Here is a 56,191-nt window from a genome sequence, read left to right on the forward strand (position 1 = left end):
CCGGGCCGCCGGAGGCACGCGCGAAGGTGCCACGGCCGGTTCTCTCAACCTCGCCCGCAGGCTCGTCGACGGAGAGCAGATCACCGTCGGTGCCTCCGGTCCCGCAGGAGCGGCGGCGCCCGTTCCCGCCGACCCCGCCACGGCCGTCCTCGACCTCAACACCGCCACTCCGCAGCAGCTCGAACAACTCCCGGGCGTCGGTGAGGTGCTCGCCCACCGCATCACCGAGTATCGCGACGGCCACGGCGGCTTCCGGAGCATCGAACAACTCCGCGAGATCAGCGGCATCGGCGACCCAATAAAGTCAAGGTAACCTAACGGCATGCTTCCTACAAGGGCCGCCCTCCTCCTCCGTATCTCCGACGACAAGGCCGGAGATGCCGCCGGTGTCGGCCGCCAAGGGCAGGACGGCCGCAAGCGCGCTGCCCTCCTCGGCTGGACTCTCGGCCCAGATGACACACACGTGATCATCGAGAACTCCACCTCAGCCTTCAAGCGCCGAAAAATCATGCTGCCCGATGGGTCCACCGCCCTCCGTACAGTACGGCCGGGCTTCCGGCGGGGACTCGACATGCTGGCTTCGGGCGAGGCTGACGGCCTGCTTGTTTACGATCTTGACCGGCTCGCGAGAGACCCACGCGACCTCGAAGACCTCATCGACATTGTTGAAGCCAAGGGCGTTCCCGTCACCGACGTCTCCGGCGGACTCGACCTCTCCACCGATGCGGGCGTCACGCAGGCCCGGGTTCTCCTGGCATTCGCGAACAAGTCCAGCCGGGACACCGCGCGTAGGGTCACCCGCAAACACGAGGAACTCGCCGAGCAGGGCAAACCCGGCGGCGGGGGCATCCGGCCGTTCGGGTACGGCAAGCAGCGAACCGAAATCGTCGAGGACGAAGCCAAGGAAATCAGGTGGATGGCCGCGCGGCTCCTTGAGGGGATGAGCCTCTACTCCATCGCTGACAACCTCAACGCCCGCGGCATCAAGCCCGTGCGCTCGGAGAGGTGGAATACGGCGTCGATCAAGTCCGTACTGAAGAGCCCGCGGGTGGCTGGTCTCCGCGTCCACCTCGGAAAGGTCACCGGTGCCGCGACATGGCCGGCGATCCTCGACCGTGATACCTGGGAGGCGGTGTGCGCCAGGCTCGCAGAGAATGCCTCCGGTGTCAGCAATCAGCTAACCCGCTGGCTCAACGGCGTGCTCCGCTGCTCCCTGTGCGGCCACGACCTACAGGGAGCAGCGGGGGGTACCAAGCCCAAGGCCCAGCCGCGCTACTGGTGTGCCACACCGAATGGTGGTTGCGGGAAGATCGCGATTAGCGCCCTCATGTGCGAGAGGGAGGTGGAACGTCAGATTGTGGAGTATCTGACCACACCTGACGTCCTCGTTCGCCTACGCGCGTCCACCTCATCCGGCAACGTCGACCAGGCCCGCGCCGACCTCGCCCGCGACGAGGAAGACCTGAAGCAGATGGCGGGAATGTGGGGAAGGAGGGAGCTGTCCCTCGCCGAGTACATGGAGGCCCGTAAGCCGGTCATGGCTCGGATCGAGGAAGCCCGTCTCTACGTCACCGCGTCAGCGCCGCGCATTCTCCGGACCATCCTGGCCGGCGACGTCGCCGAGAACTTCGCCCAGGCAACGCCCGCACAGAAGCGCGACGTCGTTCTGAGCATCCTGCCTGGCTACATCGTGCTACCCCACGACAAGACGAAGGCGCGCCGGTTCGACCCGACGCGCCTCAAGCCGATCGAGAACTAGTCACCCAGCGCGGCCCGGCTGCCCCTTCGGCAGGAAGCCACGGCGTCGGGCCTCGTTGACCCATCGGCGGACCGTCGCCACTGGCACCCCTGACGCCTCAGAAATGCGCACAGCGGGCCGCGCTGTCTCCATAGTCGCCAGGCGGTAGACCCCTGCGACCCGCTTATAGAAATCCTCTGGATCGACTCCGTCAGGGCGGGGAAGCGCCAGAGGGGAGCGCTTCCCTTCCCGGCGTCGCTCCGGGGCCTCGACGAGCCCTCCTCTTAGGGCGGACACGTGAGGGTCGTCGGCGGATTTTGCGGCCAAGTGCTGCTTCAGGAACGGTCGCCCATTGACCATTGCCTCGATCTTCCCCACGGAGAGCCCCCGCAGATCCGACCCCGTCAGCTGGTCGTCACTGGACACCATGAGGTCCCGGACGACCAGCTCGCCGCGCTCATCAGGCACCAGGCGCGCGAAAACGTACACCCCCGGGGTGTCGGTGCTGTAGCTGACCCACGAGCTGTTCGCGTCGAACGACAGGAAGCGCATGATGCCGACCATAGATGGTGGTGAGCCTGTTCGCATACCCGAGCAGGTTTCGGCGTAGTACGGCAATAAGTTGCGCGGTTGAGAGTTCCTCTGGTACCACTGCCATCATGCGAACAAGTTTTCAAAGCCACGCGGACGATCCTCCGGTTGTTCTCGGCTGCTCGGTCAAGGCCGGGGCCAAGGCCCTGGGGATCGGGGAGCGTCTCACGCGGGACCTCGTGGCCTCCGGCAAGATCGAGAGCGTCAAGATCGAGGGGCGTCGCGTCATCGTCGTCGCCGCCCTCGCCGAGTTTTTTAACCTTCTCCGCACCGCCCAGAACGGTGGCGCCAGTGAGTGAGCACAGCGGCGCCCAAGCGGAAATCCGCCCCCTGATCGACGTGATCGGCCTGCCGAGTCCGGAGACGTGCCGCCGCCTGGTGGTGCTGCTCAGGCTCGCCGAGCCGAGGATGGGAAGGGGCGCCGATGCCGCCGCCTAGCAAGCAAAAAGGTCCCGGCGGGAGCGCCAACTCCCACCAGGACCAGAACACCCAGATGGGCGACTACGACAGCCCCAAGGGTAACCGGAAGCGCGGCCCGCGTCACGTTCCTGGGCAGACCGCGCTCCCGGCCTTCGTTCCCGCCGAGGTGCTCATCCCGAGTCCCGGCCGTACCCGGGTCGCCCTCATCGTGCGTGACTGCCCGCGCTGCGAGGGCGTCCACCTTCACGTGTGCAGCTCGCCCGCGCCCAAGGTGCTCAGCCGCCGCGCTGGCTGCGGGCAGCGATACGACCTCTACCCCTTCAAGGCGGCCCGCCGCGGAAGGCGGGCCGCGTGATGTGTGACGACCACGCTCACCTCGCCGAGATGCGGCGCCTCGTCGAAGACCTCGCCGCCCAGCATCGTGCCGAGCGTCGCGCCTACACCGCCGGCTACAACGACGGACACCGCAGCGGATGGGAGATCGGCTACGCCCACGCCTGCTACGAAATGGCCCGCGCCTGGTCTGCGATCCGTGACCGGGTCCTGGCCGCCGCCCGCCGTCCTGTCCGTACCGAGTTCCCGAGGAGGAGCGCGTGAGTCACCTCCGTGTCGCTGGCGACCAGTCCGGCGCCGAACTTCTCGACGAACTCAAGGCGACCTTGCAGAGGTACGTGATCCTGCCGTCCGAAGAGGCCGCCGATGCGATCACGCTGTGGATCGCTGCCACCCATGGCGTGCCCGCCTGGGAGATCGCAACCCGCCTGTTCATCAGCAGCCCGCAGAAGCGGTGCGGTAAGTCCCGGCTGCTCGACATCGTCGAGGCGACCAGCTATTCGGCGCTGGTGACGGTGAACATCAGCCCGGCCGCCCTGGTCCGCTCGATCGGTGATGACCCGCCCACGCTCATGCTGGATGAGGCCGACACCGTGTTCGGACCGAAAGCCGCAGGCGATCATGAGGATCTGCGCGGCCTGATCAACGCCGGATTCCAGCGCAACCGCCCATACATCCGCTGGGACGCGACCATCCGCAGGCCGGAGACCTGTCCGACCTTCGCCATGGTGGCCCTGGCCGGGATCGGCAACATGCCCGACACCATCATGGACAGGGCCGTGATCATTAAGATGCGGCGGCGGGCGCCTGGCGAGACGGTCAAGCCCTACCGGACCCGCAGGGACGGCCCCCCGCTGAACAACCTGCGCGACCGGCTCAACGTGTGGGTCCGCGCGAACATCGCGGCCATGCAGAACGCCGAGCCCGAGATGCCCGTTGATGACCGTGCGGCGGATGCCTGGGAGTCCCTGATCATCGTCGCCGACCAGGCAAGTGAGGAGTGGGGCAAACGGGCGCGGGAGGCGGCGCGCGCCTTCACCGAACGCGACCAGGAAGCCGACACCAAGGGGTCGATGTCAGTCCGGTTGCTCAAGGACCTGAAGACCGTTTTCGGGGAGGCCCGCCAGCTCCACACATCCACGATCTTGGACCACCTGTGCAAGATCGAGGATGCCCCTTGGAGCGACTACTACGGGCGCCCGTTCGGTGCCCGTGATCTCGCGAAGCTCCTAGAGCTGTACGAGATCAAGCCCAAGGACGTCCGCGAGAACAGCGGGCCGAATCGCAAGGGCTACAGCGCCGACGATCTCCATGATGCGTGGGTTCGGTACATCCCCAGGCAGGGGGAGCGCGACAAGGGCGACAAGGGCGACTTGCCTGGTCAGGCTGTCGCGGAACAACTCCCTGTCGCGGATGTATCCGCGACAAGGGAAACGTCCGCGACTGCCCTGAGCTGCAAAGACGCGGATGTCGCCCTTGTCGCGGATACCCCGCCTAAACCGCGTCCGACCGACCCCAACTCATGCACCGCGTGCGGCTACCTCCTCGACCCGGCACTCACCAAGGCCGGGTTCACCACCCACCCCGGATGCAGGGAGTAGCCCACCATGACCGACCCCTACGGCCTGACTCCCGAGCAGCGGGAAGAGGCCATCGAGACCGTTCTCAACGAACAGGCGGAAGTGATCGTGGACGGCATGATGAGCGTCCTCGACCACACCGCACGGTTCAGCCCCCGCGTTGCCCACGCCCTCATCCGACGCCTCACCCGCCGGTACGGCACCGAGTAGCCCGATGACCGACCGCAGTCTCAGCGTCGCCGCCCTGGCCGAGATCCTCCGTCACCACGGAAATCTCACCAGGGCGCGACGCGCCAACCTCGCCCGGCCCGACGTCTACGCCGACCTCGTCACCGCCGGCGACCTCGTGACCGGATGGCTCATCGCCCACCAGGCCGGTAGAGACGATTCAACCGAAATCGCCATAACAGACGACCGAAACGGATCATCAGATCTGACGGTCGCAGAAGCCGCCGCCATCGCAAATGTCACACCGGCGAGCATCTACCGGGCCATAGCCGAAGGCCGCCTCAGGGCCACCAAGCGACGCCCCTACCTGATCGCTGTCGAGGACATCGCGGCCTACCACCCCCGTGGAGCCGCCTAAGACAAAGGAGCGTACGTGAGCGGCGAAGAGGTATTCGCGAACTGGATCAAGACGACGATGGGGTGGAGCGCCAACCCTGACGCCACCCCCGAGGGAACCGACGACCAGGCCGCCGCGATGGACGTCGTCCGCCGCGCCCAGGCCGACGCCGAACGGCAGATCCGCTCCCGCACCGCCCCCGGCGACCAAGCCCGCCTCGTCGGCATCGCCCGCACCTACCTCGCCGCCCGCGCCCGCGCGGAAGCCGAAAAGCAGGCCCGCCTCGACGACGCCGCCGCGGCCGCCTCCCTCCTGCGCACCCAGCTATTCGGCAGCGGCGGCCGCCGCCCCACCCCCGACGAGATCGCACTCCGCCGCCAGTCCGACGAAATCGCCTCCCGCATCGACGACCCCCGCGACGCGGCCAGGCTCCTGGCCAAGGCCACCCGGGATGGAGATGAGATCCTCGCCCGCTCCATATTCGAACGCGCCAGCGAGTACGCCTCCGGCGCGTTCGGCGGCGCCGTCTGGGGCGGCGTCCTCGACGCCTACACCTCCACCCGCCCCGACGCCGCCCAGGGCATCGCCCGACTCCGCGCCCTGCCCGACTACACCAGCCCCCGCGCCCGCCTCGCCTTCGAAGCCGAACACCACGTGAACACGCCCGCGGAGCTTGGCCGCCTCAGCACCCAGCAGATCGAGGCCCTCGCCGGCAGCGACCTCGCCGACTGACCGATGACGTACATCAACCTCCGGCAAGCCCTGGGCGCCGTCGACGCCGCCCAGACCGCCGGCCTCGACATCCCGCCGGAGATCGCCGAAGCCATCGCCGTCCGCGACACCATCACCGCCGCCGGCCACACCGACACCAGCCCGCCCGACATCCCATCCACCGCACGCGAGACCCACAAGGCCCTCACCGAGTACGGCAGGCGCCTGTCCGCCGCCTACGGCATCCAGCAGGGCGCCGGAGAGATGAGCAAGCGCGCTGACAGCGTCGTCGTGCGCGCCGTCGCCGCCGCCGTACCCGCCTGGCTCACCGAGCTCGCCGGCCTGTACGACGCCGCCGCCTATCGCCTCACCCAGGACCTACAGCACATCCCCGACACCACCGAGCAGCGCGACCTAGGACACGCGCCAGGCCCCGTATTCGCGGCATGGCTGCGCTGTGAGGCAGACGCCCGCACCCTCGACGACCTCATACACACACGCAACACGCTCTCAACAGCAGCAGGCGAGGAGCCCATTCGAGACAAGCGCCTCCTCGCTGCGATCACCTTCCCCACCCCAGGCGACGGCGCCACCTGGACATACCAGCACGGCCCCGTCCTCCTGGACTGGAAAGACGCAGCCAGGCGCCCCGTCGAGCGATGGCGCCACCTCATCCGCCACGACGCCTTTGACCTCACCCTGGCCGCCCTCGGCGAACCACACCAGCGCGCCGAAATTCGCGACGAATGGCAGCACCGCGCCCAGGCCCGACACGGACGGATCATGCGGTGAGCCCTTCACACAACGTAACCAACCAATGTCCGATTTGCCCGATACCCGGGGGCAAATCCCTCCCCCCACCCAACGCAGAGTCGGCAGGTGTAGAAGCCAACCCCGGCTACGGGTCTGGGGTCTGGGAGAACTACGGAGAGTGTTCGCCCTCGTCGGCCCTGTTTCCGCGTATCCACAGGCCAGGCGCTCTAGAGCGTGACGTCTCCTCCGGTGGTGGTAGCCGTGGGTGAGTTCACTGCTGGCGATGTCATCGTCCCTGTCGTCCCGTCGGCCAAGGGCTTCATTACCGACCTGAAGAAGCAGATCCTTCCGGCTGCGGTCCGGGTTGGGACTGAGGTCGGCGAGAGCATCATGCGCGGCATTCAGGCCCGTATCCGGCCGGTGACGGTTCAGGCGACGGCTGACACCTCTGCGGCCGGTACGGCGCTGGAGGCGGTGCGGCAGCAGGCGGCCCGGCTGGCGGGTGAGCAGGCGCGGGTCCGGGTGGATGCCGATACCTCGGCGGCTCAGGCCGCGTTGGCCGCGTCGCTGGCAGGGCTGGCCCGGGTGGATGGCCGTACGGCACGGGTGAAGGTGGATGCCGACATCGCCGCGGCGGTGGGCCAGCTGGCCGCCGTCGACGCCGGGGTGTCGAGGGTGGATGGTCGTACGGCTCACGCCCGGGTGGACGTCGATGTCGCGGGCGCCCTGGCCGGTATCGGCACGGTGACCGCGGCTTTGGCCGCGATGCCGGCGGTTGCCGCGGGTGCTTTGGGTGCCGGCGCTTTGGGCGGGACGCTACTCGCGGCCGGTGCCGGGTTCGGCGCTCTGGCGGCGGTGGCGGTGCCGAGCCTGAAGCGCATCTCGGAGGCGTCGAAGGAGCAGGAGAAGGCAACCAAGGCCGCGTCCGGTGCGACGACCTCAGCGGCGCAGGCGACCACTTCAGCGGCGCAGGCGGCAGCTGAGGCCGCCTCGCAGAGTGCCGCGCTGGAGCAGGCCGAGCGGCGTATCACGGACGCCAAGGTCGCGGCGAAGCAGGCCGAGGAGGGGCTGACCGAGGCGCGCCGGGCAGCGAAGCAGGCCGCCGAGGATCTCGCCCGGTCGGTGGCGAACGCGGCCCTGTCGGAGGAGTCGGCGGCTCTATCGGTGGAGGAGGCCCGGCAGCGGGCCGCTGAGGTGGCCGCCGATCCGAAGGCGACCGAGTTGGAGCGCAAGCGCGCCGATCTCGCGGTTCGGGAGGCCGAGCAGCGCCACAAGGAATCGGTGGCCCAGACCAGGAAGCTCAGCAAGGAGCAGAAGGCCGCCGACAAGGCGGGCATCAAGGGAAGCGCCCAGGTCGTCGCAGCCAAGGACAAGATCAAGAAGGCCAATCAGGCGGTCAAGGACTCCGAAGCCCAACTCAAACTGCTGCGGTTGCAGCAGACCGCGGCGAAGGAGAAGCCGAAAGCCGCCCCGGCGGTGGGGCCTGCCGGTGTGGAGGCCAAGAAGTTCGATGAGCTGTCGCCGGCCGCACAGACGGCCTCCAAGCAGATCGACGCGTTCAAGACCGCGTACGAAAAGTGGCAGAAGGCGTTGGAGCCTAAGGTTCTTCCGGCCGTCACGGGCGGCCTGAAGATTCTGAAGAGCCTGCTCAAGCCGCTCTCCCCGCTGATCACAGGCAGCGCCGATGCGCTGGTCAAACTGGAGAAGTCCGCGTCGAAGGCGCTCGGCGGGAAGTTCTGGAAGGACTTCTTCGGCGACGTGTCGGCCCAGGCGCCGACCGCGATCACCGGCCTCGTCAAATCGCTGGGCAGCGCGGCCACCGGCGTAGCCGGGGTGATCAAGGTTTTCCTGCCGTTCGTCCCGGTGATCGTCGGCGGTATCCAGAAGGCCGCGGCGGCGTTCGCCACCTGGGCAACCGGCCTGGGCAAGTCGCAGGCGTTCCAGGGATTCATCGCCTACGCGAAGGCGAACGCGCCGCTGGTCGCCGAGCTGTTTCGCAACGTCGGCACCGCGGTCGGGAAGATCGTGTCCGCGCTGGCACCGTTCGGCCCTCCCGCTCTGGCGGGGCTGTCGGGCCTGGCGGGGCTGATCGCGAAGCTACCGCCCGGGGTGATCGCCGGAATCGCCGCGGCGATCGGGGCAGTCGTACTCGGAGTAAAAGCCTGGGGTATCGCGCAGACGATTCTGAACGTCGCGATGTCGGACAACCCGATCGGGCTGATCGTCGCCGGAATCGCATTGCTGGCCGCCGGCCTCGTCTACGCCTACCAGAACAGTCAGGAGTTCCGGCAGGTCGTCGATACCGCGCTCAAGGCGGTCGGCGAGGCGGCCACCTGGTTGTGGCAGAACGCCATCAAGCCCGCGTTCGACGGGATCTCAGCGGCGGTCTCCTGGGCGTGGGGCACCGTCATCAAGCCCGCGTTCTCGGCGCTGAAGTCGTTCGTGTCCACCGTGCTCGGCCCGGCGATCTCCTGGCTGTGGAACACGGTCATCGTCCCGGCGTGGAAGGGCATCTCCGCGGCGGTCAAAACCGCGTGGGACAACGTCATCCAGCCCGCCTTGGAGGGGTTGCGGAGGTTCATCACCGAGACCCTCGCCCCCAAGATCTCCTGGCTGTGGGAGAACGTGATCAAGCCCGCCTGGAAGGGCATCGGTGAAGCGATCGACACGGCATGGACGAAGGTCATCAAGCCCGCGTTCGACTCGCTGAAAACGTTCATCACCGAGACGATCCCGAACGCGTTCGACAAGGGCGTCGGGATGATCAAAACGGCGTGGGACAAAATTCAGGACTACGCGAAAAAGCCGGTGAATTTCATCATCGGCACCGTCTACAACGGCGGAATCGTGAAGCTGTGGAACACCGTCAATGACGCCCTCGGCCTCGACCTGAAGCTCAAGGAGATTCCGCAGCTTGCCCAGGGCGGCATCTACCCCGGGTACACGCCCGGCAGAGACGTCGGACTGGCGGCCGTGTCCGGCGGCGAGGCCATCATGCGGCCGGAGTGGACGCGGGCAGTGGGCGCCGACTACGTGCATTCGGCGAACAAGGCCGCGCGTACCGGCGGCGTGTCCGGGGCGGCGAAGTTCATGGGAGGGTTCGCCTCCGGCGGCATCATCGGCGATCTGCTGGCCAAGGGCGTCAAGGTCGGCGCCGAGCAGTTCCTCAACCCGCTGCTGGACAAGGCATCGGCGGCGATGGGTGACAGTCAGTGGGCGAAACTCCTGGTTGGTGTGCCGAAGAAGATGGTCGCGGACGTGATCACGTTCCTGTCGGGCAAGGACGCCGAGACGGGCGGCCTGTCCGGAGGAAAAGCGGTCGCCTACGCCCGCGCCCAGGTCGGCAAGCCGTACCAGTGGGGCGCCACCGGGCCGGGCAGCTTCGACTGCTCGGGCCTGACCATGCGGGCGTTGCAGGCGGCCGGCTACGACCCGCCGCGGGTCAGTCAGGCTCAGATGCGGTGGGTTGAGCCGGTGAGCAAGCCTCAGGCGGGATACCTGGGCTTCCCGCACAGTGGGCATGTGTGGCTGTATAGCGGGCCTGACCGCATCATCGAGGCGCCGCAGACCGGGCTGAACGTTCGCGAGGTGGCCGCGCGGGCGGCTCAGGTGATCGGTAAGCCCCCGGCCTACGACAGCGGCGGCTACCTGATGCCGGGCACGTCGCTGGTACACAACGGCACCGGCCGCCCCGAGCCCGTCTTGACGGACCGGCAGTGGCAGGCCATCTCCCAGGGCGGAGGTGCGCGCGGCGGAGACGGGCCGCTGGTGAACATCGAGGGCGGGTTCCACACCACTCCGGAACAGTCCCCGTACGCCATCGCGGGAGAGCTGCGCTACCTACTGGGCCGAGGGGTCCGGGCAGCCGGGCGCTGAGAAAGACGATGGCCCCCACGCTCTTCTAAACCTCTGGCGTGGCCGGGGGATGCCCCTCGGGCGTGGGGAGTCGTCGGGGCACACGCTGTCGTGTACCCCCGGCGAGGGATCCGGGTTCGGGAGCTGCATCACGACCACCGAGACAATGGACGCCCCGGGCGTTGAGTACTGGCCAGGCGAGTAGCGGTGTTAACGCCGACATTCTTACTCAAGTCCGCTCCCGGGCGTTGAGAACTGGCCCGGCGAGTAACGACGCGACGACGCCCCCGCCTCGACGCTTCCGGACGGGGGCGTCAGCCGTACTAGGTCAGGCGCGGTTCTCCAGGACGCCGACAACCCTGACCATGAGCCTCTCAAGCTCGGTCACGCGCTCCGAGAGGGACGTGATCGCGCCCATGATCTGAACATCCGCGCGTTCGCCGGATTCCATGACGAGCGCGATGCGGTCTTCCAAGAGCCCCACCAGCATGGCCATGGCCTCACTGATCGGCCTTCCGTCCTCGACTGACACGATTCCTCTTCTCGACGTGGTGGCTTTGTCCTTCTTGGCCGGACCGCGTGCGACCCGGACCCCATGCCTTGCCATGCCATGCCGAGGTTTCCGAGGATACCGACCACGGCGAGTGATTCCACAATTGTGGAAGCCTGAGGGCGTGGCACCTCGCGAGGGGATTGGGGTGCCACGTACGAGGGGGTTACAGGTCAGAGGCGGTGCCACGGTCCGTGGCACCCTTCGTGGCACCCCCGTTGCACCTGGTGTGGCACCCCCGTTGCACCCCTCGTTGCACCCCGTGGCAGGGGTATGTTGCACCCCTCGTGGCACCCGTGGCAGCAAGATCAAAAGCTCTCGCGCGCGCTTCCCACGCGCAGCCGTACGCGCGCGGGGCAATGAACCCGTCTGAATCAGACGGGTTTTTCTCTCCCACGCAGCCGTACGCGCGCGGGGCAACGCTGGCACTACCAATTGGTGGTGCCATCCCGGCCAACCGCAGCCGTACGCGCGCGGGGCAACGCTGAGGAAATTTCCTCAGTTCCGCCCCTCCGCGAAGATCACGACACGTGTCCAACTTTGGACACCTCCGTGTCTGGAATTCCAGGCAACGCGAAAGCCCGCCCCCAGCGGGGGCGGGCTCACCGTAGAACCTCTAGCCGACCTCGGGCCGCTCCGGCATCAGGAACCGCTGAGCGTCCTCGTCGTAGCCGAGCACTCCGGCCTCGTCGACCAGGCGCCGTAGCTGCTTCTGTGCCCACTGCCGGGTCATGTCCGTTGCCTTCCACAACGGCCTCAGGTCACGGGTGGCGAAGTCGCGTGCGCCGCCGTCCCACAACCCTTGCAGGTGCTTCATGAGAGCCGCTCCGCGCTCCGCGGCGTCCATCTGCACGGGCGGCGGAGCGAACTCCCACGGTGGCTCGCCCTCGGGCAGGTCGGGAATCTCGTCGTCCGGCCCGGCCTGCACGGTCGGGTCGGGGTCGTCGAGCGTCTGGTACTCCTCGACCACCTCGGAGTGGTCCTCCTCCTCGTTCTCGTCGGCTGCGGCGAGCAGCTCGGGCCGCTCCAACGCCGCGGCGGGAGCGGCGAGCGCCTGGGCGCCACCGGGCAGGCGGGACAGGGCCGCGGTGCCCTCATCGACCGGCTTAGCCGCGGCCGGCCACTGAGCGGCGTGGGCGCGCATCGCCGCATTGGCCCGCTCGTCGTCGAACTCGCCCGCGGAGTCCAAGCCCCACGCGAAAGTCCGCATCGGCATCGCGATCCGATCCTCCGGGATGGACGGGGCGTCCAGGTAGGCCATGCCCGGCTGCTTGTTGCTCCACAACTCCGGGCGGGCGTTCGCGTCCTGCTGGGCGTCCGACAGGCCGAACCCGGCGTCCTGGGCCGACTCAACCCCGAAGCACGCCTTGGCGAGCTGGCCGCGCGCAAGGGTGGGCATCTGCGTGTAGTCGGAGCGTTGCAGGCTCATCACGATGGAGCCGCCCGCCGAGCGGATCGCCTTGAGCATCGACAGGAAGGTCTCTTGTTCCTTGTCGGTGAGGGCGTCGAAGACGTCGGGGAACTCCTCGATCCACACGATCCAGTACGTCAGCCCACAGCCGGGAACCCACTTTTGCAGGCCCTTGGCCGACAGGGCGTCGGTGCGGGTCTTGACCTGCCCTTGCAGGTCCCGCAGCAGCTCTTTCGCGCCCTGCTTGGTCGTCTCGAACCGGTGCAGGGATTCGGCCAGCGGGCCGAGCGTCTGTTCCCCCTTGGTGATGTCAATGGCGAACGTCGCGACGTCGTCCCGGGTGATGATCTCGCCCAGCTCGTTCCACGCGCCGCCGATAGACTTGCCGGACCCGGTCATGCCCATGACCTGCTGGTGGTGGCCGACGATGACGTATTCGACCTCGTCGAGGTCCTGCCACAGCCCGATCCGCAGCGGCTCGGCGATCGACGCGCCCGGCCTGGACGGTCCCGGCCAGGCGATGGGGCGCTTCATCACCCGAGGGTCGGAGATGACGACCCTGGCTTTGCTGGCGTCGTCGGGGTCACCGCTCGCGATGATCGAGCCGGGCGGCAGGCCGATGCCGGATTCGACGTAGGGGATCTTCTTTTGCAGGTCGTCGGCGGTCTGCCGTCCGGCTTCCAGCTGTACGGCGCCCTCGACCTTGTGCCCGGTCGCGGTCGTGGTGCGCGCCTCGATGGCCGGCATGCCCGCCCTCGCCGCGCCCTGCCCGAACAGCAGCGTCAGCGGGTCGCCGACCACCGCCTGGACGTCGATGCCCTTCAGCCTGATGACGGTGCGGATGTTCCAGGTCGCGCACAGGGTGAATCCGCCGATCAGCGCGATCCGGCCGGTGACGACGTTGACGGGTCCGTTGATCGTGGCACCGGTCACCCACAGGCCGATCAGCAGCGTCGTGGCGGTGGTGTGGGTCTTGCCCCACGGGCCGCGGGCGTGCGACTGGCCGTAGGTGACGGCGGACAACACCAGCACCGCCACCGACATCAGGAACGCCGTCCAGGCGACGACGTCGGGGTCATCGCTGTCGAGGATGACGTGGAACGCGGTGCCCACCCCGAACAGCAGCACGCCGAGAATCCAGGGACTCCCCAGGGTGACGAGCTTGGACACGCCCTTGGCGACGACCTTGTCCACCGACGAGTCTTCGACGGGAGCGAGCTCCCTGCTACGCGCGGCCATCAGTTGTCGTTCCAATCGAACTGGGCGCGCCGCTTCTCCGGCTTGGCCTGGGGCAGCACCTCGACAAATTCCTTGCGGAACTGGGCGTGGAACTTCACCAACTCCACGGCGGCGCCCTTCTGCAACTCGGCAGCCCGCTTGAGCCGCCGCACCACGCGCCGGGCGCGCAGCCGCACGTCCGGCGCGCCGAACACGCTCAGCACCGGGTGCCCCTTGAACGAGCGGACCAGGACGGCGTAGAGCTCCTCGGCGCCCATGTCGAACTCGCCGCTCAGGTCACGGGCGATGGCGCGGCCCACCTTCGCGTATTCGGTGATGGCGCGCGGCCCGGCCCAGGGAATCGCGGACAGCTCGGGGATACGGCTACGCGCCGGACGGTCGGTGCTCACGGGGTGTCCTTTCGGGAGTCGCGGATCGCCTGGGCGATGAGGCGGCAGATGTAGGCGAGGCGGCGGGTGCCGGCGGCGGCGGTGATCAGCGCGTCCAGCGCACCGGCCGTCACGGTCAGGACGTGACCAAGGGCGGCCAGGGCCAGCAGCAGCCAGGCCAGGGCGGTGAGGGTCAGGTCCCAGGCCCGCTCACGCAACGGTCGCGGCGGGGCGTCGGTGACGACGTAGACGACCCTCACCGCGCCACCTGCACGCACATCGAGTAGGTGTCCTCGGCGGTCTTGGTCAGGGAGACGAGGGTCAGGCGGCGGCCGTGCGCCATTTCCCTCATCAGGTCGCCGGTGAGCTCGGCGGGCGTGCCCGTCAGGTAGAGATGGTGGATCATGGGGTGTCTCCAATCCGCTGGGTTGGGGTGAGCCCGCCCCCGGACCTGCTTTCGACGGTTGATCCGGGGGCGGACCTGATCTAGGACAGGGCGAGTCGGGCGAGCTGGTCGAGGTACAGGCGGATCCTCGTGGCGCGGGCCTGGCCGACCTTCATCTCTCGCTTGATGAGGCTGAGCGTCGGCACCACGCCTGTGGCGACCTCATCGGCGAACCTGGCCGCAGCGACCGGGAACAGCTCGTCGGGTGCGGGTGTGAGAACCGGCGTAGGCGCAGGTGACGGCACGGGTACGGCGAGTACGTCGGGCGGCTCAACTGATGCATTTGCATCAGTCGGCGTACCCGGGTCGGCGGAGTCTGCCGACGTCTCCTCTTCCAGTTCGGGCAGATCTGCCCGAACCGTCGAGTCTGTGACCTGCACGGGTACAGCTACCGCCTCGACCGGCGCCGCGGCGGGTACGGCTCCGCGCCGGATCAGCCCCATCAGCAGCTCGAACGCGATGGTCAACGTCACCGCGGGAAGCCCCGAGGTGATCGCCCCGATCGGCCCGAACTTCAGGCCGTGCAAAACGTTCGCCCCCAGGGTCAGGGCGATGCCGACAGCGAGAGCCACCCACGACAGCCAATGCCGGGCAAGGCCACGCCGGGCGGAGTCGAGCAGCACCAGCGACGCAGCGACCAGCAGGCCGTCGATGCACAACGGCACCAGGTAGGCGGTGAACCCCGACTCTCCGTGCTCGGTGACCACCTCCAGAATGTGCTTATAGCTGACGACGGCGGCAACGGCGGCCAGCATGACGACGACGAGGGTCGTGGCGGCGCGGATCACACCTCACCGCCGGTCAGGTCGGCGGCGGCCACCACGTAGCAGAGACCGCACCGCAGGTCACCGCACGGCGGCCCCTCGGCGTTGTCGGGGTTCTCGATGTAGCGCGACTCGGCCAGGCCCCGCACGAACCGGAGGGTCCGCTCGGTCTCTTGTGGGGTGAGGACGCCGACGCCCCGCTCCACCCGGCGGTACGCCTCGGCGACGCCGTACTTCTCGGCCGCCTCGACGCCGACGAGGATGCCGGCGTTCATCGCGGCCAGGCTCATCGGGTCACCGGGAACTTTGACGCCGCGGCGCCGCCACACGATGAGTTTCACCGTGTGGGTGATCTCGTCGAGCTCCTCGGCCGTCAGCAGCTCCTTAGCGCTCCATGCCCGCCGATCCGGGTCGAGCCCGAACTCGTCGAACAGGTCGCGCAGGATGGTGATGGTCGAGATGTTCCCGGCCAGGAAGGCGATCTTGATCTCTTTGTCGGTGATCGAATGGAGGGAGCAGGTGAGGCACTGGAACAGCGGCCCGTTCTCACCGTGGCCGACGCGGACCATGCCGGGCTCGGAGGCGTGGCAGCGGATGCACGCCTCACCGTCGAACTGGGCGCGGGTCAGGCGGGTGACGTCGATGTCGTCGGCGGCGAGGGGGTCGGCGGCGAGCACCTGGGCGACGCCGGCCCGGGTGACCGGCTGCTTGAGGCAGTTCCGGCAGCTGATCGGCTCGTCGGTGGCGGTGTAGGCGCCGGCGTTGGTACGGGTCTGGCAGATGACGTAACCGGCGAGAGCGGCGTGAACGATGCCGGACCGGGTGTTGCGCAGGTTGGTACTGTGCATACAGATCACTTCCTGTTGAGGCAGGTGGGGATCGAGGGCCTGTTCGGTGTCTCACCACCGGGCAGGCCCGCTTTCTTGTCTGGCTACTAGGTCACTAGTGAACTATTGGTGACCGGAAGTACACGGATATGAAAGACAAGGTTCGCGTATGACCGGCCACTTCCACGGAACGCGGCCGACCGGGCACGCTCGTGGAACTCGGTTGACCGGGCGTCTCCGCCGAGGACGGCTGATTGGGGACTCTCGTGGAGCACAGCCGTGAGGGGCACGGCCGTGGGGCGTCCCGGCGTCTCCGCCGCCACGATCGACGACGGCCCAGACCGGCGGAGCTCGCGGCCCCACGCGCTCCACCTGGTCCTTCCGGCTCTCGCCTCCTGGGGGATCGCTCTTGTCCTGCTGGGGTGTCCCGCGTCGACGGGGGCCGTGGCGGCCCTGGTCGCCGCCGCGACCGTACTGCTCGTGGCGGTGACGGTGCCCGCGGACGGCATCGCCGGCTGGCGGAACGTGGTGCTCGCGGTGCTGGTGTGCGTGGCGGCCGTGGCCGGGACGGTCGCCTTCCACGTGCACGCGACCGGTACGGGGCCGGTGGCCGCCCTGGCGGCCGAACGGGCCTCGGCACTGGTGGAGGCGGTGGTGACGGACGATCCTCGGCGGCGAGTGCAGCATGGGGGAGTCTCCCGTAGAGAGAGCTTCGTGGTGCCCGCGCGGATCGAGGTGATCGAGACGGCCACGGGCAGGGTGACGTCACGGGCTCCGGTGGTGCTGCTCACGTCGGGAGAGGCGTGGCGGACCTTACTGCCCAGCCAGCGGATCGCCGTTCGGGGACGGTTCGGCCCGGCGGACGTGAGTGAGTTGCTCGCCGCGGTGGTGCTGGTACGAGGCCCGCCACGGGTCCTGAGCGGGCCCTCGTGGATCCAGCGCGTGGCGGGGGAGCTCAGATCGGGGCTGCGCGAGGCCGCGGATGTGCTGCCCCTCGCGCAGCGCGGCCTGTTGCCGGGGCTGGTGGTCGGCGACGTGTCCCGGATGGACGAGCAGGTCAAGGCCGACTTCAAACAGGCCGGACTCAGTCATCTCACCGCCGTCTCCGGAGCCAATCTCGCGATCGTGGCCGGAGCGGCGATCGCGCTGGCCCGGGTGGCGGGGTTGCCCCTCGCGGTCCGGGGGGTGCTGGCCGTGCTCGCCATGCTTTCCTTCGCGATCGTCGCGCGCCCGTCGCCCAGTGTGCTCCGCGCCCTCCTGATGGGAGGCGTCGCCGCCGTGGCGCTCGGCACCGGCCGCTCACGCGACGGCGTCACGGCCCTGTCTGTGACCGTTCTGGGGCTGATCCTCTTTGACCCCGTCCTCGCCAGGTCCTACGGCTTCGCCCTGTCGGTCTGCGCCACCGCCGGCATCCTGGTCCTCGCTCCCCGATGGCGAGACCGGCTCGCGGCGCGCCTGCCCCGCTGGGCGGCGGAGGCGATCGCCGTGCCGACGGCGGCACAGGCCGCCGTCACCCCGGTGCTGGTTCTGATGTCCGGGCAGCTGGCTCCGGTGGCGATCCCCGCCAACCTGCTCGCGGGCCCCGCCGTCGCGCCCGCCACCCTGCTGGGCTTCGTCGCGGCGCTGACGGCACCCCTGCACATGGGCATCGCGCGGCTGCTGGTCCGACCGGCGGGTCTGGCCACCGGATGGATCGTCGAGGTGGCGGAGCACGCTGCCGGACTCCCGCTGGGTGTGCTTCCCTGGCCCGGCGGTCTCGTCGGGCTGACCGCCTTGGCCGTCGCAGCCCCGCTCGCCGTTCTGACGCTGCGGTACCGGTGGTCGCGCAGACTCGCCTTGGCCGGGTTGACCGGAGCGGCCGTCACCGTCCTCGTGGCCGGATCGGTGGTGGCCCGCTGGCCACCCAGGGGGTGGCTGCTGGTCGCCTGTGACGTCGGCCAGGGGGACGCGCTGCTGGTCGCCGCAGGGCCCGGCCGGGCCGTGGTGGTGGACGCCGGTCCCGACCCGGTGCTGATGGATCGGTGCCTGAGATCCGCAGGGGTGCGGCAGGTGCCGCTGGTCATCCTCACCCACCCTCACTTCGACCATGTGGGTGGGCTGGACGGCGTCTTCCGCGGGCGCGCGGTGGGAGCGGTGGTGGTCACCCCGTATCGGGGCGCCGAGCGTGAGAACGCCCGGCTGAGCGCCGACCTCGCCCGCCGCCGGACCGTCGAATGGGCGGCGAGGCCGGGGGTGGGCTGGCGGTTCGGCCCCTCCGAGCTCACCGTCATCGGCCCACCGGCTGACACATCGCAGACAGGGGGAGGGGAGGGGAGCGACCTCAACAACGCCAGCGTCGTGGTGCATGTGCGCTGGGCGCGGGGAACGGCGTTGCTCAGCGGAGACATCGAGACTGAGGCACAGGCCGAGCTGTTCCGGCGTGGCCTGCCGAAGGTGGACATCCTCAAGGTTCCTCATCACGGATCGGCCAGGTACGATCCTGCGTTCTTCGCGGCGACCGGTGCCCGTGCCGCGCTGATCAGCGTCGGCGCGGGCAACGACTACGGCCATCCCGCTCCGTCGACCCTCGCCGGGCTGAACCGCCTCGGCGCGCGGATCTACCGGACGGACCTGTCGGGAGACCTCGCCGTGGTGGCCGGTGAAACCGGGTTGGCCGTCGTCCCCCGAGGCCGTTGACCTGGTGCGGTGATCTCATGTTTTCACCGGATCGGGTGTACTCCGCGCCGGTGCGGTGAGTGGTGACGTCGGTCTGACCGGCGTCGGTGAACGACCACGGCCCGGTGAACGACCACGGCCCGGTGAACGACCACGGCCCGGTGAACGGCCGCGACCCGGTGAACATCCGTGGTCACCGCACCGGCGACCACGGTCCGCCGGCCGTCCTTCAGATGACTTCCTGGGTTCACACGCGGGTGAGGCGGGCGTAGCTTGAGCCTGTGGCCGACATCGGCCGCTGATGACCACATCCGATCGAGGGGGCATGGACCGCGAAAAGATCACTCTCAGTGGCGCTCAGGAGACCATGCTCGCCACGCTGTACGGCCACGCGCTGGACAGCCGCTCGCCGAACTCCGTGCTGCACGACGACGAGGCCGACCGGACGGTCCGGCGCATCGACTACGACTTCCGCAAGACGGGGGTGAAGGGCACGACCGCGGCCGGCGTCGCGCTCCGTGCCAGGCAGCTCGACGACTGGACCGCCGAGTTCCTGGCCGGCCACCCGGAGGCCACTGTGCTGCACCTGGCCTGTGGCCTGGACGCCCGGGTCCACCGGCTCGGCCCGCCGCCGTCGGTCCGCTGGCTCGACGTCGACTACCCCGAGGTGATCGAGCTGCGCGAGCGGCTGCTGCCGCGACCCGCGGGAGACTACCGGATGATCGGTGCCTCGGTGACCGGAGAGGAGTGGCTTGACGAGGTGCCCGACGACCGCCCGACCGTGGCCGTTTTCGAGGGCCTGACGATGTATCTGCACAAGGAGGACGGCAAGCGACTCATCCAGCGGATCACCGGACGGTTTCCCGGCGGGCAGTTGCTTTTCGACTGCTACGGCACGCTGGGCATCCGGTTGCAGAAGCTGGTGCCCGCGGTGCGTAACGCCGGCGCGACGCTGTACTGGGGCGTCGACGACCCGTATGAGATCGAGGGCTGGCACGACGGGCTGAAGTGCCTCGACGTGCTGCGCAGCGTCGACATGCCGGGCCTGGACAAACTGCCCGCGTCGGGCCGGTGGGGCATGTGGGTGATGGCGCGCATCCCAGGCTTCCGGGACATAGGCTGGATCTTGCGCTACCGCTTCTAAGGATCTCTCGGTCCGCAACCTGGAGACGGTCACATCGGCCATCGCCGCCCCGCCCACGCGAGGCGGTGGCCGGACCGGCTCTTCCGTCCCCCCGCTGACGTTCTCAACTCACCTGCATTCGAATTGCGAATCGCTTGCTGATTGCGATTCGGCCACCGGTACATGGCATGCTGCTGAGCATGGCGGCAACCGACCCAGCACCCGTGACCTTGGTAGTCGGCGACGAGGAGTTGCTGGCCGACCGCGCGGTGGGTGAGGTGATCGCCGCGGCGCGGGCGGCCGACCCAGGCGCCGAGGTCCACGACCTGATCGGCGGGAAGGTCGAGCTCGGGGAGCTGACCCGGCTGACCTCGCCGTCGCTGTTCGGCGACAGCTCGGTGGTGGTGATCCGTTCGGCCCAGGACGTCGTCAAGGACGTCGCCGCCGAGATCGTCTCCTACACCGCCAATCCGGCGGAGGACACCGTGCTGGTCCTGGTCCACCCCGGCGGGGTCAAGGGGAAGGCCATGGTCGACGGGGTCAGGAAAGCCGGTGCCCGCGTGGTCACCGTCACCAAGATGACCAAACCGGCCGAGCGGCTCGCGTTCGTCAAGGCCGAGCTGAAGCGGGCCGGCCGGACCATCGGGGGTGACGCGGCCGGTGCCCTGCTCGAAGCGGTCGGCAACGACCTGCGGGAGCTCGCCGCCGCCTGTGGTCAGCTGGCCTTCGACACCCCGGGCAAGACCATCGACGGGGCGGCCGTGGCCCGTTATCACCGGGGGCGGGCGGAGGTCAGCGGGTTCACCGTGGCGGACTCCGCGGTCGAGGGCCGTCTGGGGGACGCTCTTGAGCAACTCCGCTGGGCACTCGCCACCGGTACGGCCCCGGTCCTCCTGGTGAGCGCGGTCGCCGGCGGCCTGCGCTCGCTGGCCAAGGTGGGGGGCGCCCCTCGCAACCTGCGCGGTGGGCAGCTCGCCAGCCACCTCGGCATGCCACCCTGGAAGATCGGCAGAGCTCAGCAGCAGCTGAACGGCTGGGGCCCCGACGGCATCGCCCGCGCGCTCCAGGCGGTGGCCAGGGCCGACGAGCAGGTCAAGGGGGGCGGTGCGGATCCCGCCTATGCGCTGGAGTACATGATCCAGACCGTTGTCGCCAGCCGCACCGGCCGTTAGCGCGGTCGTGACCAGCGCCGGCCGGGGTCTGTGACGCCTCCGGCCGAAACGGCGCGGCGCGCGAGATCCGGAGGACGGGGACGCCGGAAGGCGGTGACGGTGGTGCCGGAAGGCGGTGCCACGGCGGAAGGCGGTGCGGCGGCGGGCGGCCGACGGTGCGCGGTGCGGCGTGTGACGCCAGAAAGCCGCACCCCCCGGCGGGGAGTGCGGCGTCCGGAAGAACCTGGGTTACTTGGCGGCCGACAGGGCGGCGACGCGCTGGGCGATCGCCGACTTGCGGTTGGCGGCCTGGTTCTTGTGGATCACGCCCTTGCTGGCGGCCTTGTCCAGCTGGCGGGAGGCGGCGCGCATGAGCTCGACGGCCTCGTCGGCCTTGCCCTGATCGGCGGCCTCGCGGAACTTGCGGACGGCCGTCTTCAGGGACGACTTGACAGCCTTGTTGCGCAGCCGGGCCTTCTCGTTCTGCCGGTTGCGCTTGATCTGGGACTTGATGTTCGCCACGAAGAAGCCTCGGTGAATGTCGTCGGAGTGGGGCGCGCGGGCAGAGAGGGCGCGCCACACGCAGTTCAATAAGCTACCAACCATCCAGGTGGTCGCTCAAATCGACAACCTGGACAGAGGGATGCCGGATCAGTTTACCGTGCTCCCGCCACGCCCGGAACCACGCCTCACCGGCGGTACCAGGCCCGGTCGTACTCCGCCCAGTCGTCGGCGGTGGCCGCGAAGTCGACGTAGAGCGCGAGGCCGAACCGTTCCCGGTGCCTTCCGTACGAGGTCAGGGCCAGTCGCGCGCCCTCCGCCGCGGTCGCCACGCTCTCCGCCGCGTCACTCCACGCCACGCCGTGGTCGTGGTAGGCGGGTGCGCCGAGCAGCACGGTCTTCTCCTCGGGCACGAGCTCCAGCGCCAGGGAGCCCTGCCGGACGACATGGCCGCCGTAGAGCAGTTCGGAGGGGAGGAAGGAGTCGTAGGTCATGATCGCCACCTGGTCGGTGCGTGCCACGACCTCCCGGAAGTAGGCGGGCGACCAGTACTTGTCATGGCCGATGACCGTGCGGACGGCCGGGCGGGTGAGCGGGAACGGCTCGATCTGCGGGGTCGAGGTGGAGACCAGGCCGTCACCGACGATCGGGCGGGTCCGCGTCAACAGGTCCAGGAAGTCGGTGTCGTCGTCTCCGAGCGGCTCGAAGTTGTAGTGCACGCCGTCGAAGCCGAGCGCCATGACGGCGCTGACGCCGTCCAGTACCCGTTGCCTGGCGGCCGGGTCGTCGAGATCCAGGGCTCCGTCGACCTTCTGGCCAAGCCACGCCGACACCCGGACCTTCGGCAGCTCCGCGCGCCACCACTTCAGGAAATTTTGTGCTTTGGGGTATTTAGTCGGAGAAAGTGTGCCGTCGACGTCGAACGGACCCGAGTGGACGTAGACGTCCTTGATCCCGGTCTTGCGCAGCCGTACGGCCAGGGCCTTCACGTCGGCGGCGTCCTTACGGCCGTCCACCCAGGCGTGGCCGAGCCAGAGGGCGTCGTGGCCGGTGCTCTTGGCCCAGGAGGCGGGTGTCCCGGTAAACTGGGTCGTGAGGGTGACCGCGGCCACCCCGGGCAGCACGAGGAGCAAGGCGGCCACCGCCACGAGAAACCGCAGGCCGCGCTCTGCTCTGGTCCGGGCAATCACCTGGACATGTCACCATGGAAGACGGCTGGCATGCCAGTCGTAGATCGTCATCAATCCCGTCGAAACGGACACCGGTGCGCATTCAGCCTGGCCAGACCGATCCCGCGGTGATCCGCAACTTCTGCATCATCGCGCACATCGACCATGGTAAGTCGACGCTTGCCGACCGCATGCTGCAGATCACCGGTGTGGTCGACGACCGTTCCATGCGCGCCCAGTACCTCGACCGGATGGACATCGAGCGCGAGCGCGGTATCACGATCAAGTCGCAGGCGGTCCGGCTGCCGTGGCGGATGGACGGCGCCGACTACGTCCTCAACATGATCGACACTCCCGGGCACGTGGACTTCACCTACGAGGTCTCGCGCTCGCTCCAGGCGTGCGAGGGCGCCATCCTGCTGGTCGACGCCGCGCAGGGCATCGAGGCGCAGACCCTGGCCAACCTCTACCTGGCCATGAACAACGACATGACGATCATTCCGGTGCTCAACAAGATCGACCTTCCGGCCGCCCAGCCGGAGAAGTACGCCGCGGAGATCGCCCACCTCATCGGCTGTGAGCCGGAGGAGGTCCTCAGGGTCTCCGGCAAGACCGGCGTGGGAGTCAGGGAACTGCTCGACCACGTCGTCAACAGCGTTCCGGCCCCGGTCGGCGCGGCCGACGCGCCGGCCCGCGCGCTGATCTTCGACTCCGTCTACGACACCTATCGCGGTGTGGTCACCTACGTCCGGGTCATGGACGGGCACCTGGGCAAGCGCGAGCGCATCCTGATGATGTCCAGCGGCGCGGCCCACGAGACCCTGGAGATCGGCGTCATCTCCCCCGAGCCCAAGGTCGCCGAGAAGGGCCTGGGGGTCGGTGAGGTGGGCTACCTGATCACGGGCGTGAAGGACGTGCGCCAGTCGCGGGTCGGTGACACGGTCACCTCCGGCACCCGGCCCGCCGCCTCGCCGCTCAGCGGCTACGACCACCCCAAGCCGATGGTGTTCTCGGGCCTCTACCCGATCGACGGCGACGACTATCCCGAGCTCCGCGAAGCCCTGGACAAGCTCCAGCTCAACGACGCCGCGCTGGTGTACGAGCCGGAGACCTCCGCGGCCCTCGGCTTCGGCTTCCGCTGCGGGTTCCTCGGCCTGCTCCACATGGAGATCGTCCGGGAGCGCCTGGAGCGCGAGTTCAACCTCTCGCTCATCTCCACCGCGCCCAACGTGGTCTACCGAGTGATCATGGAGGACGGCAAGGAGGTCGTCGTCACCAACCCCTCGGAGTTCCCCTCGGGCAAGGTCGAGACGGTCTTCGAGCCGATGGTGAAGGCGACCGTGCTTGTCCCGTCGGAGTTCATCGGCGCGATCATGGAGCTCTGCCAGAACCGCCGGGGCAACCTGCAGGGCATGGATTACCTGTCGGAGGACCGCGTCGAGATCCGCTACACCATGCCGCTCGGCGAGATCATCTTCGACTTCTTCGACCAGCTCAAGTCCCGCACGCGTGGTTACGCCTCGCTCGACTACGAACCCTCGGGCGAGCAGGAGTCCGAGCTGGTCAAGGTCGACATCCTGCTCCAGGGCGAGGCCGTTGACGCCTTCAGTGCCATCGTCCACAAGGACAAGGCGTACGCCTACGGTGTCGAGATGGCCAAGAAGCTCCGCGAGCTCATCCCGAGGCAGCAGTTCGAGGTGCCGATCCAGGCCGCGATCGGTGCCCGGGTCATCGCCCGCGAGAACATCCGCGCCATCCGCAAGGACGTCCTCGCCAAGTGCTACGGCGGAGACATCTCCCGCAAGCGCAAGCTGCTGGAGAAGCAGAAGGAGGGCAAGAAGCGGATGAAGATGGTCGGCCGCGTCGAGGTGCCTCAGGAGGCCTTCGTCGCCGCGCTCTCCACCGAGTCCGCCGGCGACAAGTCCAAGAAGTAGCCTCCCGCCCGTCGTCCGGGACGGGCTCGGCGGCGGGTCTCCGCGACAGGTCTCCGTACGGAGCGGCGGCGGCCGGGCCGTACCCCGTGGGGTGGGCGGGTGGATTATCGGCTCGCCCTGAAGGGTGAATAGGGCTAACGTCTATTTATGCGTGTCATCACCGTTAATGTGGGCTTGGTCGTCGACGCGGCCTGGGCGGGCAAGCTCAACCGGACCGCGATCGACAAATCGGCGGTGGACGGCCGGGTCAGGGTGGAGGACAACGGCCTGGCCGGTGACGAGCGGGGCGACCAGGTGAACCACGGCTCGTCCGACCAGGCGGTCTACTCCTACGCACGCGAGGACTACGACTGGTGGCAGGAGGAGCTGGGCCGCGAACTGCGCGACGGCCAGTTCGGGGAGAACCTCACCACCGAGGGGATCGACGTCAACGGCGCCATGCTCGGTGAGCGCTGGCGGGTCGGCACCGCGCTCCTGGAGGTCACCCGCCCCCGGGTACCGTGCGTGGTGTTCCGCAACTGGATGGGTGAGCAGGGCTGGATCAAGCGCTTCACCCAGGTCGGCAGGGTCGGCGCCTACCTGCAGGTGATCGAGCGGGGTGAACTGGGCCGGGGCGACACGATCGAGATCGTCGCACGGCCGGACAACAGCGTCACGGTCACCGAGGCCTTCCGCGCCTACCACGGAGACAAGGAGCTGATGCGCCGCCTGCTGGCCTCCCCGGGCCGTTCCGCCCGGTGGGAGAAGGTCGCCGAACGGGTTCTGGGCAGCGTGGCGCCCTAGCCCCCGAGCCTTTGCGGTTGCGGCGGAGGCGTGCGGGGAGCGCCGAGTCGTAAGGGTCGGCCTACCGGCGACCCTGCCCGGGGTTCCCGGAGCACGGGCCTGGGCGATGTAGGTGTCAACGGTCTACCGGCATTCGCTGCGTGGACGCGGCCGGCTCGCTACCGTCGAAACCTGTGGAGCAGCAGGCTTTTTGCAACCGGTGCGGCACGCGGACGGTCGGACTGCCGAGATGTCCCCGATGTGGTGCCCCGACCGAACAGCCACCCCCTTTCCCACCCCCTCCGCCCCCCGCCATTCCGGCCGAAGGCCCGGCCGTCCCCGCGGGGCCGTGGGACGGCTCGCAGCGGGGTGGCCCCGAACCCGGCCCGTGGCAGGGCCCGCAGCCGGATCCGTGGGGAGGCGGACCCCGGCCGGGTCCTCAGTACGGTGTCCAGCCTGGTTCCCAGCCGGGTCCGTGGCCGGACCCGCAGCGGCGGGAGCGGGGTGACATCGGACCAGGGGAGTGGTCCCCGCCTCCCGCGTCCGATGGTTCCGGCGAGGTGTGGCAGGGCGAGAGGGGGCGCAGAACGTGGCCGTTGGTCGTGGCCGCAGCCGCGCTGCTGGTCGCGGTAGGGGTCGTGTGGTTCGCCGTGCGCGGCGACGGCTCCGGTTCGGCCTCAAGCGCCAACCCCGCGTCCGGGGGGCGGTCCGAGCCGCGGCCCGAGAAGCAGGGCGGGGAGGCGGCGGAGAGCCCGGACTCCGGCGACACGGATCAGGACGGGCGGTCCGATCCGTCCAGCCGGCCGGACCAGGCCGACCGGCTGCAGGCCCGGGCACTCGACTCCCTGCTCACCGACAGCGGCGGGAGCAGGTCGGGTCTCGGCCCCGCTCTTAACAGGCTGCGGTCGTGCTCCGGCACCGCCGACGGGCTCGCGGCGGTCCGCCGGGTCACCGAGGCCAGGCGCGAGCAGGTCACCCAGCTCCAGGCGCTTTCCGTCGACGCGCTGGACGGCGGGGCCGCGGTCAAGGAGGGACTGGCCGCGGCCCTCACCGCCTCACGCGACGCCGACGAGGCGTTCCTCAGGTGGGCGACCCGCCAGGACGGCGACTGCCGTACCGACTGGAGCGGTGACCAGGACTACCGGAACGGCCTGTCGCACTCCGGGAGGGCCACCGACGCCAAGCGGGGCTTCCTGGAGCTGTGGAACCCGCTCGCCGAGCGGTACGGTCTGCCCCGGCGCGCCGAGCACGAGATCTAATACGGTGACCGCGGGCGTTCCCCCTGTGGTCACCGTGGCGGTCTCTAGGACACCAGGGCGGCGAGTGCCGCCACCGCCTCGGCGATGGCGGCGACCGAGGCGACCCGGGCCGCCATCCTGGACAGGGAGCCGGACAGGTAGTCCTGGTCGGGATTCTCCTCCTGAAGTTCGGCCTCGACCTGGTCGGCGTCCCTGAGCACCGGCCGGGTGTCGCCGAGTTCGGCGGCGTGCCGCCGTACCAGGTCGCGGATGAGGGCGAGCAGTTCGGTGGTGCGGTCCCCGCTCGTGGCGGCGCCGGTGTGCTGCACGGCCTGGGCACCGGCCCCGGCGGCCATCGGGCCGTTGAAGGTGCCGCCGGTGATGTGGAAACCGCTGTTGTCCTGGGTCACTTGTCTCCTCCGTGCTGGGTCGCGTTCGCTCCGGGCCCGGCGGCGACCGGGCCGTTGAAGGTGCCGCCGGTGATCAGGGCGCCGTTGTTGATGAGGTTCGTGGCCTGCGCCCGGTATTCGCGGGTGTCGATCTTCTTGGACTCCAGGTAGTCGAGGACCGCCTCGGTGAGCCGCCGTTCGATGAGCTTGGTGTACTTGTCGGTGTCGAGTCGCTGGATGAACCCGCCCCGGCCGTAGGCGGATCCCAGCTCCCGCACGCTCTCCCGCGCGCCGAAGGGGTAGACGGGGAGTTCGGCGGGGTTCCGCGTCTCCCGCTGCCACTGGATCGCCCGGACCCCGGCGCGGATGAGCCGTAACGGTGCGAAGAGCGTGTCGGCGACCAGGTCCAGTTTGCCGCGGCTGACCGCCCGCCAGACGAGCGCCGGCCTGGTCAGGTTGGGCAGTTCGTCGACGATGTGGTACTCGCGGAGGATCGGCGGCAGCACGGTCAGCACGAACTGCGTGTAGAGCATCCGTCCCTCGACCGCGAGATGGATGAAGGCGGAGATCACGATCTCCCTGTCCTCGCCGGGGGCGAGGAGGAGGCCGTTGGAGCCGATCATCTCCTGACCGTCGGTGCCGACGGTGACGCGCTGGTAGTACTTCAGGCTGCCCTGCGGCTGCCGGGTCGCGTCGCTGATCACCTCCGGCGGGGCGGCGAAGTGCGGCCAGCCGTTCGCGGTGTTGATCAGCGGATGGCTCTGCCCCTCCCAGCGGCGCGGGGCGCCCGAGCCGGGCCAGTCGAGCCGGGTGAACGTGCCCCGGGCGGTGAGGTGGTCGCCGACGTGCATCTGGGTGAGCCGCTCCGGAGCCGCGTTGACCGCGTCGCGCATCTCCAGCAGCCGCCGCCTGACGAAGGAGTGCAGGTCCACCGGGTCGATCTGCACGTATGGGCGGGGCGAGGCCGACGGGGCGTTGTCGGAGTGCGTCAGCCGGTCCATCTCCGCCACGATCGACCACGAGCGCCGTACGGGGCCCGCGCCGATGAACGGGTTGTCGGTGCCGAAGAGCGTGATGTTGCCCCACTGCGCCTGATCGAGGTAGGCCGTGCGGCTGCGCTGCCGGCCCGTGTCCACGCCGGCCCCGGCGGGGGCGCCGGGGCGCAGTTCGGTGGTCAGCGCCAGGTAGCGCTGGATCCGGTAGCCGACCGCGATGGCCAGGGGGGCGAGCGTGATCAGCAGGACGAACAGGAGACTCCCCCCGAGCTGTGTCACGGACGGCGACGTGCCCGTCTCCAGGTCGAAGGCCGCCGCCGGGCTGAGCAGGGAGAGGACGCTCGCCCAGACCAGGAAGAGGAGGAACCCCATGAGGTTGACCAGGGCCCAGAGGGTCAGCAGCACCCGCCAGATCAGCGGTCCCCGCCGGACGCGGGGAAGGGACAGCAGCGCCAGGGGGAGCAGGGAGAACATCCAGAGCCCGCCGGCGAGGCAGAGGACGAACATCGACACGGTGATCAGAGCGTCGCGGATCAGGGCCATCCGCTGGGCCCGCAGGCAGTGCGACAGCACGGGGGTCAGGTCGAACCCGGCGTAGGACGGGGCGACGGCACGGTAGGGGTCGCCCAGCAGTTCGTTCAGTACGCCGTCGCGGAAGCGGTCGTCGAGGTAGGCGCCCGCGGACAGGTAGCGGGTGGCGTTCTGCAGGGGTGGTGTGGCCCGGTCGCCGCCGGCGGGGGCTGCATGGCTCATCGGCTCTCCGAAGGGGGGACGCATAGCGATATGCCGGAAAGATCAACCACACAGCGTGTACCACTTTCCCCCTGAGGGTGACCGGAACCGAACGTCAAGTTGGAGTCCAGGTTCGGCCTGTCCGGCTCTGAGGTGTCCGATACGCTCCCGCATGGGATAGGAGCTCATCCGTGCCCGCTGTGCGGGGCACCGCGAGCGGAGCGGCAGACTTGGTGTCGTGCCATCCACACTTCCCGACGGCGATCCCGTACCGGCCTCAGGCAGCCTCCCCGACAGCGCGCTCCACGGGCTGGGGGAGCGGCCCTTCGGCTTCTACGTCCACGTGCCCTTCTGCGTGACCCGCTGCGGCTACTGCGACTTCAACACCTACACGGCCTCCGAGCTCGGCCCCGGCGCCTCGCACCGGGACTACGCCGACACCGCGGTCGACGAGGTACGGCGTGCGCGGGCCAACCTCGGCGAGGCGGACCTCCCGGTCGAGACCGTGTTCTTCGGCGGCGGCACCCCGACCCTGCTGCCCGCGGCCGACCTGGTCCGGATCCTGGGCGTGATCGAGCGGGAGTTCGGCCTCGCCCCCGGGGCCGAGGTGACCACCGAGGCCAATCCGGAGTCGGTGGACCGGGCATATCTGGCGGAGCTGCGCGCCGGAGGGTTCACCCGGATGAGCTTCGGCATGCAGAGCGCCCGCGAGCACGTGCTGCGGGTGCTGGAGCGCGGGCACACCCCCGGGCGTCCCGCGCGTGCCGTGCGGGAGGCGCGGGAGGCCGGGTTCGACCACGTCAATCTGGACCTGATCTACAGCACGCCGGGGGAGAGCGACGACGACTGGCGCGCCTCGCTGGCCGCCGCCGTCGAGGCGGGGCCCGACCACGTGTCGGCCTACTCTCTGATCGTGGAGGACGGCACCAGGCTGGCGGCCAGGATCCGGCGTGGCGAGCTGCCGATGCCCGACGACGACGTGGCCGCCGACCGCTATCTCATCGCCGACGCCATGCTGGCCGAGGCCGGGTTCGCGTGGTACGAGGTGTCCAACTGGGCGACCTCGGAGGCCGGGCGCTGCCGGCACAACCTGCTCTACTGGACCGGCGGCGACTGGTGGGGTGTCGGCCCCGGCGCGCACAGCCACGTCGGCGGCACCCGGTGGTGGAACGTCAAACATCCGGCGGCCTACGCCCGTCGCCTCGCCTCCGGCGTCTCGCCCGCGCACGCGCGCGAGGTGCTGACCTCGCGGGACCGGGCGGTGGAACGGCTGATGCTGGAGCTCAGGCTCGCCGGCGGATATCCGCTGAAGGAGATCGAGCGTCCGCCGGTGGTCGCCCGGGCGCTGGCCGAGGGGTTGCTGGAGGTGGAACCGTTCAAGGCGGGCCGCGCGGTCCTGACGTTGCGCGGCCGTCTCCTGGCCGACGGGCTGGTGCGTGACCTGACGTGAGGCCGGGTGGCCGGAGCCGTCGCTCACGGCCCCTCGCGACGGGGGTGGGATCAGCCGTCCCGGCCGGGAACGGTCACGAAGTCGATCAACTCCTCGACCGGGCCGAGCAGCTCCGGCTCCAGATCCGCGTATGAGGTGACCGATCCGAGAACGCGGCGCCACGCGTCACCGGGCTCCGCACCCCAGCCCAGGGCGGCGATGACGCCCTCCTTCCAGGGGACGCCGCGCGGCACCGCCGGCCAGGCGGGGATGCCGAGCACCGACGGCTTGACCGCCTGCCAGACGTCCACGAACGGGTGTCCGACGATCAGCACGTGCGGGGAGGAGACCCGGGCGGCGATCCTGCTCTCCTTCGAGCCGGGGACCAGATGGTCGACGAGCACGCCCAGGCGGCGGTCCGGGCCGGGCTCGAACTCCTCGACGATCGAGGGCAGGTGATCGACGCCCTCCAGATACTCGACGACCACGCCCTCGACCCGCAGGTCGTGACCCCAGACCCTCTCCACGAGCGCGGCGTCGTGCACGCCCTCCACGTAGATCCGGCTCTCCCTGGCCACCCGGGCCCGCAGGCCCTCGACCACGATGGAGCCCGAGGCGCTCCGCCTCGGTCCCCGCGGCGCGGCGGCGGGCCGTACCAGTGTCACGACCTTGCCCTCCAGCAGGAAGGCGGCGCTCTCCAGGGGGAACACCCGCCGTCGCCCGAATCGGTCCTCAAGTGTGACGGCCTCCTTGTCGCAGGCCACCACGGCGCCGCAGAAGCCCCCTTCCGCGTCCTCCACGACCAGGTCCGGCTCCGCGGGAACCTCCGGGACACTCCCCTTCAGGGGACGCCGCCTGCTTCCCGCCAGAACGTCACGCTCGTACATCACCGACCGCCCACCCTCTCCTGTCAGGGATCAAGTGGACGGTAGCAAATCATCACCTGCCGTACGGTCCCTGCTGCCCCCACGGACCGGCCGCGGCAGCCTGGCGCTTGCGCGCGCCGCTCCGCTTGACCAGCACGATGATCGTCACGAGAACGGCCAGCAGGAAACCCGTGCCCGGCACCGCGATCAGCGCGATCGCGCCGCCCACCACCGAGTCGGCGGCGATCTCCTTGCCCACGCCGAACGTGGCGGCCGAACCCTCGGAGGCGGTGCAGGTGAGCTGGTAGTCGCCGGCCTTGTCCACCCCCACCCGCAGCGCCAGCTCCCACAGCACGCCGTCGTTGGTGACGGTCTGCTGCGTGCCCGGCTGCTGAAGTCGGACCGTTCCGGGGGCACCTTGGATCTGGCACTCGAACTTGGTGCCCTTGTCGGCGGAGACGTAGATGGCGGGTCTGTCCGCCGGGTTCAGCGTGACCGTCACGTTCTCGCCGGGGCCGAACGAGCTGGTGGGCGCGGCGTCGGTGACCGCGCTGAAGATGCCGCCGGCGAAGCCGGCCACGCCGACGATCACGCTGAGCACGAAGACGAGCCAGGCGCCGACGATCCAGCCGATGCCGGGCTTGACCTTCGGCTTCGGCGGAGGCCCCTGGGGGGCGCCGTATCCGGGGGGCGGGTAACCGTAGGGGGGGCCACCCTGGTACTGCTGCTGGTGCGGCTGGCCGTAGGGCTGCTGGGGGGCGCCGTATCCGGGCGGGCCCGAACCGGCGTCGCCCGAGGGGGATCCGAAATCATGGGACATATATCAAATTGTGGGGCTTACCGGTTGGATAGCGATAGCAGGTGACTTGATAACGACTTGGCCCCATCATCGTGCTGCCGTGTTATCGCACCCCGAGGACGGGAGCCGTACACTTGGCACTCGGGAACACAGAGTGCCAGACCTGACGTTTTCCCGTCCGAACGCAGGTAGGGAGGTGAGCACGTTGGTCGACGACCGTAAGCTGGCGGTCCTTCGGGCCATCGTCGAGGACTACGTGTCCACCAACGAGCCGGTGGGTTCCAAGGCCCTCGCGGACCGTCACAGCCTGGGTGTGTCGCCGGCGACCATCCGCAACGACATGGCGGTGCTGGAGGAGCAGGGCTACATCGCCCAGCCCCACACCAGTGCGGGCCGGGTGCCGACCGACAAGGGCTATCGGCTCTTCGTCGACCGGCTCTCGCAGGTCAAGCCATTGTCCGCCCCGGAGAGAAGGGCCATTGAGACCTTCCTCGCGGGCGCGGTCGACATCGACGACGTCGTGATGCGCACGGTCCGGCTACTGGCCCAGCTGACCCGCCAGGTCGCCGTGGTCCAGTACCCCACGATGACCAACTCCAAGGTGCGGCACGTCGAGCTGGTCCCGCTGAGCGAGCGCCGGCTGATGTTCGTGCTCATCACCAACACCGGGCGGGTCGAGCAGCGTGTGGTCGAGCTTCCCGACGTCGTCGACGAGAACCGCGTGGCCCACCTGCGCGCGACCCTCAACGCCTGTCTGGACGGCTGCGGTCTGGCGGGGGTCCCCGACATGGTCGCGGACCTGCCCGAGCGGCTTCCGGCGGAGGACCGGCCGCTCGCGGCCACGATCCTGTCGGTGCTGCTGGAGTCTCTTGTGGACCGGCACGATGAGAAGATCGTTTTTGCCGGGGCCGCCAACCTCGCGGGAGCCGACTTCACCGTCGGCCTGCGCGATGTGCTGGAGGCCCTGGAGGAGCAGGTGGTGCTCATGCGCCTGCTCGGCGAGACCTCGGATCTTTCGGCGCTGACGGTGCGGATCGGCTCGGAGAACCCCTACACCGGGCTTCAGGGCACATCCATCGTCGTCGCCGGATACGGTTCGGGGGACAAGCAACTGGCCCGGCTCGGTGTGCTGGGGCCGACGCGAATGGACTACCCGGTCACGATGGGCGCGGTGCGCGCGGTGGCACGCTACGTCAGCCAGATCCTGGCTGCATCCTAAGAGGTCAACTAAGTGGCTAAGAGCGACTACTACGGCACCCTCGGGGTACGCCGCGATGCCAGTGCGGAAGAGATCAAGAAGGCTTACCGCCGCCTGGCCAGGGAACTGCATCCCGATGTGAACCCCGATCCTGAGACTCAGGAGCGGTTCAAGGACATCACGCAGGCGTACGAGGTGTTGTCCGACCCCGGCAAGCGCCAGATGTACGACATGGGAGCCGATCCGTTCGCCGCCGGCGGCGGTGCGGGAGCCGGGGGGTTCGGCGCGGGTTTCCCGTTCAGCGACATCATGGACGCCTTCTTCGGCGCGGCCGGCGGTGGCGGAGGAGGGGGCCGAGGCCCACGTTCGCGCGCCCGCCGCGGCCGCAACGCCACCATCCGGGTGGAGCTCGACCTGCGGGAGTCGGCCTTCGGCACCACCCGTGAGCTGGTCGTCGACACCGCCGTGCTCTGCGAGGTCTGCACCGGCTCCGGCGCGGCCTCCGGCACCCACCCCGACACCTGTGACGTCTGCCACGGACGCGGTGAGGTCTCCCAGGTCACGCGGTCCTTCCTCGGTCAGGTCATGACGTCCCGCCCCTGTCCCCAGTGCGGCGGGTTCGGTTCGATCATCCGTCACCCCTGCCAGGAGTGCTCCGGCGACGGCCGGGTCCGCACCCGGCGGACCATCAAGGTCCGCATCCCCGCCGGGGTGGAGGACGGCACCCACATCCAGCTCGCCGGCGAAGGCGAGATCGGCCCCGGCGGAGGGCCGCCCGGCGACCTGTTCCTGGAGATCGTCGAGCGTCCGCACGACACCTTCGAGCGCCGCGGCGACGACCTGCACTGCACCGTGCAGATCCCGATGAGCGCGGCGGCCCTCGGCACGATCCTGACCATGGAGACGCTCGACGGCGCCGAGGAGCTGGACGTCCGGCCGGGCACCCAGTCCGGGCAGACCATCCCGCTGTACGGCCGGGGCGTCCAGCGTCTCAACGGGACCGGCCGGGGCGACCTGTTGATACACGTCAGTGTGGAGACGCCCAACCGTCTGGACCCCGCCCAGGAGGAGCTCCTGCGCGAGCTCGCCAAGCTCCGCGGCGAGGAGCGCCCGCCCGGCAAGTTCGCCCCGGGGCAGCAGAGCCTCTTCTCCCGTCTCAGGGACGCCTTCAATGGCCGCTGAGCGGGCCGCTCAGCGGGTCGTCCGGGTCGCCGGGGGCGCCCGGCGGGCCGCTGGCCGATGACCGTCCCGGTCTTCCTGGCCGAGGCCGCCGACCTGGCGCGACCGGAGTTCACCCTCGGCGGCCCCGAGGGACACCACGCGGCGGCGGTACGGCGGCTGCGCGCGGGGGAGCGGCTCGACCTCACCGACGGCGCGGGCGCCGTCGCCGAGTGCGTGGTCCGCGACGCGGGCAGGGACTCGCTCCGTGTCGAGGTGCTGCGCCGCTACGACGTGCCCCCGCCGAGCCCGCGCCTGGTCGTGGTGCAGGGGCTGCCCAAGGGCGACCGGGGTGAGCTGGCCGTGGAGATGATGACCGAGACCGGCGTCGACGTGATCGTGCCCTGGGCCGCGGCCCGGTCCGTCACCCGGTGGAAGGGCGACCGGGCGGCCAGGTCACTGGCCCGCTGGCGATCCACGGCGCGGGAGGCGGGCAAGCAGTCCCGCCGTTTCCACCTGCCCGAGGTGACCGAGCCCGCCGCCACCTCCGGCGTCGCCGCCCTGCTGGCGTCGGCCGCGCTCGGCCTGGTGCTGCACGAGGAGGCCGCCTCCCCCCTGTCCACCCTGGATCTGCCGACCGGCGGCGACATCGTGGTGGTGGTCGGGCCGGAGGGAGGGGTCGCCGAGGAGGAGATCGCCGCGTTCCGCGAGGCGGGAGCCGTACCGGTGCTGCTCGGACCGACGGTGCTGCGCACCTCGACGGCGGGGGTCGCCGCGGCGGCGGTGCTTCAGGCGCGCACCGGTCGCTGGTGACGGGCTAGCGCCCGCTGGGGGTCGGGGTCGCCGCCGCCGTCGGCAGCAGGGGCTGCCGGTTGTCCACCGGCGGCGGGCACTCGCCGACCGCGCACGGGGGGTCGGAGGGACCACCGGGCTCCGCGGGCGTCGGAGTCGGTGTCTCCGTCTCCTTGCACTCCTTGGGCAGTCCCTCCGGCTCGACCGTGGTGGCCGGCGTGGTGGGGCAGGTGGGCGACGGCGTGGGCTTCGGGGTCCTGGACGGCTTCGGGGTCGCCGTCGGGCTCGGGGCCGAGGTCTTGGACGGGCCGATCGACGGCGACGTGACGCCCGGCCTGATGACGGGCAGAGGCCGCTGATCTCTTTCCACGGGTGGGCGCGAGGTGGCCGACATCTCCGGCGAGGTCGACTCGGTGAAGTTGACCTCCCCGCTCGTGACCTGCTCGGTCACCTGCTCACGCAGTTGCGGGACCACCATGACGACGGTGGCCGCGACGAGGACGGCCCCGGCGACCGAGGCCCCGGCGCGCCACCACATCAGCCCGCGGAGCCCCCGTCTCTCTATCCGGGTGCGGATGATCTCCAGCCCGTCGGGGGAGGGAACGACCGAGTTCGCCTCCGCGTTCAGGGCACGGCGGAGCAGCTCGCCGTACTCATCATCGGGAGAGTCGGTCATGACAGTTGCTCCAGTGAGGTTCGTAGGGCGGCCATGCCACGAGCCGTGTGACTCTTGACCGCACCCTTGCTGATGCCCATGGCATGGGCGATCTGCGCCTCGGACAGGTCGCCGTAGTAGCGCAGAACCAGTGCCTCGCGCTGTCGCGCGGGCAGGCCGCGAAGCGCCTCGATGACGGCCGACCGTTCCAGCTCGCCGATCGCGCCGTTCTCGGCGCTGGGCGCGTCGGGCAGTCCCTTGGGGGCGTACTTCTCCACGACCGCTCGATGCCGAAGCACCGAGCGCGATCGGTTGACGACCGATTGGCGCAGGTAGGCGAGTGCCTTGTCGGTGTCGCGCAGTCGACGCCAGGCGCCATGGATGGCGACGAACGCGTCCTGCACGACCTCCTCCGCGGTTGCGATATCGCGGACGAGCAACACTGCGAGACGCACAAGAGACCGATAGTGCGCGCTGTAGAGCGCGGTAACGGCCATGTCGGCATCCCATCCGACGGGCACCGCCCCGAGCGACCTGTCGGCCACGAGGGTCTCGGTGGTCACATCAGTAGGACGCTCGGCCTTCCCAGAGGGTTTACGCTCTTCCGGTTCATTAGGGGGCATGACCCAGTCGTGTCCTCGCCAGGCGGCCATATCGCGCTAATCGCATGGTCTGTCGTTGTTGAAGTTTTGCATACCCACCTTATCCGGGTGGATCTTTCTTTGCCGACGATGAACCATCACCGATTGACAACGTCACCACGGGATAGGGTGCCTGCATGGTGAGCGAAGCCGACTGCCTGTTCTGCAGGATCGCAGCCGGGGAGATCCCCGCGAAGATCGTCCATGAGACCGACCGCACCCTGGCCTTCCGGGACGTCAATCCCCAGGCGCCGACCCACGTGCTGGTGATCCCCAAGGAGCACTACCCGGACGCGGCGGCGCTGGCCGAGGCCGACGACGGGCTCGCCGACGACGTGTTCAAGGCGGCGCACGCGGTCGCGGAGCAGGAGGGCATCGCGGGCTCGGGGTACCGGGTGGTTTTCAACACCGGCCCCGAAGCGGGTCAGACCGTCTTCCACGTGCACGGACACGTGCTCGGCGGGCGCGGCATGGCCTGGCCGCCCGGGTAAAACCGGCAGGCGCGATCGCGCGGATCACGGATACGATGGCGTGGAAGTGACACGCCGATATCTGGAGGCGAACAGGCCGTAAGGCCCGCCCATGTCCGAGACAAACGATTCCAGCAGAACCCCCCAGCCTAGGTCGAAGGGGCCCAGTCGGACCCAGGCAAAGGTGGTGATTCCGGACGAGCATTCGATGGTGAGCCTGCTGGGCTCAGGTGACGAGCTGTTGCGGGTCATCGAGGCCGCCTTCCGCGCCGACGTTCACGTCCGGGGCAACGAGATCACCATCACCGGCAGTCCGGAGGAGAGCAGCGTCCTGGTGCGCCTCTTCGAGGAGCTGTCCGAACTCGTCCGGGGAGGGGCGGAGCTCAGCACGGACGCTGTGGAACGCAGCATCGCGATGCTGCGGATGACCTCCGACCGCCCCGCCGAGGTGCTCTCCCTCGACATCATCTCCTCACGGGGCCGGACGATCCGCCCGAAGACCGTGAACCAGAAGCGCTACGTCGACGCGATCGACCGGCACACCATCGTCTTCGGTATCGGCCCGGCCGGCACCGGCAAGACCTACCTGGCGATGGCCAAGGCCGTCAGGGCGCTGCAGGAGAAGAAGGTCAACCGGATCATCCTCACCCGCCCGGCGGTCGAGGCCGGCGAACGGCTCGGCTTCCTGCCCGGCACCCTCTACGAGAAGATCGATCCCTACCTGCGCCCACTCTACGACGCGCTGCACGACATGCTCGACCCCGACTCCATCCCCCGGCTGATGGCCGCGGGCACGATCGAGGTCGCCCCTCTGGCCTACATGCGCGGCCGTACGCTCAACGACGCCTACATCATCCTGGACGAGGCGCAGAACACCTCGCCGGAGCAGATGAAGATGTTCCTGACGCGACTGGGGTTCAACTCGAAGATCGTCGTCACCGGTGACGTCACCCAGGTCGACCTGCCCGGAGGCACGCAGAGCGGCCTGAAGGTCGTTCAGGAGATCCTCGACGGCATCCCCGACATTCACTTCAGCCGGCTGACCAGCGCCGACGTGGTACGGCACAAGCTGGTCAGCGACATCGTGGATGCCTACGGGCGCTATGACGAGACGCTGCGACAGAGCGAGCCGCAGCCGATCAAGGGCATGGTCAAGCGGCCCCGTGGAAGAACGGTGAGCGACCGATGAGCGTCGAGGTCAACAACGAGTCCGGCGTCGAGATCGACGAGGGGATCATCGTCTCGCTGGCCGGGCACGTGCTGGAGCGGATGGACATCAACCCGCTCGCCGAGCTGTCCATCCTGGTGGTGGACGAACAGGCCATGTCGGTGCTGCACGAGCAGTGGATGGGGGAGCCCGGCCCGACCGACGTGCTCGCCTTCCCGATGGACGAACTGCGTCCCGGCCCCGGCAGCGGTGCCCGGCAGGAGGGCGACGCCCCCACCGATCCGGCGCTCCTGGGCGATGTGGTGCTCTGCCCGCAGGTGGCCGCCAGGCAGGCGGCCGAGGCGGGGCACAGCACCGAGGCGGAGCTGGAGCTGCTGTGCACGCACGGCATCCTCCACCTGCTCGGCTACGACCACGCCGAGCCCGAGGAGCACAAGGAGATGTTCGGCCTGCAGGGCGAGCTCCTGGAAACGTGGCGGGAGGTGCGCCCCCAGCGGTGAACCTCGCCAACGGGTGGTTGTTCTCGGCCGTCGTCCTCGTTGTGGTCGGCGGCCTGATAGCCAGTGCGGAGACGGCCCTGGCCCGCATCTCGCGGGTACGGGCCGAGGAGTTCGTCCGCGACGGGCGCAGGGGGGCGGTGCGCCTGCAGGCGATCGTCGCCGACCCGCCGCGCTACCTCAACCTGCTGCTCCTGCTCAGACTGAGCTGCGAGCTGGTCGCCACGGTGATCGCCACCCTGCTCTTCATCGACTGGGTCGGCGACCAGGGCGGGGCCTACGCCGCCGCGGCGGCTGTCATGATCGTGATCAGTTACGTGATCGTCGGGGTCTCCCCCCGCACGCTGGGCCGCCAGCACGCCGAACCGATCGCGCTCGCCAGCGCCCCCCTGGTGTACGGCCTCACCAGGATCTTCGGCCCCCTGCCCAAGCTGCTCATCCTGCTCGGCAACGCGGTGACCCCCGGCAAGGGCTTCAGGGAGGGGCCGTTCACCTCCGAGGCCGAACTGCGCGACCTGGTCGACCTGGCCGAGGAGCGCAGGGTCATCGAGCCGGACGAGCGGGAGATGATCCACTCGGTCTTCGAGCTCGGCGACACCCTGGTCCGCGAGGTCATGGTGCCCCGCACCGACATGGTGTTCATCGAACGCGGCAAGACCCTGAACCAGGCCCTGTCGCTCGCCCTGCGCAGCGGCTTCTCCCGGATTCCCGTGGTCGGCGAGAACGAGGACGACGTCATCGGCATCGCCTACCTCAAGGACATCGTGCGCCGGGTGCAGGAGACGGGCGGCGGCAGCGGCGCCGAGCAGGTCGAGACGATCATGCGTCCGGCCACCTATGTGCCGGAGAGCAAGCCGATCGACCAGCTCCTGCGTGAGATGCAGGCCCGGCAGATCCACCAGGCCATCGTCATCGACGAGTACGGCGGGACGGCGGGCCTGGTCACCATCGAGGACATCCTTGAGGAGATCGTGGGCGAGATCACCGACGAGTACGACCAGGAGGCTCCCCGGGTGGAGCCGCTGGACGACGGCTCGGTCCGGGTGACCGCCAGACTGCCCGTGGACGATCTGGAGGACCTGTTCGACATCGAGCTTGAGGTGGACGACGTCGAGACCGTGGGCGGGCTGCTGGCCCACGCGCTGGGCCGGGTGCCGATCGCGGGCTCCCACGCGGTGGTGGAGGGGCTCAGCCTGACCGCGGAGAGCCTCGCCGGGCGCCGTAACCGGATCGGCACGGTTCTCGTCCGGAGGGCCGTCTCCGCCGAGCCCGACTCGGTCACCACCGCCGCGGACCAGGGCTGACCCCTCTCCACGGCGCAGTCCTCTCCGCGATCCCGTCTTCACGCGTCTCGGTCGGTTCTCCACCGGGTCCCCGCAGCCGGCCTCGTTCCCGCCGGTGTCCACGGTGGGCGGCCCCCAAGCGGTCCGCAAGCGTTCTGCAAGCGGCACGCGTCATCCTCCTGTCGCGGCGCCTGGTTGCGCGGGTGCCGTCGGGGAGGTCCCCGGCGCCGGGAGGGGTTCGCGGCGCGAGGACAGCCCCTCGGGAAAGAGTGCGCGAGGCCGCCGACAGACGGCCCGCGTCTCTCGCTGAAGGGTGTTCTCGGCCACATAAGGCGGTTGAGGGCACCCTTAGGCGTTTCTTGATGATTGCCGTTTTTGCCGATGGGGAAGAAAGGGGATCGGCGGGGACAAGGGGACAAGACGCCTCGCATGTGACATCGGGGGAAGAGTCATGACGCGGGGGATTCGAGTGGTCATTGCCGCTGCCGTCTGCGGGGTTCTGGCCGGAGGCGCGGCGGGGTGCGGTGGCGGGGCGGCGGACGGTCTCCCCGGTGGGGACGCCCGCGCGGAGCTGACGCGGCTCCGGGGAATGCTGCGGGAGGAGGCGTCGAGGCTGCCGGACGGGTTCTCGGCCAAGCCGCGTGACGGCTGGGCACCCCCGTTCCAGGCGTCCAACCGCCACTGCCGGCTGATCCTCGACACCGCCGGCGGCAGGCCGCCCCGGCGGGAGCCGGAGGCGCGGGTGGCCGTGACCTACCCCGGCGACCGGCTGGGTGAGCTGGCCGGGGTCAGCCTGGCCTCCTACGCCGGCGAGGACGCGCGACTCCACTTCGCCGAGCTCACCAAGGCGCTGAGTACCTGCCGGGTCGCGAAGAGCTCCACGGCGGGCAGAGGCACCTCCTTCAAGGTGTCCGACCTGAAGCTGGGGGCCGTCGGCGGAGACGTTCAGGGCAGGCGGCTGCGCGGTCGGCTGAACGGATATCCGTACGAGATGCACCTTGTCTTCGCCCTCACCGGGCACACCCTGGTCTCCCTGGTGCACACCGGGGTCGCCCGGGTCGACGCCGAGCGCACCGGGCGGCTCGCACGGTTCCTGCTCGACCGAGCAGCCGCCTGACCGGAGGCCGCGGGACATCCGCGCGTCCGCCCGCGGCGGTGGAACCAGCCCGTGCCGGTCGTCAGGGCGGACCGGCGCGGAGGCGGCCCGGGCGGCGGGGTGGGCCTGGTCGCGCCGGGTTCGGTGGGCTGAATACCCTTGTGCCGTGAGTGACGCGACCCTCGACCCCGAGGACAACAAGATCATCGTGCTGGCCCGTTCAGCCCGTGCCCGCAACGGCGCCGCCGAGGGGGCGGCCGTGCGTGACGAGACCGGCCGGACCTACGTGGCGACCAATGTGGCGCTGCCGTCGCTGACGCTGTCGGCGCTGCAGGTGGCCGTGGCGATGGCCGTGTCCAGTGGAGCCGAGTCCCTGGAGGCGGCCGCACTGGTCACCGAGGGGGACGGGCCGGCTCCGGCGGACGCGCAGGCGGTCCGCGATCTGGGCGGGCGGACGCCGCTTGTGGCCGGTCCCGACGGGACGTTGCGTCAGAGCTGAGTCCGGCATCGGGGACAATGGTTGACGTGAGTTCCTCAGCTACAGATTTCCATGCCGGTTTCGCCTGCTTCGTCGGTAGGCCCAACGTCGGCAAATCCACGCTGATGAACGCGTTGGTCGGCACGAAGGTGGCGATCACCTCGTCCAAGCCCCAGACGACCCGCCGGGCGATCAGAGGCATCGTGCACCGTCCGGACGCCCAGCTCGTGATCGTGGACACCCCCGGCCTGCACCGGCCCCGCACCCTGCTGGGCGAGCGGCTGGACAGCCTGGTGCTGTCCACCCTCACCGAGGTCGATGTGATCGGCTTCTGCCTGCCCGCCAACGAGCCCGTCGGCAAGGGCGACCGGTTCATCGCCGAGAAACTTGCCGCGATCAGGAAGACCCCGGTCGTCGCCGTGGTGACCAAGTGCGACCTGGCGACCCGCGAGCAGATCGCCGCGCAGCTCCTGGCGGTCTCCCGGCTCGCCGATTTCGCGGAGATCGTCCCGGTCTCGGCGGAGTCGGGGGAGCAGCTCGACGTCCTGGCCGAGGTGCTGATCGACCGGCTCCCGGAGAGTCCGCCGCTGTACGAGGGCGGCCGGCTCACTGACGAGCCCGAGCAGGTGCTGGTGGGCGAGCTGATCCGCGAGGCCGCCCTGGAGGGGGTCAGGGACGAGTTGCCGCACTCGATCGCGGTCGTCGTCGACGAGATGCTGCCCCGTGAGGGCCGTGACGGCCTGCTCGACATCTACGCCCACATGTTCGTCGAGCGTCCCTCGCAGAAGGCCATCGTCATCGGGCACAAGGGCGCCAGGCTCAAAGAGGTCGGCAGTCAGGCCCGCCGGCAGATCGAGGCGCTGCTCGGCACCCGGGTCTATCTCGATCTGCGGATCAGCGTCGCCAAGGACTGGCAGCGCGATCCCAAGCAGCTGCGCCGCCTGGGTTTCTACGACTGAGGCGCCGGTTCCCGCACTTTCTCTCCTTCCGGGCTACTGCTGAGGGCGGCTGCCGGCCTTCTCGATGAGGCGGCTGATCTGCGCGATCGTCTCCTCGATGGAAAGGTCGCGGAGTGTCTTCTGTACCAGGAGCGGCTGACCTGTCGTGACGTCGGTGTGACCGTCCGCGTAGGTCGTGGTCTGGTCGAGCAGGACGGAGCGCGTGCCGGCAGCGCGGAGCTCTCCCGGGTCGCCTTCCTCTCCGTAGTCGATCTTCACCCTCATCTCCCTGACCAGCCGGTCCGGCGGGGTGGTCGGGGGGACGTTGTCCACGGAGAAGGTGGTCAGCCACTCGGTGAACCGGCCCCGGTGGGATATGCCGCCGGACAGGTTCCAGTTGCCCACCACGCCGTTGCTGTACGTGAAGCGTAGGTGTGCGATCCAGTCGTAGCCGTCCGAGCGGTCCGTTCTGTTGACGGAGACCACTTCCCGGTCTGTTATGGTCGCCGGCCATTGTGGAGCCATTGGCACCTCCCGGATTTCTGCTGTCATGCGTTGGGTACCGCTCAAGATACAGGCGAGTAAATGCGGAGTCCATGAGTTGGGTGAGATATTTCAAAGAAGCGTTTTAGGGCTCTTGCCTGCATGTATGGAGGTGATTTATGTGGTGCATTTCGGGTGGATCGGGATTTTATCTGCACGCCTGGAATGAAATAATATTAAAGATGTGTGTAAATTAAGGGTGATTCTTCGGGGCTCCGGCGCGGCCGGGGTGGACGGGTGGAGTGAATGGGCGGAGTGGGCGGGCGGGGCGGGTGGCCGCATCGGACGACGGTCGCCGGACTCCGGGGCGCGGCTGGTTTATCTCGTCTTGGTCAAGGCGTGCCCGATTTCGGTAATCGCGACATAGCCTGCGGGTAAACAGGAGTTCAGGGGGATCATGGCTGAGGAACCTGTGGACGCGGAGACACCGGCTGAGGAGCCAACGGCCCCCGTCGAGGACTACGGATCGCGGTCGGGGCCGCCGTTGGAGCCCACGCGGCCGGCCGGTCGGGGCCGGCCGTATCGGATGAGGCGGTTCCGGCTCCTCGCGTGGATCGCGCTGGTTCTGGCCGCGGTCGTGGTCGGCGCGTCGGTCCTGTGGGTGAGGGCGTCGTCCACCGAGGCCGAGCTGTGGGAGCAGGCCAGGTTGATCGGCAAGGACAAGCTCCGGATCGGCGTGAAGGGCGACATCCCTGGCATCTCCTACCGGGAACGGTCCGGCATCGGCGTCTTCACCGGGTTCGAGATCGACATCGCTCGCATGATCGCCGCAGATCTTGGTTTCCCGTCCGGCAAGGTCGAGTTTCTGCCCATCGAGACCGAGGACAGGGCGCGCATGATGGCCACGGACGGCAAGGGCAAGCCTGTCAAGGTGGACCTCGTGATCTCCAGCTTCAGCGTGACGCCCGACCGGGAGAAGAAGCCCGCCATCGGCTTCTCCATGCCCTACCTCTACACCGAGCAGTCGGTGGTAACCAGATCCGACTATCTGGGGAACATCACCTCGCTGGGACAGCTGAAGGACATGAAGGTCTGCACGCTCGGCACCTCCACCTCCGAGCAGGAGCTGGAGAAGGCGACGAAGGCTGTCGTCACCGGTAAGAACCTGCTCAGTGACTGTGTGGCCGGTCTGAAGGACGACGAGTTCGACGCGGTGACCACCGACGCGGCCCTCCTGGCCGGATTCGTCAATGAGTCCTTGAAATCGAAGGACACCGCCAAGAGGCTCAAGTATCACGACATCGCGCTGGACAAGGACGAGATGTGGGCGGTCAACGTGGGCCCCAACAAAGCGCTGCGCACCCTGGTCAACCTCTCGCTCTACCGGTCCTGCGCCGATCCGCATGACCAGAGGTGGGAGAAGGCCTACGAGAAGCACATCGGCTCGATGTTTCCGGACGTTCCTCCCGATGAGCGTCCCCCCATGGGCGTGGCCCAGCCGGATCAGCCGTGCGGGCCCCCTCCCGAGGTGCGCAGATGGCCGTGGGAGCGGACCTTCCCCGTTCGGGAGGGCCTCTCCCGGTGAAGGAGACCGGACGGGTCAAGGCCACACCGATGAACCAGGAGTGGCTGCTCGCGCTGCTCCCGGTGTTCCCCCTCGTCCTGCTGGTGACCCGGCTCTGGTACGCCAGCGGGCAGGACACCCAGACGCTGCTCCTGCTGGTGCAGAGCATCAGCCCGCTGGGCCTGCTCAGCGGCGTTCTCCTGACGACGATATGGGTCCTGCCCGCCCTCATCCTGGGCGGCCGTGTGCTCGGCACCCTCTACTCGATCAGCGCGCGCCGCTCCTCCTGGCTGGTGCGCGCCGCCGAACGGCTCCCCGGCTGGGTGGTGCTCCTGGCCGTCGTGGTGGGGGTGTTCTCCTGGCAACTGCGTTTCCTGCCGACACTGGCGATGCTGTCGACGGCCGCGGTGGGATTGCTCGTCCGAGACCGGTTCCCGGACCGCCGGGAACTGCGGACCGTGGTGTGCTACGGGCTGCCCGTGCTGGTCGCCGTGCTCTCCTACGCGGTGCTGTGGCCGGCGATCGGCGCGGCCTTCGCCGCGCGTGACGTGGCGACCGCGATCCTCCTCACGCTTCCGCCGGGGGCCACGGTCCTGCTGACCGGCCCGATTCCCGAGGCGTCGGCCCGGAGCCTCACCCACGGCATCGCGATCGTGATCGCGGTTTTCACGCCGTTCCTGGTGGGGGTGGTCGTGATGAAGGCGCCGATTCTCCCCTTGACGGCCCTGCAACTGACCGAGAACAGCTCGTCACGGGTCCTCGTGGGCTACCTGGTCTCCAGCGACGACCAGATGTCCACCATTCTGGAGCGTGAGGGCGCGGTGAGCTTCGTCAAGAACGATGCGATTCAGTCCAGAGTCCTGTGCCCGGATCCCGGCGCGGTCCCCGGGACCTGGGTGGACCTGCACGGCTGGTACGTCGAGCAGAGCGTGGTCTCCTGGCTCGCCCCGACCCGGCCGCAGGGACCGGTCGATCCGCGCTGTCAGGGCCGCTCCAGCGACTAGAGCGGCGCTGTCAGGGCCGTTCCGGTCTACTGGCGGTACTCCTCGACCTCGTCGATCGGGCGCGGCGCCGCCGAGTCGGGGTCCTCCCCGAACTCCCTACGTGCCCGGCGCTGTCTGAGCAGGTCCCAGGCCTGGTCGAGGGCCTCCTCCAACTGGACGATCCGGTTGTTCTCCTCGTGCGAGGAGATGGCGCCGGAGGAGAGCCGGCCCCGGAGCGCGTGCTCCTCGGCGATCAACTCGTGGATGTGGGCGAGAATGTCGTTATCCTTCATTTCGTCCCCCTGTTGTCGGCGGTAGCGCCACTGTAACTCCCGGTCCGGAACGGCCGGCGTGAGGCCGTACGGGGGGTGTGACGCCGGTGTGCGGGCGGTCGTCTCCGTCCCCGGTGCCCCATCGGACGCCGTGACCTCCCGCGTTTCGCCATGTGAGACCGTGGCTCGGGTATCCGGGATGGTCTGCTACCGTGCTAGGCATGCTGCGCGTGCTGCTTCTTAGCTGCCGCGACGAGGGCCTGTAGAAGGCCGGCTCCCTCGTCGCGGAGCGAGCCATGCGTGTCGGCCGCGATTGTCTTCCCCGTCGAGGAGCCTTGCATGTACCCGCAGCAGCAGCCCAGTCCCATGCCTTTTGAGCGTTATCAGTCCTATGTCCCGATCCGGCTGGACGACCGCACCTGGCCGGGCAAGGTCATCGACCGGGCTCCCCGGTGGTGCGCGGTGGACCTGCGTGACGGCAACCAGGCACTGATCGACCCGATGGACTCCCATCGCAAGCTCAAGATGTTCGAGCTGCTGGTGAGGACGGGCTACCAGGAGATCGAGGTGGGCTTCCCCGCCGCGTCGCAGACCGACTTCGACTTCGTCCGGCGGATCATCGAGGAGGACCGGATCCCCGACGACGTGGTGATCCAGGTCCTCACCCAGGCCAGGCCCGAGCTGATCGAGCGGACCTTCGAGTCCCTGCGCGGAGCCAGGCGGGCCATCGTCCATCTGTACAACTCCACCTCGACGCTGCAGCGCCGGGTCGTCTTCGGCCAGGACAGGGACGGCATCACCGCGATCGCGGTCGAGGGCGCCAAGCTGTGCGGGAAGCTGGCCGCCGAGATGGAGGGCACGGAGATCTACTTCCAGTACTCGCCGGAGTCCTTCACCGGGACCGAGCTGGAGTACGCCGTGGAGGTCTGCAACGCCGTCAACGACGTCTGGCGGCCGACCCCGGAGCGCAAGGTCATCGTCAACCTGCCCGCCACGGTCGAGATGGCCACGCCGAACGTCTACGCCGACCAGATCGAGTGGATGCACCGCAACCTGGCCTACCGCGACTCGATCGTGCTCTCCCTGCACCCGCACAACGACCGGGGCACCGCGGTGGCCGCCGCCGAGCTGGGCTACATGGCGGGTGCCGACCGCATCGAGGGCTGCCTGTTCGGCAACGGCGAGCGCACCGGCAACGTCTGCCTGGTCACGCTGGGCATGAACCTGTTCTCCCAGGGCGTGGACCCGGAGGTCGACTTCTCCGACATCGACGAGATCCGCCGGGTCACCGAGTACTGCAACCAGCTGCCCGTCCACCCGCGTCACCCCTGGGGCGGCGAGCTCGTCTACACCGCCTTCTCCGGCTCCCACCAGGACGCCATCAAGAAGGGCTTCGAGCACCTGGAGCGCGACGCGGACGCGGCGGGGGTGCCGGTGGACGAGTTCACCTGGGCGGTGCCGTACCTGCCGATCGATCCCAAGGACATCGGCCGCAGCTACGAGGCGGTCATCCGGGTCAACAGCCAGTCCGGCAAGGGCGGGGTCGCCTACATCATGAAGGCCGACCACCATCTGGACCTGCCGCGCCGCCTGCAGATCGAGTTCTCCCGTGTCGTCCAGGCCCGCACCGACGCCCTCGGCGGCGAGGTGAACCCGGCGCAGATGTGGGAGGTCTTCACCGACGAGTACCTCCCGAACCCGGCCGGCCCCTGGGGCAGCCTGGGCCTGCTGTCCCACCGGACCGTCTCCAGGGGCGACGACAAGGACGCGATCGCCGCCGACCTGCGTGTCGAGGGGGAGATCCGTGAGGTGGAGGGCGTCGGCAACGGCCCGATCTCCGCCTTCTGCGACGCCCTGTCCGGGATCGGGATCCAGGTCCGGGTCCTGGACTACGCCGAGCACGCGATGAGCGCGGGCACCGACGCCAAGGCCGCCTCCTACATCGAGTGCGAGGTGGCGGGCCGGGCGCTCTGGGGCGTCGGCATCGACGCCAACACCACCACCGCCGCTCTCAAGGCCATCATCTCCGCCGTCAACCGCGCCACCCGCTAGGTAAGGCGTAAGGCCCCGCGCCGCCCGGCACGATCTGCCGGGGCACGCGCCCGACGGCCGCCCACAAGGCGAGCACGTCCCTCACCCGACCGCGCCCACCGCGAAACCCGCGTGCGGCGCGGTCGGGTTCCCCGTGTTCAACGAGGACCGGCTCGGCCGGGCCGGCCGCCTGCTGTCGATCGTTACCGGCCACTCGGGGAACGGTTCGCGGCCGCTCGTCCTGGACGCCGCCGCTCTGGACCTCGTCGCCTCGGTACGGCTCCCGCGCCGCGTCCCGTCCGGTTTCCACGGTTCCCGGATGCCCGGCCACTGAGCCGGAAACCGCGTTGCGCTGCGGTGGAATTCAAAAGGGCCCCGGCGGGAACCGGGGCCCGCTGTTGCTCCGCCCTGCCGGCGTTAGTCGAATTCGCCCTTCTTGATACTTCCGAAAAGGTGTTCCCTTGGCTGAGGTGAACACCGCTACCGGTTCGGCTGGATTCTTGCCTTCACGGGTGCTTCGCGTCCGCCGGATGGTTCCACGACCTCAACGCAGTTGCCGTCGCCGCTTCCCGGGGAAGAAGACCTGTTCCATTCGGCGCCCCTGAGTTCCCGGCCCGGCCCGCCCGTCGCCGAACCGCCTTCTTGAGTGGTTTCAGCGATTTGCCGCAGTGCGGGTGTTAGTCGAATTCGCCGCTCTTGATACCACCAAGGAAGGTGTTCCATTGGGTGGGGGTGAACACCAGTGCCGGTCCGGTCGGATTCTTGCTGTCGCGGACGCCCCGGCGCCCGCCGGACAGTTTCGCGACCTCAACGCAGTTGCCGCCGTCAGGTCCCGACCAGGTGGACTTGCGCCATGCGACCGTTTTGAGTTCCCGGGTCAGCTCGTCCATCGCTGCAATGTCTCCTTGATCAGCTCTAGGGATTCGCGCTTGGACAGTGCTTCGGAGCGAATCCCTTCGTATCTGTATGTTAGAACGCTGACGTCCTCCGGGCGCTCGGTTATTCGGCTCATGACCCCGGCGGATTCGACGTACGCCGTATCGAAGACTCCCTGTGATTGCGCTATCGCGAATCCGCCGGCAAGGCCAATCGTGGAGTAGGCGTTAAGGGGAAGAACCTGGACGGTGGTCCGAGAGGTCTGCCCGGCTTCGAGAAGATAGGTGAGCTGTGCCGCCATCACGGTGGGGCTGCCGATTGGGCGGTGCAGGACTGCTTCATCCAGAACCACCCAGAACAAGGGCGGTTTGGGGCGCTTCAGAATGGATTGGCGTTCCATTCGAGCGGTAACGTGTTCCTCTATTTGTTCGGTTGTCACGCCGATCTCGCCACTCAGGATGGCCCTGGCGTAGTCCTCGGTCTGTAGTAGACCCGGAACGATCAGCGGCTCCCAGGTGCGGAGCGCCTCCGCCGTCGCCTCCACGTCGAGCCACGGCCGGAACCAGGGAGGAGCCGTCGCGCGGCTGACCATCGGCCACAGCCGCACCAGCGCCCCCTCCGCCTCCAGCGCCTCGTCGCAGTAGCGGGCGAACTCCTCGGACGGTGACCGCCGCGCGGTCTCGATCATGCTGATCGTCCCGACCGAGTACGGCACGCTGCGCGCCAGCCGCAGCTGCGACCAGCCCCGCTCCTTGCGGTGCCGCCGCAGCTCGAAGCCGAAGAGGGCCGTCGGCGACTCCGCGGGGTTGAGATCACTTTCCTTTGGCATCTGAGCTCCGACCGTCTTTCCGCACTGTTTCACTGGGGGTTTCAGCGAAACTGTTAATGACTCCTCGAAGTCAACTGGACACTGAAGGTAGTCGAAAGTTGAGATAGTTGGAAGGTCGATCGGGATCGAAGTCTCTGGGCGGGTGAAGCTGTGAGGCCGGCGGACGAGGAGCCTGGGACTTCCCGGGGGGGCTGCTCGGGCCGGTGTTCACGACTCCGTTTCGCGGCCCCGCTCCGAAACGCGTGGACGGCAGGGCGTGCCTGCCCTGTCTGTCCCGCTCCCCGATGACCCGTCCGTCTCCAAGCCGGTGTCCGGCTGAGGAGACGGACGCGGCCCCCGATGATCGCGGCCGACGTCGAGGGCCGGGCGGCTTCGCTCCCTGCTGGAGGGGGAGGGGGCGAAGCCGTCGTGGGATCTCGCGGCTCAGCCGGGCAGGCCGAGGAAGCGGGCGTGGCAGTGGGCGGCGTGGTCGAAGGCCGTGGCGGGGTCGAGGACCGCGTTGGTGAACTGGCCGAACAGTTCGAAGCCGATCCAGCCGAACAGGCCGGTCCACACGATCAGGGCGCGGGCCACCACGTCGTCGGGGACCTCGGGCATCATCTCGCGCACCCGGGCCGCGTCCTCGGCGAAGGAGGGGGGCGGGGGCGGGCAGATGTCCGGCGGGTTCAGGGTTCCGGCGTGCCAGGCGTCGGAGATGATCCGGCCGTAGACGACGGTGTCGCGGACCGCCGCGGCGACGGTGTCGGCCGGGGCCTGGTAGCCGGGCACCGGCGAGCCGTACAGCAGGGCGTACTCGTGCGGATGGGCCAGTGCCCAGCCCCGTACGGCATGGCACACCGCCAGCCATCGGCCGGTGTGGTCCTCGCGGGGGCGGGCCGCGTCGGCCTGTTCCACGGCTTCGCCGACGGCGTTGTAGCCGTCGATGATCAGGGCTGTGAGCAGGTCGTCCCGCGACGGGAAGTAGCGGTAGATCGCCGAGGAGACCATTCCCATCTCGCGGGCGACCGCGCGCAGCGAGAGGCCGGCGGCCCCGTCGACGGCCAGCTGACCTCGGGCGATGTCGGTGATCTCGCGGGTCAGCTCGGCCCGGACCCGTTCCCGCGCTGTACGGCTTGAGCTCATGCCGGGACCTTACCAGAGCGCTGTAAATAAAAGAGAGCAGTGCTCTTGACGAGCGCTGCTCTTTAGAGAGAGCATTGCTCTCAGAACGGAACGGTGCTGTCGCTCCGGAGACGCTCCGGTCCGGTGGCGGCGCCGCGGCGCCGGTCGCGGCCGGTCGCCCGGGATCGCCTTCGCCGCCCTCTACGCCGCGCCGCGGCCGTTGTGGAACCGGTGAGCGATCGGTGAAAACCAGTGAAAGGAAAGGTTCGATGGGTAAGCACGTCGTCGCGGGGGCCGGGCAGGTCGGCTCCCAGGTCGCCCGGTTGCTGGCGGAGCAGGGGCACGAGGTCGTCCTGGTCAGCCGGTCGGGCTCCGGGCCCGACCTCCCGGGGGTCCGGAAGGTGGCCGCCGACGCGGCCGACCGGGAGCGGATGGCCCACCTGACCCGGGGGGCCGGCACCCTCTACAACTGCGTCAACCCGTCCTACCACCGCTGGGCGCGGGACTGGCCGCCGCTCGCCGGGTCGCTGCTGGCCGCGGCCGAGACCACCGGCGCCGACTACGTCATCCTCGGAAACCTCTACGTCTACGCCGCGCCGGACCGCCCGATGCGGGAGGACGACCCGCTCACGCCGCCCAGCGCCAAGGGCGCCGTCCGGGTCCACGTGTGGCGGGAGGCGCTGGCCGCGCACGCCGCCGGCCGGGTCCGGGTGACGGAGGTGCGCGGATCCGACTACTTCGGCCCCGGCTGCCGCGACCAGTCGCACCTGGGGGACAGGTTCGTCCCCCGGCTGCTCGGCGGCAGGCCGGTGCGCTATCTCGGCGACCCGGACCTGCCGCACAGCTGGACCTACGTGCCCGACGTGGCCCGCGCTCTCGTGGCGGCCGCCGCCGACGACCGGTCGTGGGGCCGCGCGTGGCACATCCCGACGGGCGAGCCGATGACGGTCCGCCGGATCGCGGACCGGCTGTGCGCGCTCGCCGGGGTTCCGAACCCGGGGGTCAAGGTCATGCCGCACTGGCTGGTCCGTACGGCGGGGGCCTTCTCGCCGATGCTCGGCGAGCTGGAGGAACTGCGCTACCAGTTCGTCCGGCCCTTCGTGCTCGACTCCACCGCCTTCCAGCACACCTTCGGCCTGGCGCCGACCCCGATGGACGAGGCGCTGACCGCGACGGTCGCCTGGTGGCGCGCGGCGTGACGCGGGACGCCCTTCCGGGTGACGGCCGGGTGTCAGCGCCGGGTCAGATACCGCCGGCCCAGGGCCCGCAGGCGCTCGTGGGCCGACCCGTAGACGTCGGCCCCGCGGAGGCAGGACTTGGGGAGCTTGGCGACCATCGTGTAATTGCTGTCGCAGACGTTGCCGACCGGAGCCTCACCGATCTGGCTGACCAGCTGGTAGGCGTCCAGGATCTCCAGGCCGGTGAGCTCGGAGGTCCAGGTGACCAGGTCGTGCTGGCTGATCCGGTACGCGTCCTCCAGCGGGCGCGCCGAACCGGTCGACATCAGATGGCCGTCGTCCTCCATCCGCGGCCAGGGGGTGACGGCGCCCTTGACCAGCTCGACCGCGACCACGGTGTCCATGGCCGCCTCCACGGCCGTGCCGCACACCTCGCCGTGTCCCTGGCGGGCGTGCCCGTCGCCCACCGAGAACAGCCCGCCCTCGACGTTGACCCCGAGGTAGACGGTCACCCCGGCGCGCAGCTCGGGGGTGTCCATGTTGCCACCGTGGGTGTCCGGGGTGATCGTCATGCGGACCTCGGACGCGCCGGGCGCCACCCCGACCGTGCCGTGCATCGGGTCCAGCGGGAGTTCGGCGGTGAAGTCGCTCCTGCGGGCGTGGTAGCGGATCACCCCTCTCTCCACGTCGATGTCGTAGCGCCAGACGACCTCGTCCAGCGGCGGGGCGAGCATGGGCGTGGCGTGCGTGCCGGTCAGCGCGCCGAAGTGCGGGAAGGTGGCGGACACCGCCCAGTCCCTGGCCGGGGTGATGGAGACGAAGTGCAGCGCGAGCGTGTCGCCGGGTTCGGCGCCCTCGACGTGGAAGGGGCCGGTGACCGGGTTCAGGAAGGGGAAGTCGCAGACCCGGGACGGCATGTCCTCGACCGAGCGGACCCGGCCGGCGAAGCAGTCCTCGGTGAACATCTCGACGATCGTGCCGGGCCTGATCGTGGCCACGGCGGCCCGGCCGCCGAAGGTGTAGCTCAGCTCCTGCGGTGACGGGCGGTAGGAGAGGACGTTCACCGGGCGCCCGTCCGGCCGCGGCCCGTCACCGCGCTGAGAAGGGCCGGGGCGAGAAGGGCCGCTCTGGGGAGGGCCGGGGTGAGGAGGGCCGGGGTGGGGCTCTCTTCCACCGTGGGAAGGATGTCGAACATGTGGTCTGTCCTCGTGTGATCTGATCGGCGGGGCGGAGGGGCCGCGCGTTGTGGAGGCCGCCGGCGGGGATCGTCCGGCGGGGGTCTACGGGGTCTCCTGAGGTTCGTTCAGGGTGTGCAGTGTGGGGCGGCGGCCGAGGGCGTAGGAGATGACGAGCAGTACCACGCCGATGCCGAGCCAGGTGAGCCCGAGGGTCTGCGCCGCGATACTGGCGTTGATCACCACATAGATCAGGATCGCGAAGCCGATCACCGGGGCGATCAGGTGCCGCCACCAGTCGCGGCTGCCCCGCCGCGCGAAGTAGTGGACGACCACCGAGACGTGCAGCGCCAGGAAGGCGGTCATCGCACCGAAGTTGACCAGCCCGCTGATCAGCGGGATGCCGTCGTCCCTGGTGGTCAGGTAGAGCCCGACGACCAGGGAGACCGCGGCCACGAGCAGGGTGGCGTTGACCGGCACCCGGTGCCTGGGATGGACCTTGGCCAGGAATGCGGGCAGCTGGTGGTCGCGGGCCATCGCGTACAGCAGGCGCGAGGTCGCGGCCTGGGCGACCAGGGAGTTGGCGAAGCCCCAGGCGATGGCCGTGGCGACGGCGGTCAGGATCCTGAGCCAGTGGCCGCCGGCGAACTCGGCCATGTCGTAGAACGCGGAGCCCGCGGGATCGCCCTTGGTCAGCAGCTCGTGCCTGTCGGGCGTCAGTAGCGCGGCCACCCAGGTCTGCGCGATGAACAGCACGCCCGCCAGCCCCAGCGCGGCGACCATGGATGTGCCGAGCCTGCGGCTGTCCACCTGGCTCTCCTCGGCCAGCATCGAGATGCCGTCGAAGCCGAGGAAGGAGAGCACCGCGATCGAGACCGCGCCGAAGACGAGTGGCCAGGAGAAGGTCGAGGAGTCGAACAGCGGGGTGAGCGCGCCCGACTGTGCCTTGCCCTGGGCCAGCGCGATCAGGCCGACGACGATGAAGATCCCCAGCACGATGAGCTCACCGACCAGCATGATCTTCGTGATCCGCGCGGTCATCCGGATGCCGGCGTAGTTGACGGCCGTGTTGAGCACCACGAACACGATCAGCCAGCCCCAGATCGGGATGACCGGTACGAATGAGGCCATCGCCGCGCTCGCGATGAGATAGAGCAGCGCGGGCACCAGGACGTAGTCGAGCAGGATCACCCACCCGGCCAGGAAGCCGACCGGCGCCGCGATGCCGCGGCCCGCGTAGGTGTAGACCGATCCGGCCATCGGGAAGGCCCGGGCCATCTGCGCGTAGGACAGCGCGGTGAAGGTCATCGCGATCATGCCGATGACGTACGCGAGCGCGACCATGCCCCCCGAGGCCTGGAAGACCCCGCCGAAGATGCCGAACGGCGCGATCGGGACCATGAAGATCAGGCCGTAGACGAGCAGGTCGGTGAAGCTGAGGGACCTGTGGAGTTCCTGCCGGTAGCCGAACTGCTCCAGGGAGGGTTCAGTGGTCATGGACCTGCTCCTCGCAGAGAGTGCTCGTGATCACTTTAGGATCAATCCTTGAAAGGGAAAGGTTCTCCGGTGCGGATTCTCAGCGGACTATGTCGAAGTCGAGGCCGTCCGCCCGGCCGATGTGCGCGCTTCGCCGTACCATCCGGTTCCGCATGGTCAGGCGACCGCGCGCGGTGACGACGGAGGTGCCGTCGGCGACCGTGTCCACCACCGGGACGTGGAGGGTCCCGGCGCGGCGGGCGAGGGCGGTGAGCATCAGAACCGCCTCGTAGCAGCCCTGGCCGTGCCCGTTCAGCAGTGGCGCGCTGGAGCCGAAGCGGCGGACGTAGCGCTCGCCGAGGCTGAGGCTGTCGTCGGTGACGAGGCTCGCGAAGTATCCCATCGCGCCGTAGAGCTCGCCGGTCGCGTCGCCGCCGATGCCGAGCAGGCCGTGCTCCTCCAGCGCTCCGCAGAGCCGGGGATAGGGCAGGCCGGCCGCGCCGTAGGCCCGGTTGAAGGTGACCAGGTCGCTGCCGATCAGGCTGAGCAGCACCGCGTCGGGCCGGCTGGCGACCAGCTCCTCCAGCACCGGGGCCAGGTTCCGGCTGCCGTACGGGACGAACCGCTCGCCGACCACCGTCACGCCGCCGGCGGCCAGATGACGGCGGGCCGCCGCGTGGACCAGACGGGGCCAGACGTAGTCGTTGCCCAGCATGAACCACCTGCGGGCCCGGCGCCGCTCGATCAGCCAGTCGAGGCCGGGTTTGAGCTGGTGTTCGGGCGTCTCGCCCAGGAAGTAGACCCCCGGGGCCTGGCCGCCCCCCTCGTACGGCGGGGCGTAGACGAACGGTATCCGCCCGGCCAGCGCCCGGACCATCGCGATCCGCACGTCGCTGCCGCAGGTGCCGACCACCGCGTCGACCACCCCGGTGCGCGCCAGCCCGCCGACCTCGGCCGCCACCTGTTCCTGCGGGCGGCCACCGTCGATGAGCACCAGCTCGATCGGCCTGCCGAGCATCCCGCCCGCGAGGTTCACCTCGTCGGCGGCGAGGATCGCGCAGTTGATCGCGCACGGCCCCACAAGCCCGAGGACTCCGGAGACGGGGACCACGAGCCCGACGCGCAGACCGTTTCCCTGGAGCAGTTGTGCTTCCAGGGGCTCGATGACCGGTGTGATGGCTTCTGCCACAGAGACGAGTATCCTCCTGCAAAGACGGGTATGGCAGGTCCATTACTTAGCCGGGATGGCAGGCGGGAGTTTCACGTGGTGACGACCGGACTGGGATCCTCGCTCGCCTACCTCCTCAGCAGGGCCGAACGTAGTGTCAACCGGGGGCTCGCGGCCGTGCTGACCGCCGAGGACGTGACCGTGGAGCAGTGGCGCATCCTGCGTGCCCTCGCCGACGATCGCGGCCACTCCATGGGAGACCTGGCCGAGGCCGTGCTGATGCCGCACCCGACGCTGACCAAGGCGATCGACCGGCTCATCGACCGTTCGCTGGTCTACCGCGGCCACGACCCGGCCGACCGCCGCAAGGTCGCGGTCTTCCTCGCCGACCGGGGGGCCGAGCTGCTGGACCGGGTCGAGGGCGGGGTCGCCGGACACCACGGGGTGATCGAGGACGCCTACGGCACCGAGCGCACCGAGCGGCTCATGCTCGAACTGGAGAGGCTGGTCCACGCCCTGGACGCGCCGGCCTCCGGCAGGCCGTCGGCCGAGCGTCTCGTCATGGGGCCGGCTCTCCGCTCCTGAGGGGCGCCGGGAAGCCGCCCGAGTTTTCCGAGGGTCCCCCGGAGACCTGCCCGAGTGCCCGGTGACGCCGGGCCCGGACGCCCCTGACGATCTCAAAGAGATGGTAAAAAAGCTCAAAGATCTCGCGGACGGCCCCTGGGGCCGTCATCGCGGCGCCCGCCCGGATGAGCCGCCGTGCGGCCCGGCCCCGCCGGGGGTCTGCC

The 56,191-nt window shown here is 69.4% G+C and carries 60 protein-coding genes (1 of these 60 running past the window's edge); 35 read left to right on the top strand and 25 right to left on the bottom strand.

Going from position 1 to position 56,191, the window contains the following annotated elements; genetic code table 11:
* Both ACWEF2_RS17985 and ACWEF2_RS17990 read left to right on the top strand, forming a co-directional pair.
* Positions 1-313, top strand: the 3' portion of a protein-coding gene (locus ACWEF2_RS17985) for a helix-hairpin-helix domain-containing protein (protein ID WP_453816500.1). It extends 320 nt beyond the left edge of the window; only the last 313 of its 633 coding nucleotides appear in the window; its start codon lies off the left edge, out of view; its stop codon occupies positions 311-313.
* 150 nt (positions 314-463) lie between these two features.
* Positions 464-1,759 carry a recombinase family protein gene (locus ACWEF2_RS17990; protein WP_453816502.1) on the top strand — a complete coding sequence of 432 codons (1,296 nt, stop codon included), beginning with the start codon at positions 464-466 and terminating at the stop codon, positions 1,757-1,759.
* Here ACWEF2_RS17990 and ACWEF2_RS17995 read toward each other — a convergent pair whose 3' ends face one another.
* Positions 1,760-2,290, bottom strand: coding sequence for a hypothetical protein (locus tag ACWEF2_RS17995; protein WP_453816504.1), 531 nt, complete (start codon positions 2,288-2,290; stop codon positions 1,760-1,762).
* 107 nt (positions 2,291-2,397) lie between these two features.
* On the opposite strand from ACWEF2_RS17995, the gene ACWEF2_RS18000 reads away from it, so the two are divergent.
* From ACWEF2_RS18000 to ACWEF2_RS18045, 10 genes are all read left to right on the top strand, one after another.
* Positions 2,398-2,628, top strand: coding sequence for a hypothetical protein (locus ACWEF2_RS18000; protein ID WP_453816506.1), 231 nt, complete (start codon positions 2,398-2,400; stop codon positions 2,626-2,628).
* On the top strand, positions 2,621-2,767 hold the full coding sequence (locus ACWEF2_RS18005) for a hypothetical protein (protein WP_453816508.1): 147 nt from the start codon (positions 2,621-2,623) through the stop codon (positions 2,765-2,767). Before ACWEF2_RS18000 ends, ACWEF2_RS18005 begins: the two co-directional genes overlap by 8 nt.
* Positions 2,754-3,104, top strand: coding sequence for a hypothetical protein (locus tag ACWEF2_RS18010; RefSeq protein ID WP_453816510.1), 351 nt, complete (start codon positions 2,754-2,756; stop codon positions 3,102-3,104). Before ACWEF2_RS18005 ends, ACWEF2_RS18010 begins: the two co-directional genes overlap by 14 nt.
* Positions 3,104-3,346, top strand: a complete 243-nt coding sequence (locus ACWEF2_RS18015; RefSeq protein WP_453816512.1) for a hypothetical protein — start codon at positions 3,104-3,106, stop codon at positions 3,344-3,346. The genes ACWEF2_RS18010 and ACWEF2_RS18015 overlap by 1 nt, the downstream gene beginning before the upstream one ends.
* On the top strand, positions 3,343-4,683 hold the full coding sequence (locus tag ACWEF2_RS18020; protein WP_453816514.1) for a DUF3631 domain-containing protein: 1,341 nt from the start codon (positions 3,343-3,345) through the stop codon (positions 4,681-4,683). Before ACWEF2_RS18015 ends, ACWEF2_RS18020 begins: the two co-directional genes overlap by 4 nt.
* A 6-nt stretch (positions 4,684-4,689) precedes the next feature.
* Positions 4,690-4,872, top strand: a complete 183-nt coding sequence (locus ACWEF2_RS18025) for a hypothetical protein (RefSeq protein ID WP_453816516.1) — start codon at positions 4,690-4,692, stop codon at positions 4,870-4,872.
* A 4-nt stretch (positions 4,873-4,876) separates the two neighbouring features.
* Entirely contained in the window at positions 4,877-5,248 is a 372-nt protein-coding gene (locus ACWEF2_RS18030; RefSeq protein WP_453816518.1) for a helix-turn-helix domain-containing protein, read from the top strand.
* A 15-nt stretch (positions 5,249-5,263) separates the two neighbouring features.
* Positions 5,264-5,959, top strand: coding sequence for a hypothetical protein (locus ACWEF2_RS18035; protein WP_453816520.1), 696 nt, complete (start codon positions 5,264-5,266; stop codon positions 5,957-5,959).
* 3 nt (positions 5,960-5,962) lie between these two features.
* Entirely contained in the window at positions 5,963-6,730 is a 768-nt protein-coding gene (locus tag ACWEF2_RS18040) for a hypothetical protein (protein WP_453816522.1), read from the top strand.
* A 222-nt stretch (positions 6,731-6,952) separates the two neighbouring features.
* Positions 6,953-10,567, top strand: a complete 3,615-nt coding sequence (locus tag ACWEF2_RS18045; RefSeq protein WP_453816524.1) for an NlpC/P60 family protein — start codon at positions 6,953-6,955, stop codon at positions 10,565-10,567.
* A gap of 307 nt (positions 10,568-10,874) precedes the next feature.
* Here ACWEF2_RS18045 and ACWEF2_RS18050 read toward each other — a convergent pair whose 3' ends face one another.
* From ACWEF2_RS18050 to ACWEF2_RS18080, 7 genes are all read right to left on the bottom strand, one after another.
* On the bottom strand, positions 10,875-11,078 hold the full coding sequence (locus ACWEF2_RS18050; RefSeq protein ID WP_453816526.1) for a hypothetical protein: 204 nt from the start codon (positions 11,076-11,078) through the stop codon (positions 10,875-10,877).
* Positions 11,079-11,712: 634 nt separating this feature from the next.
* A complete protein-coding gene (locus tag ACWEF2_RS18055; protein ID WP_453816528.1) occupies positions 11,713-13,746 on the bottom strand; it encodes a hypothetical protein in 2,034 nt (677 codons plus the stop codon).
* The gene (locus ACWEF2_RS18060) at positions 13,746-14,135 is read right to left on the bottom strand and encodes a hypothetical protein (RefSeq protein ID WP_453816529.1); all 390 of its coding nucleotides are present in this window, start codon (positions 14,133-14,135) and stop codon (positions 13,746-13,748) included. Before ACWEF2_RS18060 ends, ACWEF2_RS18055 begins: the two co-directional genes overlap by 1 nt.
* Positions 14,132-14,374: a hypothetical protein gene (locus ACWEF2_RS18065; RefSeq protein ID WP_453816530.1), complete on the bottom strand. Its 243-nt coding sequence runs from the start codon at positions 14,372-14,374 to the stop codon at positions 14,132-14,134. The genes ACWEF2_RS18060 and ACWEF2_RS18065 overlap by 4 nt, the downstream gene beginning before the upstream one ends.
* The gene (locus ACWEF2_RS18070; RefSeq protein ID WP_453816532.1) at positions 14,371-14,520 is read right to left on the bottom strand and encodes a hypothetical protein; all 150 of its coding nucleotides are present in this window, start codon (positions 14,518-14,520) and stop codon (positions 14,371-14,373) included. The genes ACWEF2_RS18065 and ACWEF2_RS18070 overlap by 4 nt, the downstream gene beginning before the upstream one ends.
* Positions 14,521-14,600: 80 nt before the next feature.
* Entirely contained in the window at positions 14,601-15,347 is a 747-nt protein-coding gene (locus ACWEF2_RS18075; protein WP_453816534.1) for a DUF2637 domain-containing protein, read from the bottom strand.
* Positions 15,344-16,171: a hypothetical protein gene (locus tag ACWEF2_RS18080; protein WP_453816536.1), complete on the bottom strand. Its 828-nt coding sequence runs from the start codon at positions 16,169-16,171 to the stop codon at positions 15,344-15,346. Before ACWEF2_RS18080 ends, ACWEF2_RS18075 begins: the two co-directional genes overlap by 4 nt.
* A 258-nt stretch (positions 16,172-16,429) precedes the next feature.
* Here ACWEF2_RS18080 and ACWEF2_RS18085 point away from each other — a divergent pair, with 258 nt between their 5' ends.
* The 3 genes from ACWEF2_RS18085 (at position 16,430) to holA (ending at position 21,100) form a co-directional block, all read left to right on the top strand.
* Positions 16,430-18,826, top strand: a complete 2,397-nt coding sequence (locus ACWEF2_RS18085; RefSeq protein ID WP_453816538.1) for a ComEC/Rec2 family competence protein — start codon at positions 16,430-16,432, stop codon at positions 18,824-18,826.
* 304 nt (positions 18,827-19,130) lie between these two features.
* Positions 19,131-19,949: a class I SAM-dependent methyltransferase gene (locus ACWEF2_RS18090; RefSeq protein WP_453816540.1), complete on the top strand. Its 819-nt coding sequence runs from the start codon at positions 19,131-19,133 to the stop codon at positions 19,947-19,949.
* Positions 19,950-20,116: 167 nt separating this feature from the next.
* Positions 20,117-21,100, top strand: coding sequence for a DNA polymerase III subunit delta (holA, locus tag ACWEF2_RS18095; protein WP_453816542.1), 984 nt, complete (start codon positions 20,117-20,119; stop codon positions 21,098-21,100).
* A gap of 228 nt (positions 21,101-21,328) precedes the next feature.
* Here holA and rpsT read toward each other — a convergent pair whose 3' ends face one another.
* Positions 21,329-21,601 (bottom strand): 30S ribosomal protein S20, encoded by a 273-nt coding sequence (rpsT, locus tag ACWEF2_RS18100; RefSeq protein ID WP_355593038.1) that lies wholly within the window; start codon positions 21,599-21,601, stop codon positions 21,329-21,331.
* A 167-nt stretch (positions 21,602-21,768) separates the two neighbouring features.
* The gene (locus ACWEF2_RS18105) at positions 21,769-22,770 is read right to left on the bottom strand and encodes a hypothetical protein (RefSeq protein ID WP_453816544.1); all 1,002 of its coding nucleotides are present in this window, start codon (positions 22,768-22,770) and stop codon (positions 21,769-21,771) included.
* Between the two features lie 74 nt (positions 22,771-22,844).
* Between ACWEF2_RS18105 and lepA the strand changes: the two genes are divergently transcribed.
* From lepA to ACWEF2_RS18120, 3 genes are all read left to right on the top strand, one after another.
* Positions 22,845-24,683 carry a translation elongation factor 4 gene (lepA, locus tag ACWEF2_RS18110; protein WP_355593034.1) on the top strand — a complete coding sequence of 613 codons (1,839 nt, stop codon included), beginning with the start codon at positions 22,845-22,847 and terminating at the stop codon, positions 24,681-24,683.
* A 147-nt stretch (positions 24,684-24,830) separates the two neighbouring features.
* On the top strand, positions 24,831-25,466 hold the full coding sequence (locus ACWEF2_RS18115) for an MOSC domain-containing protein (RefSeq protein WP_453816545.1): 636 nt from the start codon (positions 24,831-24,833) through the stop codon (positions 25,464-25,466).
* A gap of 581 nt (positions 25,467-26,047) precedes the next feature.
* A complete protein-coding gene (locus tag ACWEF2_RS18120) occupies positions 26,048-26,704 on the top strand; it encodes a hypothetical protein (protein WP_453816547.1) in 657 nt (218 codons plus the stop codon).
* Between the two features lie 44 nt (positions 26,705-26,748).
* Here ACWEF2_RS18120 and ACWEF2_RS18125 read toward each other — a convergent pair whose 3' ends face one another.
* Together ACWEF2_RS18125 and ACWEF2_RS18130 are read right to left on the bottom strand one after the other, a co-directional pair.
* Positions 26,749-27,093, bottom strand: coding sequence for a DUF5955 family protein (locus ACWEF2_RS18125; protein ID WP_453816549.1), 345 nt, complete (start codon positions 27,091-27,093; stop codon positions 26,749-26,751).
* Positions 27,090-28,820 carry a hypothetical protein gene (locus tag ACWEF2_RS18130; RefSeq protein ID WP_453816551.1) on the bottom strand — a complete coding sequence of 577 codons (1,731 nt, stop codon included), beginning with the start codon at positions 28,818-28,820 and terminating at the stop codon, positions 27,090-27,092. Before ACWEF2_RS18130 ends, ACWEF2_RS18125 begins: the two co-directional genes overlap by 4 nt.
* A 217-nt stretch (positions 28,821-29,037) precedes the next feature.
* On the opposite strand from ACWEF2_RS18130, the gene hemW reads away from it, so the two are divergent.
* Positions 29,038-30,249, top strand: coding sequence for a radical SAM family heme chaperone HemW (gene hemW / locus ACWEF2_RS18135; RefSeq protein WP_453816553.1), 1,212 nt, complete (start codon positions 29,038-29,040; stop codon positions 30,247-30,249).
* A gap of 50 nt (positions 30,250-30,299) precedes the next feature.
* On the opposite strand, the gene ACWEF2_RS18140 is transcribed toward hemW, so the two are convergent.
* Entirely contained in the window at positions 30,300-31,115 is an 816-nt protein-coding gene (locus ACWEF2_RS18140) for a DUF3097 domain-containing protein (protein ID WP_453816555.1), read from the bottom strand.
* Between the two features lie 52 nt (positions 31,116-31,167).
* Positions 31,168-31,914 carry a hypothetical protein gene (locus tag ACWEF2_RS18145; RefSeq protein WP_453816556.1) on the bottom strand — a complete coding sequence of 249 codons (747 nt, stop codon included), beginning with the start codon at positions 31,912-31,914 and terminating at the stop codon, positions 31,168-31,170.
* Between the two features lie 184 nt (positions 31,915-32,098).
* On the opposite strand from ACWEF2_RS18145, the gene hrcA reads away from it, so the two are divergent.
* The 3 genes from hrcA to ACWEF2_RS18160 are packed head-to-tail and all read left to right on the top strand — an operon-like array spanning position 32,099 to position 35,062.
* Positions 32,099-33,112: a heat-inducible transcriptional repressor HrcA gene (gene hrcA, locus ACWEF2_RS18150; protein ID WP_355593158.1), complete on the top strand. Its 1,014-nt coding sequence runs from the start codon at positions 32,099-32,101 to the stop codon at positions 33,110-33,112.
* Positions 33,113-33,124: 12 nt separating this feature from the next.
* Entirely contained in the window at positions 33,125-34,273 is a 1,149-nt protein-coding gene (dnaJ, locus tag ACWEF2_RS18155; protein WP_355593020.1) for a molecular chaperone DnaJ, read from the top strand.
* Positions 34,274-34,330: 57 nt separating this feature from the next.
* Positions 34,331-35,062 (top strand): 16S rRNA (uracil(1498)-N(3))-methyltransferase, encoded by a 732-nt coding sequence (locus ACWEF2_RS18160; protein ID WP_453816559.1) that lies wholly within the window; start codon positions 34,331-34,333, stop codon positions 35,060-35,062.
* Positions 35,063-35,066: 4 nt separating this feature from the next.
* Here the strand turns inward: ACWEF2_RS18160 and ACWEF2_RS18165 are convergent, their stop codons facing one another.
* Positions 35,067-35,717, bottom strand: coding sequence for a hypothetical protein (locus ACWEF2_RS18165; protein ID WP_453816561.1), 651 nt, complete (start codon positions 35,715-35,717; stop codon positions 35,067-35,069).
* Entirely contained in the window at positions 35,714-36,193 is a 480-nt protein-coding gene (locus tag ACWEF2_RS18170) for a SigE family RNA polymerase sigma factor (RefSeq protein WP_189792110.1), read from the bottom strand. The genes ACWEF2_RS18165 and ACWEF2_RS18170 overlap by 4 nt, the downstream gene beginning before the upstream one ends.
* A 284-nt stretch (positions 36,194-36,477) precedes the next feature.
* Here ACWEF2_RS18170 and ACWEF2_RS18175 point away from each other — a divergent pair, with 284 nt between their 5' ends.
* The 7 genes from ACWEF2_RS18175 to era all read left to right on the top strand — a co-directional run bounded on the left by ACWEF2_RS18175 (position 36,478) and on the right by era (position 42,288).
* Positions 36,478-36,828, top strand: coding sequence for a histidine triad nucleotide-binding protein (locus ACWEF2_RS18175; protein ID WP_355593155.1), 351 nt, complete (start codon positions 36,478-36,480; stop codon positions 36,826-36,828).
* A gap of 91 nt (positions 36,829-36,919) precedes the next feature.
* Positions 36,920-37,996 (top strand): PhoH family protein, encoded by a 1,077-nt coding sequence (locus tag ACWEF2_RS18180; RefSeq protein WP_453816562.1) that lies wholly within the window; start codon positions 36,920-36,922, stop codon positions 37,994-37,996.
* Complete coding sequence (gene ybeY / locus ACWEF2_RS18185; RefSeq protein WP_355593013.1) at positions 37,993-38,475, top strand: rRNA maturation RNase YbeY; 483 nt, start codon at positions 37,993-37,995, stop codon at positions 38,473-38,475. Before ACWEF2_RS18180 ends, ybeY begins: the two co-directional genes overlap by 4 nt.
* A complete protein-coding gene (locus tag ACWEF2_RS18190) occupies positions 38,472-39,776 on the top strand; it encodes a hemolysin family protein (RefSeq protein WP_453816565.1) in 1,305 nt (434 codons plus the stop codon). Before ybeY ends, ACWEF2_RS18190 begins: the two co-directional genes overlap by 4 nt.
* A gap of 448 nt (positions 39,777-40,224) precedes the next feature.
* Positions 40,225-40,872, top strand: a complete 648-nt coding sequence (locus ACWEF2_RS18195) for a hypothetical protein (RefSeq protein WP_453816567.1) — start codon at positions 40,225-40,227, stop codon at positions 40,870-40,872.
* A gap of 145 nt (positions 40,873-41,017) precedes the next feature.
* Positions 41,018-41,350, top strand: coding sequence for a cytidine deaminase (locus ACWEF2_RS18200; RefSeq protein ID WP_453816568.1), 333 nt, complete (start codon positions 41,018-41,020; stop codon positions 41,348-41,350).
* 17 nt (positions 41,351-41,367) lie between these two features.
* Positions 41,368-42,288 (top strand): GTPase Era, encoded by a 921-nt coding sequence (gene era, locus ACWEF2_RS18205; protein WP_453816570.1) that lies wholly within the window; start codon positions 41,368-41,370, stop codon positions 42,286-42,288.
* Positions 42,289-42,321: 33 nt separating this feature from the next.
* Here era and ACWEF2_RS18210 read toward each other — a convergent pair whose 3' ends face one another.
* On the bottom strand, positions 42,322-42,792 hold the full coding sequence (locus ACWEF2_RS18210) for a hypothetical protein (RefSeq protein ID WP_453816572.1): 471 nt from the start codon (positions 42,790-42,792) through the stop codon (positions 42,322-42,324).
* A 415-nt stretch (positions 42,793-43,207) separates the two neighbouring features.
* Here ACWEF2_RS18210 and ACWEF2_RS18215 point away from each other — a divergent pair, with 415 nt between their 5' ends.
* Entirely contained in the window at positions 43,208-44,335 is a 1,128-nt protein-coding gene (locus tag ACWEF2_RS18215) for a transporter substrate-binding domain-containing protein (RefSeq protein ID WP_453816573.1), read from the top strand.
* Positions 44,332-45,318, top strand: coding sequence for a hypothetical protein (locus ACWEF2_RS18220; RefSeq protein WP_453816575.1), 987 nt, complete (start codon positions 44,332-44,334; stop codon positions 45,316-45,318). Before ACWEF2_RS18215 ends, ACWEF2_RS18220 begins: the two co-directional genes overlap by 4 nt.
* 26 nt (positions 45,319-45,344) lie before the next feature.
* Here ACWEF2_RS18220 and ACWEF2_RS18225 read toward each other — a convergent pair whose 3' ends face one another.
* Complete coding sequence (locus ACWEF2_RS18225) at positions 45,345-45,590, bottom strand: DUF2630 family protein (RefSeq protein ID WP_453816576.1); 246 nt, start codon at positions 45,588-45,590, stop codon at positions 45,345-45,347.
* A 318-nt stretch (positions 45,591-45,908) separates the two neighbouring features.
* Here ACWEF2_RS18225 and leuA point away from each other — a divergent pair, with 318 nt between their 5' ends.
* On the top strand, positions 45,909-47,621 hold the full coding sequence (gene leuA / locus ACWEF2_RS18230; RefSeq protein ID WP_453816578.1) for a 2-isopropylmalate synthase: 1,713 nt from the start codon (positions 45,909-45,911) through the stop codon (positions 47,619-47,621).
* Positions 47,622-47,754: 133 nt separating this feature from the next.
* Positions 47,755-47,934, top strand: a complete 180-nt coding sequence (locus ACWEF2_RS18235; RefSeq protein WP_453816580.1) for a carotenoid oxygenase family protein — start codon at positions 47,755-47,757, stop codon at positions 47,932-47,934.
* Between the two features lie 343 nt (positions 47,935-48,277).
* On the opposite strand, the gene ACWEF2_RS18240 is transcribed toward ACWEF2_RS18235, so the two are convergent.
* The 3 genes from ACWEF2_RS18240 to ACWEF2_RS18250 form a co-directional block, all read right to left on the bottom strand.
* Positions 48,278-48,490 (bottom strand): DUF397 domain-containing protein, encoded by a 213-nt coding sequence (locus tag ACWEF2_RS18240; RefSeq protein ID WP_453816582.1) that lies wholly within the window; start codon positions 48,488-48,490, stop codon positions 48,278-48,280.
* Positions 48,478-49,305: a helix-turn-helix domain-containing protein gene (locus tag ACWEF2_RS18245; RefSeq protein ID WP_453816584.1), complete on the bottom strand. Its 828-nt coding sequence runs from the start codon at positions 49,303-49,305 to the stop codon at positions 48,478-48,480. The genes ACWEF2_RS18240 and ACWEF2_RS18245 overlap by 13 nt, the downstream gene beginning before the upstream one ends.
* Before the next feature lie 423 nt (positions 49,306-49,728).
* The gene (locus tag ACWEF2_RS18250) at positions 49,729-50,427 is read right to left on the bottom strand and encodes a TetR/AcrR family transcriptional regulator (RefSeq protein ID WP_453816586.1); all 699 of its coding nucleotides are present in this window, start codon (positions 50,425-50,427) and stop codon (positions 49,729-49,731) included.
* A 248-nt stretch (positions 50,428-50,675) separates the two neighbouring features.
* Here ACWEF2_RS18250 and ACWEF2_RS18255 point away from each other — a divergent pair, with 248 nt between their 5' ends.
* Entirely contained in the window at positions 50,676-51,605 is a 930-nt protein-coding gene (locus tag ACWEF2_RS18255; protein WP_453816588.1) for an NAD-dependent epimerase/dehydratase family protein, read from the top strand.
* A gap of 32 nt (positions 51,606-51,637) precedes the next feature.
* Here ACWEF2_RS18255 and ACWEF2_RS18260 read toward each other — a convergent pair whose 3' ends face one another.
* From ACWEF2_RS18260 to ACWEF2_RS18275, 4 genes are all read right to left on the bottom strand, one after another.
* A complete protein-coding gene (locus ACWEF2_RS18260; RefSeq protein ID WP_453816590.1) occupies positions 51,638-52,648 on the bottom strand; it encodes an acetamidase/formamidase family protein in 1,011 nt (336 codons plus the stop codon).
* Positions 52,645-52,779: a hypothetical protein gene (locus tag ACWEF2_RS18265; protein WP_453816592.1), complete on the bottom strand. Its 135-nt coding sequence runs from the start codon at positions 52,777-52,779 to the stop codon at positions 52,645-52,647. The genes ACWEF2_RS18260 and ACWEF2_RS18265 overlap by 4 nt, the downstream gene beginning before the upstream one ends.
* An 85-nt stretch (positions 52,780-52,864) precedes the next feature.
* Complete coding sequence (locus tag ACWEF2_RS18270) at positions 52,865-54,256, bottom strand: APC family permease (RefSeq protein WP_453816594.1); 1,392 nt, start codon at positions 54,254-54,256, stop codon at positions 52,865-52,867.
* A gap of 79 nt (positions 54,257-54,335) precedes the next feature.
* Positions 54,336-55,424 carry a substrate-binding domain-containing protein gene (locus ACWEF2_RS18275; protein WP_453816596.1) on the bottom strand — a complete coding sequence of 363 codons (1,089 nt, stop codon included), beginning with the start codon at positions 55,422-55,424 and terminating at the stop codon, positions 54,336-54,338.
* A gap of 75 nt (positions 55,425-55,499) precedes the next feature.
* Here ACWEF2_RS18275 and ACWEF2_RS18280 point away from each other — a divergent pair, with 75 nt between their 5' ends.
* The gene (locus tag ACWEF2_RS18280; RefSeq protein ID WP_453816598.1) at positions 55,500-55,988 is read left to right on the top strand and encodes a MarR family winged helix-turn-helix transcriptional regulator; all 489 of its coding nucleotides are present in this window, start codon (positions 55,500-55,502) and stop codon (positions 55,986-55,988) included.
* The last annotated feature ends 203 nt before the right edge of the window (positions 55,989-56,191 follow it).

Source organism: Streptosporangium sp. NPDC004631 (genome assembly GCF_053601935.1).

Coding starts and splice junctions, on each gene's coding strand:
- ACWEF2_RS17995 (WP_453816504.1), bottom strand. CDS start 2,290: ATGCGCTTCCTGTCGTTCGACGCGAACAGCTCGTGGGTCAGCTACAGC.
- ACWEF2_RS18000 (WP_453816506.1), top strand. CDS start 2,398: ATGCGAACAAGTTTTCAAAGCCACGCGGACGATCCTCCGGTTGTTCTC.
- ACWEF2_RS18010 (WP_453816510.1), top strand. CDS start 2,754: ATGCCGCCGCCTAGCAAGCAAAAAGGTCCCGGCGGGAGCGCCAACTCC.
- ACWEF2_RS18015 (WP_453816512.1), top strand. CDS start 3,104: ATGTGTGACGACCACGCTCACCTCGCCGAGATGCGGCGCCTCGTCGAA.
- ACWEF2_RS18025 (WP_453816516.1), top strand. CDS start 4,690: ATGACCGACCCCTACGGCCTGACTCCCGAGCAGCGGGAAGAGGCCATC.
- ACWEF2_RS18030 (WP_453816518.1), top strand. CDS start 4,877: ATGACCGACCGCAGTCTCAGCGTCGCCGCCCTGGCCGAGATCCTCCGT.
- ACWEF2_RS18040 (WP_453816522.1), top strand. CDS start 5,963: ATGACGTACATCAACCTCCGGCAAGCCCTGGGCGCCGTCGACGCCGCC.
- ACWEF2_RS18055 (WP_453816528.1), bottom strand. CDS start 13,746: ATGGCCGCGCGTAGCAGGGAGCTCGCTCCCGTCGAAGACTCGTCGGTG.
- ACWEF2_RS18070 (WP_453816532.1), bottom strand. CDS start 14,520: ATGATCCACCATCTCTACCTGACGGGCACGCCCGCCGAGCTCACCGGC.
- ACWEF2_RS18080 (WP_453816536.1), bottom strand. CDS start 16,171: ATGCACAGTACCAACCTGCGCAACACCCGGTCCGGCATCGTTCACGCC.
- ACWEF2_RS18090 (WP_453816540.1), top strand. CDS start 19,131: ATGGACCGCGAAAAGATCACTCTCAGTGGCGCTCAGGAGACCATGCTC.
- holA (WP_453816542.1), top strand. CDS start 20,117: ATGCTGCTGAGCATGGCGGCAACCGACCCAGCACCCGTGACCTTGGTA.
- ACWEF2_RS18115 (WP_453816545.1), top strand. CDS start 24,831: ATGCGTGTCATCACCGTTAATGTGGGCTTGGTCGTCGACGCGGCCTGG.
- ACWEF2_RS18130 (WP_453816551.1), bottom strand. CDS start 28,820: ATGAGCCATGCAGCCCCCGCCGGCGGCGACCGGGCCACACCACCCCTG.
- ACWEF2_RS18140 (WP_453816555.1), bottom strand. CDS start 31,115: ATGTACGAGCGTGACGTTCTGGCGGGAAGCAGGCGGCGTCCCCTGAAG.
- ACWEF2_RS18145 (WP_453816556.1), bottom strand. CDS start 31,914: ATGTCCCATGATTTCGGATCCCCCTCGGGCGACGCCGGTTCGGGCCCG.
- ACWEF2_RS18160 (WP_453816559.1), top strand. CDS start 34,331: ATGACCGTCCCGGTCTTCCTGGCCGAGGCCGCCGACCTGGCGCGACCG.
- ACWEF2_RS18165 (WP_453816561.1), bottom strand. CDS start 35,717: ATGACCGACTCTCCCGATGATGAGTACGGCGAGCTGCTCCGCCGTGCC.
- ACWEF2_RS18170 (WP_189792110.1), bottom strand. CDS start 36,193: ATGGCCGTTACCGCGCTCTACAGCGCGCACTATCGGTCTCTTGTGCGT.
- ACWEF2_RS18180 (WP_453816562.1), top strand. CDS start 36,920: ATGTCCGAGACAAACGATTCCAGCAGAACCCCCCAGCCTAGGTCGAAG.
- ybeY (WP_355593013.1), top strand. CDS start 37,993: ATGAGCGTCGAGGTCAACAACGAGTCCGGCGTCGAGATCGACGAGGGG.
- era (WP_453816570.1), top strand. CDS start 41,368: ATGGTTGACGTGAGTTCCTCAGCTACAGATTTCCATGCCGGTTTCGCC.
- ACWEF2_RS18210 (WP_453816572.1), bottom strand. CDS start 42,792: ATGGCTCCACAATGGCCGGCGACCATAACAGACCGGGAAGTGGTCTCC.
- ACWEF2_RS18215 (WP_453816573.1), top strand. CDS start 43,208: ATGGCTGAGGAACCTGTGGACGCGGAGACACCGGCTGAGGAGCCAACG.
- ACWEF2_RS18225 (WP_453816576.1), bottom strand. CDS start 45,590: ATGAAGGATAACGACATTCTCGCCCACATCCACGAGTTGATCGCCGAG.
- leuA (WP_453816578.1), top strand. CDS start 45,909: ATGTACCCGCAGCAGCAGCCCAGTCCCATGCCTTTTGAGCGTTATCAG.
- ACWEF2_RS18240 (WP_453816582.1), bottom strand. CDS start 48,490: ATGGACGAGCTGACCCGGGAACTCAAAACGGTCGCATGGCGCAAGTCC.
- ACWEF2_RS18245 (WP_453816584.1), bottom strand. CDS start 49,305: ATGCCAAAGGAAAGTGATCTCAACCCCGCGGAGTCGCCGACGGCCCTC.
- ACWEF2_RS18250 (WP_453816586.1), bottom strand. CDS start 50,427: ATGAGCTCAAGCCGTACAGCGCGGGAACGGGTCCGGGCCGAGCTGACC.
- ACWEF2_RS18255 (WP_453816588.1), top strand. CDS start 50,676: ATGGGTAAGCACGTCGTCGCGGGGGCCGGGCAGGTCGGCTCCCAGGTC.
- ACWEF2_RS18265 (WP_453816592.1), bottom strand. CDS start 52,779: ATGTTCGACATCCTTCCCACGGTGGAAGAGAGCCCCACCCCGGCCCTC.
- ACWEF2_RS18270 (WP_453816594.1), bottom strand. CDS start 54,256: ATGACCACTGAACCCTCCCTGGAGCAGTTCGGCTACCGGCAGGAACTC.